At 41.1% G+C, this 52,942-nt stretch carries 40 protein-coding genes and 1 CRISPR repeat array; of the genes, 22 read left to right on the plus strand and 18 right to left on the minus strand.

Features of this window, described 5'->3' with window-relative positions; genetic code table 11:
• Positions 1-242: 242 nt before the first annotated feature.
• The 4 genes from ABF638_RS12510 to ABF638_RS12525 all read left to right on the plus strand — a co-directional run bounded on the left by ABF638_RS12510 (position 243) and on the right by ABF638_RS12525 (position 4,385).
• A complete protein-coding gene (locus ABF638_RS12510; protein WP_435023025.1) occupies positions 243-509 on the plus strand; it encodes a TM2 domain-containing protein in 267 nt (88 codons plus the stop codon).
• Positions 510-557: 48 nt separating this feature from the next.
• Complete coding sequence (locus tag ABF638_RS12515; protein ID WP_435023026.1) at positions 558-797, plus strand: DUF2752 domain-containing protein; 240 nt, start codon at positions 558-560, stop codon at positions 795-797.
• A gap of 391 nt (positions 798-1,188) precedes the next feature.
• Positions 1,189-3,669 (plus strand): heavy metal translocating P-type ATPase, encoded by a 2,481-nt coding sequence (locus tag ABF638_RS12520; protein ID WP_435023027.1) that lies wholly within the window; start codon positions 1,189-1,191, stop codon positions 3,667-3,669.
• 275 nt (positions 3,670-3,944) lie between these two features.
• Complete coding sequence (locus tag ABF638_RS12525) at positions 3,945-4,385, plus strand: FHA domain-containing protein (protein ID WP_435023028.1); 441 nt, start codon at positions 3,945-3,947, stop codon at positions 4,383-4,385.
• Positions 4,386-4,457: 72 nt separating this feature from the next.
• On the opposite strand, the gene ABF638_RS12530 is transcribed toward ABF638_RS12525, so the two are convergent.
• The gene (locus tag ABF638_RS12530; protein ID WP_181928255.1) at positions 4,458-4,805 is read right to left on the minus strand and encodes a hypothetical protein; all 348 of its coding nucleotides are present in this window, start codon (positions 4,803-4,805) and stop codon (positions 4,458-4,460) included.
• 330 nt (positions 4,806-5,135) lie between these two features.
• Here ABF638_RS12530 and thyD point away from each other — a divergent pair, with 330 nt between their 5' ends.
• A complete protein-coding gene (gene thyD, locus ABF638_RS12535; RefSeq protein WP_435023029.1) occupies positions 5,136-6,056 on the plus strand; it encodes a thylakoid membrane protein ThyD in 921 nt (306 codons plus the stop codon).
• A gap of 117 nt (positions 6,057-6,173) precedes the next feature.
• On the opposite strand, the gene ABF638_RS12540 is transcribed toward thyD, so the two are convergent.
• The 3 genes from ABF638_RS12540 to ABF638_RS12550 form a co-directional block, all read right to left on the minus strand.
• Positions 6,174-6,419, minus strand: coding sequence for a hypothetical protein (locus tag ABF638_RS12540; protein ID WP_181928257.1), 246 nt, complete (start codon positions 6,417-6,419; stop codon positions 6,174-6,176).
• Between the two features lie 154 nt (positions 6,420-6,573).
• The gene (locus tag ABF638_RS12545; RefSeq protein WP_435023030.1) at positions 6,574-6,996 is read right to left on the minus strand and encodes a tetratricopeptide repeat protein; all 423 of its coding nucleotides are present in this window, start codon (positions 6,994-6,996) and stop codon (positions 6,574-6,576) included.
• 92 nt (positions 6,997-7,088) lie between these two features.
• Positions 7,089-7,445 (minus strand): iron-sulfur cluster assembly accessory protein, encoded by a 357-nt coding sequence (locus ABF638_RS12550; protein WP_069072802.1) that lies wholly within the window; start codon positions 7,443-7,445, stop codon positions 7,089-7,091.
• A 657-nt stretch (positions 7,446-8,102) separates the two neighbouring features.
• Here ABF638_RS12550 and ABF638_RS12555 point away from each other — a divergent pair.
• The 4 genes from ABF638_RS12555 (at position 8,103) to ABF638_RS12570 (ending at position 14,210) form a co-directional block, all read left to right on the plus strand.
• A complete protein-coding gene (locus tag ABF638_RS12555; protein ID WP_435023031.1) occupies positions 8,103-9,731 on the plus strand; it encodes a DUF6930 domain-containing protein in 1,629 nt (542 codons plus the stop codon).
• Between the two features lie 2,041 nt (positions 9,732-11,772).
• Positions 11,773-11,937, plus strand: coding sequence for a CopG family transcriptional regulator (locus ABF638_RS12560; protein ID WP_181928261.1), 165 nt, complete (start codon positions 11,773-11,775; stop codon positions 11,935-11,937).
• Positions 11,938-12,217: 280 nt separating this feature from the next.
• A complete protein-coding gene (gene zds, locus ABF638_RS12565) occupies positions 12,218-13,657 on the plus strand; it encodes a 9,9'-di-cis-zeta-carotene desaturase (RefSeq protein WP_435023032.1) in 1,440 nt (479 codons plus the stop codon).
• A 109-nt stretch (positions 13,658-13,766) separates the two neighbouring features.
• Entirely contained in the window at positions 13,767-14,210 is a 444-nt protein-coding gene (locus ABF638_RS12570; protein WP_181928263.1) for an SRPBCC family protein, read from the plus strand.
• Positions 14,211-14,358: 148 nt separating this feature from the next.
• Here ABF638_RS12570 and mtnA read toward each other — a convergent pair whose 3' ends face one another.
• Positions 14,359-15,420 (minus strand): S-methyl-5-thioribose-1-phosphate isomerase, encoded by a 1,062-nt coding sequence (gene mtnA, locus ABF638_RS12575; RefSeq protein WP_435023033.1) that lies wholly within the window; start codon positions 15,418-15,420, stop codon positions 14,359-14,361.
• 693 nt (positions 15,421-16,113) lie between these two features.
• Between mtnA and ABF638_RS12580 the strand changes: the two genes are divergently transcribed.
• From ABF638_RS12580 to ABF638_RS12595, 4 genes are all read left to right on the plus strand, one after another.
• A complete protein-coding gene (locus tag ABF638_RS12580) occupies positions 16,114-17,121 on the plus strand; it encodes a DUF2235 domain-containing protein (protein ID WP_435023034.1) in 1,008 nt (335 codons plus the stop codon).
• Between the two features lie 82 nt (positions 17,122-17,203).
• Complete coding sequence (locus ABF638_RS12585) at positions 17,204-18,832, plus strand: peroxidase family protein (protein WP_435023035.1); 1,629 nt, start codon at positions 17,204-17,206, stop codon at positions 18,830-18,832.
• 137 nt (positions 18,833-18,969) lie between these two features.
• Positions 18,970-20,151: a catalase gene (locus ABF638_RS12590; RefSeq protein WP_435023036.1), complete on the plus strand. Its 1,182-nt coding sequence runs from the start codon at positions 18,970-18,972 to the stop codon at positions 20,149-20,151.
• Positions 20,152-20,189: 38 nt separating this feature from the next.
• Entirely contained in the window at positions 20,190-20,513 is a 324-nt protein-coding gene (locus ABF638_RS12595) for a hypothetical protein (protein ID WP_435023037.1), read from the plus strand.
• Between the two features lie 80 nt (positions 20,514-20,593).
• Here the strand turns inward: ABF638_RS12595 and dxs are convergent, their stop codons facing one another.
• The 5 genes from dxs to ABF638_RS12620 all read right to left on the minus strand — a co-directional run bounded on the left by dxs (position 20,594) and on the right by ABF638_RS12620 (position 26,207).
• A complete protein-coding gene (dxs, locus tag ABF638_RS12600) occupies positions 20,594-22,501 on the minus strand; it encodes a 1-deoxy-D-xylulose-5-phosphate synthase (RefSeq protein WP_435023038.1) in 1,908 nt (635 codons plus the stop codon).
• Between the two features lie 697 nt (positions 22,502-23,198).
• Entirely contained in the window at positions 23,199-23,645 is a 447-nt protein-coding gene (locus ABF638_RS12605) for a hypothetical protein (protein ID WP_435023039.1), read from the minus strand.
• A 286-nt stretch (positions 23,646-23,931) separates the two neighbouring features.
• A complete protein-coding gene (locus ABF638_RS12610) occupies positions 23,932-24,894 on the minus strand; it encodes an aldo/keto reductase (protein WP_435023040.1) in 963 nt (320 codons plus the stop codon).
• Between the two features lie 372 nt (positions 24,895-25,266).
• Positions 25,267-25,572 (minus strand): small RNA NsiR4-regulated ssr1528 family protein, encoded by a 306-nt coding sequence (locus tag ABF638_RS12615; RefSeq protein WP_100898458.1) that lies wholly within the window; start codon positions 25,570-25,572, stop codon positions 25,267-25,269.
• A 164-nt stretch (positions 25,573-25,736) separates the two neighbouring features.
• Complete coding sequence (locus tag ABF638_RS12620; protein ID WP_084227405.1) at positions 25,737-26,207, minus strand: DUF4079 domain-containing protein; 471 nt, start codon at positions 26,205-26,207, stop codon at positions 25,737-25,739.
• 298 nt (positions 26,208-26,505) lie between these two features.
• Between ABF638_RS12620 and ABF638_RS12625 the strand changes: the two genes are divergently transcribed.
• The gene (locus ABF638_RS12625; protein ID WP_435023041.1) at positions 26,506-27,789 is read left to right on the plus strand and encodes an ankyrin repeat domain-containing protein; all 1,284 of its coding nucleotides are present in this window, start codon (positions 26,506-26,508) and stop codon (positions 27,787-27,789) included.
• 976 nt (positions 27,790-28,765) lie between these two features.
• Here the strand turns inward: ABF638_RS12625 and ABF638_RS12630 are convergent.
• On the minus strand, positions 28,766-30,520 hold the full coding sequence (locus ABF638_RS12630; protein ID WP_435023042.1) for an asparagine synthetase B family protein: 1,755 nt from the start codon (positions 30,518-30,520) through the stop codon (positions 28,766-28,768).
• Positions 30,521-30,633: 113 nt separating this feature from the next.
• Between ABF638_RS12630 and ABF638_RS12635 the strand changes: the two genes are divergently transcribed.
• On the plus strand, positions 30,634-32,001 hold the full coding sequence (locus ABF638_RS12635; RefSeq protein WP_435023043.1) for an amidase: 1,368 nt from the start codon (positions 30,634-30,636) through the stop codon (positions 31,999-32,001).
• Positions 32,002-32,267: 266 nt separating this feature from the next.
• Here the strand turns inward: ABF638_RS12635 and ABF638_RS12640 are convergent, their stop codons facing one another.
• The 5 genes from ABF638_RS12640 to ABF638_RS12660 all read right to left on the minus strand — a co-directional run bounded on the left by ABF638_RS12640 (position 32,268) and on the right by ABF638_RS12660 (position 40,081).
• Complete coding sequence (locus ABF638_RS12640; RefSeq protein WP_435023044.1) at positions 32,268-33,392, minus strand: LLM class flavin-dependent oxidoreductase; 1,125 nt, start codon at positions 33,390-33,392, stop codon at positions 32,268-32,270.
• 419 nt (positions 33,393-33,811) lie between these two features.
• On the minus strand, positions 33,812-34,156 hold the full coding sequence (locus ABF638_RS12645) for a DUF3011 domain-containing protein (RefSeq protein WP_435023045.1): 345 nt from the start codon (positions 34,154-34,156) through the stop codon (positions 33,812-33,814).
• Between the two features lie 312 nt (positions 34,157-34,468).
• Positions 34,469-36,038: direct repeats of the CRISPR family, unit length 37 nt; unit sequence GTTTCAATCCCTAATAGGGATTTTAAGTAATTGCAAT.
• 356 nt (positions 36,039-36,394) lie between these two features.
• Complete coding sequence (locus ABF638_RS12650; RefSeq protein ID WP_069073361.1) at positions 36,395-36,718, minus strand: hypothetical protein; 324 nt, start codon at positions 36,716-36,718, stop codon at positions 36,395-36,397.
• 300 nt (positions 36,719-37,018) lie between these two features.
• Entirely contained in the window at positions 37,019-37,198 is a 180-nt protein-coding gene (locus ABF638_RS12655; RefSeq protein WP_435023046.1) for a high light inducible protein, read from the minus strand.
• Positions 37,199-37,327: 129 nt separating this feature from the next.
• Positions 37,328-40,081: a CHAT domain-containing protein gene (locus ABF638_RS12660; RefSeq protein WP_435023047.1), complete on the minus strand. Its 2,754-nt coding sequence runs from the start codon at positions 40,079-40,081 to the stop codon at positions 37,328-37,330.
• Between the two features lie 178 nt (positions 40,082-40,259).
• Between ABF638_RS12660 and ABF638_RS12665 the strand changes: the two genes are divergently transcribed.
• From ABF638_RS12665 to ABF638_RS12690, 6 genes are all read left to right on the plus strand, one after another.
• Complete coding sequence (locus ABF638_RS12665; RefSeq protein ID WP_435023048.1) at positions 40,260-41,942, plus strand: DUF262 domain-containing protein; 1,683 nt, start codon at positions 40,260-40,262, stop codon at positions 41,940-41,942.
• Positions 41,943-42,013: 71 nt separating this feature from the next.
• Positions 42,014-42,280 carry a histidine kinase dimerization/phospho-acceptor domain-containing protein gene (locus tag ABF638_RS12670; protein WP_435023049.1) on the plus strand — a complete coding sequence of 89 codons (267 nt, stop codon included), beginning with the start codon at positions 42,014-42,016 and terminating at the stop codon, positions 42,278-42,280.
• 108 nt (positions 42,281-42,388) lie between these two features.
• Complete coding sequence (locus tag ABF638_RS12675) at positions 42,389-43,063, plus strand: response regulator transcription factor (protein WP_069073362.1); 675 nt, start codon at positions 42,389-42,391, stop codon at positions 43,061-43,063.
• Positions 43,064-43,119: 56 nt separating this feature from the next.
• Positions 43,120-43,317, plus strand: a complete 198-nt coding sequence (locus ABF638_RS12680) for a CopG family transcriptional regulator (RefSeq protein WP_181927641.1) — start codon at positions 43,120-43,122, stop codon at positions 43,315-43,317.
• Positions 43,318-44,066: 749 nt separating this feature from the next.
• Entirely contained in the window at positions 44,067-45,434 is a 1,368-nt protein-coding gene (locus ABF638_RS12685) for a hypothetical protein (protein ID WP_435023050.1), read from the plus strand.
• Between the two features lie 169 nt (positions 45,435-45,603).
• Complete coding sequence (locus ABF638_RS12690) at positions 45,604-50,304, plus strand: GAF domain-containing protein (protein WP_435023051.1); 4,701 nt, start codon at positions 45,604-45,606, stop codon at positions 50,302-50,304.
• Between the two features lie 190 nt (positions 50,305-50,494).
• Here the strand turns inward: ABF638_RS12690 and ABF638_RS12695 are convergent, their stop codons facing one another.
• A complete protein-coding gene (locus ABF638_RS12695) occupies positions 50,495-50,911 on the minus strand; it encodes an ATP-binding protein (RefSeq protein WP_435023052.1) in 417 nt (138 codons plus the stop codon).
• Positions 50,912-51,061: 150 nt separating this feature from the next.
• Here ABF638_RS12695 and ABF638_RS12700 point away from each other — a divergent pair, with 150 nt between their 5' ends.
• Positions 51,062-52,252: a SpoIIE family protein phosphatase gene (locus ABF638_RS12700; RefSeq protein WP_435023053.1), complete on the plus strand. Its 1,191-nt coding sequence runs from the start codon at positions 51,062-51,064 to the stop codon at positions 52,250-52,252.
• Positions 52,253-52,294: 42 nt separating this feature from the next.
• Here ABF638_RS12700 and ABF638_RS12705 read toward each other — a convergent pair whose 3' ends face one another.
• The gene (locus tag ABF638_RS12705) at positions 52,295-52,621 is read right to left on the minus strand and encodes an STAS domain-containing protein (protein WP_435023054.1); all 327 of its coding nucleotides are present in this window, start codon (positions 52,619-52,621) and stop codon (positions 52,295-52,297) included.
• Positions 52,622-52,942: the final 321 nt, after the last annotated feature.

The following is a 52,942-nucleotide window of genomic DNA, read 5'->3' on the forward strand; positions in this document are numbered from 1 at the left end:
GAAGTCGGGGATCTGGACATCGCGCATTTTCACAACTCATTTAGGATTGCTATATCCTTTATTTCTTGTTAAGAGTTCCCTGCTCAAGTGAGTAAACTCTCCGAATACAACTAGATTTCCATATATCTTCTAAATTGGGTAAAATTTGACAATTTATTACTGCGAGAGATATGGAGATGCCAAGTAAGAATAATTACATTAAAATTGAGGCTGTCATTTATAGTTGAGGAGTATGACTCATAGTGTCTAATATCAACCCCAGTGATGCTAACAGCAAAAAAGTTGCAGCTGGCATCTGCGCTATCTTGTTAGGAGCTTTAGGTGTTCACAAGTTTATTCTTGGTTACAAGACTGAAGGTCTGATCATGCTGCTTGTTACCCTACTTACATTTGGTTTGGGTGGGGCAATAATGGGGATTATCGGTTTGGTTGAGGGTATCATCTACTTAACCAAGACTGATGAACAATTCCTCAATGCTTACATTGTCGAAAAGAAAGGCTGGTTTTGATTACCTGCCTCTGAAGTTTTGTTTGCCGTTTTAATTTAATGTTCATTGGTGTTTGAATTATCTCTTTATCTTTTTTCATCCCAAGGTAAATTAGTTCGCTGGGGTTTACTAGGATTTTCCTGTACACCCCTACTTGGTACTTATTTTTATCACCAAGGTTATAAAGTAAGATTCTTAGTTTGCCCAATACGGAATTTAACTGGAATTTCATGTCAAACTTGTGGCGTGACTTGCTCTTTTATGGCTATTTCCCAAGAAATTTGGTTCAAGCAGTGGCAGAAAATTTAAAATTTATTGTGTCTTTTGTACAGTATTTCTAAGTATTACTAGAAATTTTTTCTAAAAAATTCTCAATCCTACTTCTATGCCAACTATCAAACGTAAACAGCTAATGTGGATATTCTTCTTGTTGTTGGGCTTGGGCTATTTCAGCGCTATGTCTAATTTGGAAATTCACAATTTTTGGAAAAGCCTAATTGTACTCATGCCAATGCAGGTTGGAGCTATTGTTTATGTAACTTACCTACGATGGAGCCGTCAGTGACCCTCAGCAGAGTAGGATAAATTAAGAAATTTAATAGGGTTGACATACAGTCGTAGTTCCATATTTAGCCTACGCTCAAATTAGAGACGCTTTTAGTCAGGCGTTGAATTTCTGTAGCGAATCTAAACACTTGCCATGCAACTTGTCCCGAAAACTAAGCTAGCCCCAGAACTTGACCCAATCTTAGAGAAAATTATTCTCGATGTTGGGGGTATGAAGTGTGCCGGGTGTGTGAATGCAGTAGAGCGACAGCTAACTCAACATCCAGGAGTCAAGAGTGCTTGTGTGAACCTGGCCACAGAGGTAGCTGTTGTAGAGTCAGAAGTTGGTGCAGTAGATGCAGATGCACTGGCAGAGCGATTAACAGGGGTGGGATTCCCAACTCAACCCCGAAAAGCTAGCGGCACAATCGCAGGCGAAATATCTACCTTACCAGACCCAGCAGAACGACAACGCCGAGAAATGCGATCTTCTTTTAGGCAGTTGGCGATCGCTGCGGTATTGCTAATATTGTCGGGAAGTGGGCATTTTGGTAATCTTGGTAGCTCAGTGCTGCCAGTGCTGAATAACATCTGGTTTCACTGTGGATTGGCGACAGTGGCACTATTAATTCCCGGTCGCCCGATTTTAGTAGATGGTTGGCTGGGCTGGCGGCGAAATGCACCCAACATGAACACCCTGGTGGGATTAGGAACGCTGACAGCCTACATTGCTAGTTTAGTAGCGCTGCTCTTTCCCCAATTGGGTTGGGAGTGCTTCTTTGATGAACCAGTAATGATGCTGGGCTTTATTCTTTTGGGAAGGACATTAGAACAACAAGCTAGAGGTCGTGCCGCTGCGGCATTTAGGAAATTGCTAGCACTCCAACCACAAGTAGCGCGATTGATTGCCAACCCAGAGAAAGGAGGAGTGGGATCTTCTAGTGTGGAAATTCCCGCTGAACAAGTGCGTGTTGGTGAATGGTTACAAGTGCTGCCGGGTGATAAAATCCCCGTTGATGGTGAATTGATGGTTGGTCAAACAACGGTCGATGAATCAATGTTAACTGGGGAAGCCGTACCAGTAATTAAGCAACCAGGAGATACGGTGACAGGGGGCACACTAAACCAGTCAGGAGCGATCGCTATTCAGGCAACCCGTATTGGAAGTGATACAACTCTAGCTCAAATTGTCACCCTAGTAGAAGCCGCCCAAACTCGGAAAGCACCAGTACAAAAATTAGCAGATACGGTAGCTGGTTACTTTACCTACGGTGTACTGACAGCATCTATATTGACATTTGTCTTTTGGTACTTTTTCGGCACTCACATCTGGACTGATATCACCATGTCTGGTGGCATGGAAATGATGAGCCACGCTACACATGAAGCTCACCATTCCCAACTCCCCACTCCCCAATCCCCTTTATTAATTAGTTTAAAACTAGCGATCGCAGTTATGGTAGTCGCCTGTCCCTGTGCTTTGGGACTTGCCACCCCAACAGCCATTCTTGTCGGGACTGCTATGGGCGCAGAACGGGGTTTATTAATTAAAGGTGGCGACGTTTTAGAAAGAGTACACCAGTTAGACACCGTAGTATTTGATAAAACCGGCACTTTGACCACAGGTAATCCCATCGTCACAGATTGTCTGTTAATTGAGGGATTGGGAACTGAAAATTCCCAATCCCTAATCCAACTAGCAGCAGCCGTAGAAAGCGGTACTCACCACCCTCTAGCAAAAGCGATTCAGCAAGAAGCACAGCGGCAACAGTTATCTATTCCAGAGGCTGTGGATTTTCACACGGAAGCAGGATTAGGGGTGTCTGCTGTGGTGGAGGGCAAAGTTGTACTCTTGGGTAACTGGGACTGGTTGAGTTGGCACGGTATTTCAAGTAGTGAAACTGCACAACAGGTAGCACAGGATTTAGCAACAGATGGTAAAACAGTCGTTTGCGTAGCAGTTGGGGGAACTTTAGCCGGATTAATTGCTGTTTCTGATACCCTCAGACCAGATGCCCGTTCTACCGTAGACAAATTACGTCAGATGGGCTTACGGGTAATGTTGCTCAGTGGCGATCGCAAAGAAGCAGCTAGCGCTATAGCCAAACAACTAGGATTAGATAGCGCTGATGTAATAGCAGGTGTCCCCCCAGCCAAAAAAGCGGCGGCAATACAATCTCTCCAGTTAGAAGGGACAAGAGGACAAGGGGGAAAAGGAGACAAGCGGACAAAGAAAACTCCTAACTCCTCACTCAGCACTCAGCACTCAGTAGTCGCAATGGTAGGAGATGGAATCAACGATGCTCCAGCTTTATCCCAAGCAGATGTAGGAATTGCTTTACACTCAGGGACAGATGTGGCGATGGAAACTGCTGAAATTATCCTAATGCGCGATCGCTTAAATGATGTCGTCGAATCTATTCGGCTTAGTCGCGCCACCTTCAACAAAATCCGCCAAAATTTATTCTGGGCTTTTGCATATAATACTGTTGGCATTCCTTTAGCAGCAGGTGTTTTGTTCCCTAGTCTGGGTTTTGTCCTTAACCCATCTGGTGCAGCGGCACTAATGGCTTTTAGCTCTGTTAGCGTCGTCACAAACTCAATATTATTAAGGCGATTAGCTCATCACTCGTAGAATAGTCTTTTACAGGTAAATTTCCAAGCACAAATCTTGGTTATTCCCATATAAAGTTAAACTGAGTCGTATTCAGTTTTTACGCAGCCCAAAAAGCTTCTTAAGACACTTACCAAAGCTATCATAGCTACTGGAGTAGAACGGATATGTTCTACTCTTTCAAGGTATCATGCAATTTTAAAGCTTATTTAGACCGGCACCACAGACTTATGGTGCGCGAAAATGACAGGATACGATACTAAAAAATCTTAAATTACAGTTTCACAAATTTGTCAATGGCAGCAGAAACCAATGAAAACCATCTACTGATTATTGAAGACGATCAAGGTCGCAAAGAATTTTCTCTGGAGCAACCCGTCTACTCTATTGGTAGAGATCGCGAATGTAATATCCGTTTGATGTCGCAGTTTGTCTCCCGACGCCATGCCACATTAGTGAGATTGCCACGAGAGCATAATAGTCATAGCTACTATTACCGGATTGTAGATGGCGATGCTAAAGGTAAGTCTAGTTCTAACGGTTTAATGATTAATGGACGCAAGATACCATCTCACGATCTCAGAAATGAAGACGAGATCGTTTTTGGCCCTCAAGTACGTGCCATTTATTACCTTTTAAGAAACACTCAGCGTTTGGGACAAACGGATTCGAGCGAGTACGATATTACACTAATAAACCCCGGTATGGCCGAGGATTTAGAGGATATAGAAGACTGAATTATAACTACCAATCAAAGTCTGACATTCCCACAGCTTCAAGCTGTGGGAGTGTCAATTCAACCACCAAAGCTATCCTGCAAGACTTTCAATCAAATGCCAATGGCGGCTATTTTCAATAGCCTGCTTGATGAATTCAAACATTTGTCGGCAGTAATTATCTAGTTGGAGTGGTAGTTCTTCATTTTTAAGCACAATACTCATCCGGGTTTCTGCTTCAGTAGATTTTGATTTATCAATCAGTACTTCTACTGTTACCAATTTAGGAAAAGGAACATTGCCAGGAACCTCACGAGCGATAATGTAATCGGCCGTATTGTATTGAATATCCAACTGACAGTCCTGTAGAAGTTCTACAAGTAACGGCAACAGATGGTCACTAGGAACAGAAACAATAAATGAACAGGTATAGCGAGCCATAATAGCCCCACGCCTTGCAACACTCCGTCCATCCTATAATACCGAAGTATCTAAACGGAAAGTCATTATAAAAGCAAAGTTTTTGAGTTTTGAGGTTAGGCATTACCAAGATATACAGTTTACCCAATTTTATAAATAGTCTTAGGCGGCTCATAATCCTGTGACAGAGCGAAAAGTCAGAGCGCTGGTAACCAACGCTCCATTAGCGAAAAGGACAAAATATATTTTCTTCGTCCTGCCTCCTAACTCCTACCTCTTGCCCTCTGCCTTCTTTGGTAAGCTGAAAGTTTGATCAAAAACTTTACAATAAAGGTTTGGCTGAGGTAGAAAATGAAAGTCGCAATTACTGGAGCAACAGGATTTGTTGGTAGCCGTTTGGTACAACGACTCCACGGAAAAGGTCACAAAATAGTAGTATTAACTCGGAACACCACCTTTGCTCAAAAGGTTTTTCCATCTGAGGCTTTCCCCAATCTAGAAATTGTTGCCTATACACCAAATGCATCTGGTTCTTGGCAAAGTGTCATTGCGAGTTGTGATGGCGTAGTTAATTTGGCAGGAGAACCTATTGGTGAAGGACGCTGGACACCAGAACGAAAACAAGAAATCCTCAATAGCCGGAAGTTTGGTACACAAAAAGTAGTTGAAGCAATAGCCAACGCTAACCCCAAACCAACTGTGTTAATTAATGCTTCAGCCATTGGCTACTACGGCACCAGTGAAACGGCAATCTTCGATGAAACAAATCTATCTGGTAACGATTTTCTTGCCCAAGTCTGCCAAGCCTGGGAAGCTGAAGCGAGAAAGGTAACAGATGCTGGTGTCCGGCTGGTAATTCTACGTTTTGGGATTGTTCTGGGCAATGGTGGTGCTTTAGGTAAAATGATTCCGCCTTTCAAACTCTTCGCTGGTGGGCCTATTGGTAGTGGTCGGCAGTGGTTCTCATGGATTCACGTAGACGATTTAGTTAGCCTGATTCTGGAAGCTTTAACTAAACCGGAAATAGAAGGCGTATATAATGCAACCGCCCCTAAACCAGTTCGGATGGCAGATTTAAGCCAAACTTTGGGACAAGTCATGAATCGCCCTTCTTGGTTGCCTGTTCCTGCTTTTGCGATCGAAGCCCTTTTAGGAGACGGGGCTATAGTAGTTTTAGAAGGTCAGCAAGTCATCCCAAAACGCACGTTAGAAACAGGTTTTGAGTACAAATATCCTAATTTGCAATCAGCATTAACACAAATTCTTAATTAAAAGGGAGTGGGGAGTGGGGATTGGGGATTGGGGATTGGGCATTTAAAAACTTTTCCCTGTTCCCTGTTCCCTGTTCCCTATTCCCCAATCCCCAGTCCCTAGTCCCCAGTCTCTTGACTATTGACTAGAGAGAAATTTCCTGGAAACCCAACTGATAATACCGCTGAGAATAGCACCGCCCATGAGGATACCAATTGCTGGGTTAAACACAGGTTGCCACAGTTGATGCCACAAATCCAAACCCAGGTTTATTCCCACAGCATCACCGATCGCAGCGATCGCTAACCAGCCAAAGCCAAACAAAACCAAAAAAACATCTGCGACTAAAACCATGTTTAGCCAATTTAACAATTTATCTTTCATGATTGAATTGGGGAATGGGGAATGGGGAATGGGGAATGGGGAATGGGGATTGGGGATTGGGGATTGGGGATTGGGGAATGGGAAGAGACAACTTAGAGACTTACTTCAATAAATTTCCCCTAATCCCTAGTCCCTAGTCCCCAGTCCCCAATCATCATTCTTCAAACAGCCAATTTTTGACTTTTGTCAAACTCTGCCAATCTGGTTTTCTACTTAAACCGTCTTCAATACTATTTTTTATTTCATCACTCCATTCTTCATTGACAAATATCAACTGCTGTGCTATGTCAATGTGTTCTCGCAAACCTTTTTGACCCGTTTCCAGCATTGCTAAGGCGAGATTGATTCTAGCTTGTGGATCTTGTGGGTTTAACTTGACAGCCTTCTGTGCGGCTTTGTATGCCAAGTTGGGTTTGCTATCGAGTAGATACAACCACGCTAAACAAATCCAAGCAGCACTAGTTTTAGGAGCGCGATCGCATACTTCTTTAAACACAGGGATTAAAGATTCTACTGATTCTCCAGCTTTATAGCGTTCTAAACCTGTATCAAACAGGGATTCAACTGTATTAGTCATTTGTCATTAGTCATTGGTCATTAGTCATTAGTCATTAGTCATTGGTCATTTGTAAAGGACAAAAGACAAAGGACAAATGACAAATGACAATATTACACCCCAAATGACTTACCGCAACCACAAGTTTGGCTGGCATTGGGGTTAGTAAATTGGAAGCCACCGCCAATCATGGCATCGCTATAATCGAGCATTAAACCGTAGAGATATAACAGGCTCTTGCGATCGCTGACAATTTTGAAGCCATCATAGTCAAAAACTTCATCCTGAGGGGTGATCTTGCTAGTGTCTTCAAAGTCCATCATGTAAGACATCCCAGAACAGCCACCCTGACGGACTCCTACCCGTAAGCAGAAGTCTGTGCCTTGCTTGTCCCGGAGGGATTTTACCTGCTTCAATGCGGCTTCGCTCAAGAGAATTCCGCGTTGTTGAGCCTGAATTGCTTGTGTCATCTGCTTTTTCAACTCCTTAATTTAGTTTAAGCTTTACCCTATATCAGCTTGTTAATGCCTGTAGGTTGCCCTTGGTGTTTTTGTATTCATTCTAGCGGCTTAGATGCCGCTAGATGCCAAATTGTAAATACTCCGTTAAAAGCAGCCAAAAATTTTTATTCTAGAATTGAGAGACTCAGTGTGTTTATAGGAGAAGGCAGGAGGCAGAAGGCAGGAGGCAGGAGGAAATAATTATGAATGAAAATTTTAGTTCTCGGTATAAGATTCAGTTTAAAAAGATGAATTGTATTGAGACATATAGCAGGAGATACATTCGTAGCCGATCTGGTCTTCTCCATTGGCGTCTCGCCTTCTTCTACAGGGAAGTAAGCTACGCGCAGTGTCTCCTAGAGAGGGTCTAGGATGCATTCCAAGTGGATTGATTATTTGGCCTCGTCCTCCACAGCCTAAGTCTCACGCTTTTAAATATGGGTTCCTCCTGTCTCCTGCCTCCTGCCTCCTGCCTCCTGCCTCCTGCCTCCTAAAATAGTTGGTATTTTTTAAGTTCAAGCCTTATGGCAACCTGAAAAGCAACCACCTTCAGGTGCAGCCATAAAAATTTAATCTGAGGCTAGCTATCCCCCAAAGTTTACTTCCAAATTGCTTCTTTTGATCTCTATGACAAGTTTTAATCGCTCTACCAGTCGTCGGTTGAAAAAATTAACTCAAATTCCTTCTGTATGGGAGGGCGATCGCCGTCCGTTGTCATCACCAAACCAGTTCTCAGACTCAGAGGCAAAGGGAGAATGCATTCTTTGGGTAGATTACTCCCAAGGTGTTGTTCGAGGAATGGACGTGGTAGCTTCAGATATTGGCCCAGAAGCAATTGTTCGCACCTTAATGCAAGCAATGGAGCATCCTCAGAGTCCGGCAAGACCTGCCAGACCCCAAAGAATTGTAGTCAAAGACCGCGAGATCCAATTTTACCTGCGGGGAGTGCTACAAGATTTAGATATTGCCATTGATTACGCACCAGAACTGCCTTTAATTGACGAACTATTTCGTGGATTTGCCGACATCCTCGATAGTCAAACCCCCGACTTACCCCCACAGTATGCACAAATCTTGCGAGAGAAGGCATTTGCAATTTGGCAAGCCGCACCTTGGGAATTTTTGGAAGAACAGCAAATTTTATCCATTGAGATTAATAAGTGGGATGTTGGCACACTCTACGCCTCAATCATGGGAATGCTGGGAATGGAGTATGGGATTTTGTTTTATCGCTCAGAAGAGTCTTTAAAACAGTTTCGTGCCGCAGTTTTAAGAGATGAAGAATCAACGGAGCATCTAGAAGAAGCGTTCCTTAAGCAAGATTGCCTGTTTCTCACTTTTGAGACTGCTGATGAAGCTGATGAAGATGAGGATGAAGAAGATGATTTGGCCGATCTGCCATTATCAGAAATTGACCCCACCTTCGGTAACATCCACCCCTTAGAAGGACTGCGTTCTGTTTTATATGACGAAGAAGCATTGGTAATATTGGTTGCGATCGAAAGCCTGATCCGCTTTATTCGCGATCACCGTCGCCCGCTTCATGAAGACATCTTCCCTACCCTCAGCCGTCGCTATCGGATTGCTCTGCCACAGTCGGAAGAATCAACTAAATCTGTGCCTGTGACAGTCTCTACCATGCCGCAGTTAGCAGCAGAATTAGAGGAAATGGCAGGTTTTGGTGTCGATGATCAAGAGATTGACAACCCTAATTTCCAATCATTGCAAGATGACTTGATACCAGAAGATTCCTTCCTTAGCTTAGGTGTGGTGTCTTGGGAAATGTTGGAACACCTGCGTAAGGGAGTCAGCTACCATCCGGCTGGTGAAATCAAACACGTGGGTGATGGTTTGCCGGTGATTTTAATTCAAACTTCTCGACCCAAGGCGAAGACTGTAATTGAAAGAATTGAAACAGCAGGTGGATTGAGAGCTATTTGCTTTAATCCAGGTGCCGATCCCTTCGATGGCGATCGCTACGACCTGGGTTTATTACAAACTCAAAATGGCGAATTGTTCCTATTCGGTGAATTTTTAGACGAAGATCCGATTCATGTAGAAGCTCGAAAGAAATGGAATCAACGGTGTAAAAATACTAAGGGCTACTGTGGCTTAATCATTGCCAAAGGATTAACGGGAGCTTCCCGTGGCAATCCTCAGTTACGAGATATGATGGCTTTGTTTGAAGCGCGATCGCTTTCACCAAAAGATTTAGGTATTGGCACTCTCCAACTGATGCCCCAACTTAAACTTTGAATAGTTGCACCAATTCCTGCAATCCTTAATCTCAAATTATGGGTATGAGAGATTAAGTCAATGTGTATTTGATTTACATGTTGAAACTGCACTTGGGAGGGGAAAAGGGAAAGGCTTTACCTTTTAAAATTTACCCCTCTTTTTTTACCTAGTGGTGTTGAGTGAAGTAAAAGTACTCAGGATTATCGCATTTGTAGATACTTTATCTCTTGGAAGTGGTCTTTTAACCAGAGTTATACCAAATTAAAAAATGTTTAGACGAATAACCCCATCCGCACGACGCGCATCCTCCCAAAGTAAGGGTAGGGTTGGGGAAGCGTATTATCTTTGTGTTGCATTCTTTTGTCAAATTGGTATTAGTAGTCCGTCAAAATGAATTTGACGGTTAGAGAGATGCGATAAATCGCCGTCTCTACAGGGAATTTATCCATATACACTTATAGCGGTTCCCACTCAGATGCGGTAAAAATTATATCGCAAGGTGTAGGGGCAACTCATGAATTGCCCCTACGGGTGTACCTCACGTGAACGAGAACCGCTATACCTATCGGAGCCAGATAACGAGGAAGGTGAAGGAGTTAGGTTTTTGATTATTGAAACGGTGTTTTAGGCGACCAATGGTTAGAAGTTAACTTTACCTAAATTTCATGAAGTACCTATATTTTCATCGTTTTCCAGTTATTTTACTGGAATGTTTTCAGTATAAATAACTACGGAGTCCTGAAAAAATATCTGCAAAGTTTGGTTTAATCAAACCTCGCTGACACTCTTAGATATCGGAATCTTTTTTTTTAGAAGTTTTGGAGTTTAGCATCTTGTTATATATCAATATCATTAAGCAAAGGTTCAAATGTATATCTTTTTCTTTGTAATTTTTTTATAAAGGATAAAAATGAGATTATTTAGTCTCTAAATGAAGATTATTTAAAGTGCGTAAATAATGGCTATAATAAACACACCAGCAAAAAAGATTGAAATATACAATTATTTTTATAGGTATACTTACCAAATACAAAATGCTTGTAAATCAATACTTTTTTGCCGATAATTTATCTCTTGGTTTAAATCTAAGAAGAAGGTTTATTGTCCAATTTTTAGCTAGATAATTGGCTAAAAATGATTTTTTTAACCTCTAGATAGATGAATACAAACAATGGAAAAAATCTCTGGGTTGAAGTCAAACTATATCGCTAGAGGGAAGATAAAAAATAGTTAAAATTTCATCGTATCTTTACGGGAAGTTTAGTGTAAAAGCATGAAACAAAACTAAAATATTATTATCGGCAACAGTCAAGTAACATCATATCTATTTACGGGCTAATTCATCTGTGTGAAATTACAGATAATGATGTAAAATTTTACCAATATTCTGGGCTATTGACACCCAGTAAACTGAGTCTTATCCTCTTTTTTCTGGTTACTATATTGGCACGTAAAAGCAATGAGCTTGATCGAGGTAAGCCAAAAATCATAACCGTTCAAATAGCTCTTAACTTATTGGGTGCAGTAATGGGTGCAGATGGGTGTTTGTTATGGAGCGATCGCTCATTTGCCTACTTCATAGGGGATTATTCACGATCTACAAATACCACTCTAACCTGCCTGTAAGGTAGCATTTCAGCATAATAATGATTCTGAAAGCTTTATTTTATGGTGTTGTAGCAGATGTTCTCTCTAAGTGGGTTTGGCGAACTTGCTTAAGAAATAAGGTCAAATGCTTTCAATGGAGAATAACTTTGGAAATCTTAATTGAGTCAACATTAGGTGTCTCAATTCATCTATCAAATTTTATTCTCAGGCTTTACTCATGCTGTTAGTAGGGTTATTATCTTCACAAGCAACAATGTGCTTTTTCTGCTGTCACAATCGTAACCAATAAAGTGTAGTTTTTTGATTTGTTTAGAAAATGATGAATTCTTTGACAAAACGAACATTTTTAATATTAATGATATGACTTGTTTCCTGAGACAAACTCTGATAATCTTATCGGTTCCCTCTTTACTTAGACTCTTTCGACAATCTAAAATATACAGCAGATAGCATGATAATGACAAATAAAAAATGGGCCGTTAAACGTATAACAGTCAATCTGGCAACACAAGAAGCGGAAAAACTGGAAAAATATTGCCAACAAACAGGTAGACCCGCAACCGACGTGATTCGTGAACTGATTAGAAGTTTGCCTGTCTCCGACGACAGCAAATAAGTAAAAAGATGCTTTAACTACTCATCCAGATAACTGCTTTGCCACCAAAAAATAGCTATGATACTTTTTTGAGTCTGCCGCTATGGACTAGAGTTTGTCTAGCTGATGCAGACGCGAGAAAAACGCGTCTGGTCATTTATTCGGGACTAAAAGAAGCAAACAAAAAGGTTTTAGTATCGACATTGCCATCCCTTAATATGCTGGTGAAGTTGATATTAAGTAGCAAATTCCGACACCAACCCAGTTACAATCTGTAAAGAAACTGAAAAGGAACGACGGAATGCGCGTTGCAATCGTAGGTGCGGGACTGGCTGGACTAGCAACCGCAGTAGATCTAGCTGATGCTGGTTGTGAAGTAGAGATTTTTGAGTCTCGTCCGTTTGTGGGTGGTAAAGTTGGCAGTTGGGTTGATGGAGATGGCAACCATCTAGAAATGGGGTTGCATGTATTTTTCGGGTGCTACTACCAACTTTTTGACTTGATGAAAAAAGTGGGGGTGTTAGAAAACTTACGCCTCAAAGAACATACCCACACTTTTATTAATAAAGGGGGGCGCACCGGTGCTTTGGATTTTCGCTTCCTCACAGGTGCGCCTTTCAATGGCTTAAAGGCATTTTTTACAACTTCTCAACTATCGTTGCAGGATAAACTGCAAAATGCGATCGCTTTGGGTACTAGTCCGATAGTTCGCGGATTGGTAGACTTTAATGGGGCGATGAAAACCATCCGCAATTTAGATAAAGTTAGCTTTGCCGACTGGTTCCGCAGTCACGGTGGGAGCAATGGCAGCATTAAGCGTATGTGGAACCCGATTGCCTATGCATTGGGATTTATTGATTGCGAAAATATGTCTGCCCGTTGTATGTTAACCATATTTCAGCTATTTGCAGTTAGAACTGAAGCTTCAGTTTTGCGAATGCTAGAAGGTTCTCCATCTGAATATTTACACAAGCCCATTCTGGAATATCTGGAAGCTAGAGGCACCAAAATTTACACGCGCCGACAAGTTCGGGAAATTCAGTTTACAGAGTCAGACGAACAAACCCGCGTCACTAGTATAGTAGTTGCCCAAGGTGATGCCGTAGAAAATATCACCGCTGATGCTTACGTTTTTGCCTGTGATGTTCCAGGAATTCAACGCATCCTACCCCACGAGTGGCGTAAGTGGTCTGAATTTGACAATATTTACAAACTGGATGCAGTGCCAGTGGCTACAGTGCAGTTACGCTTCGATGGTTGGGTAACAGAACTGAACAATGGAGAGGAACGTAAACAGCTAAATCATGCGGCTGGAATTGATAATTTACTTTACACAGCCGATGCTGACTTTTCTTGTTTTGCCGATTTGGCGTTGACTAGCCCTGCTGATTATTATCGCCCAGGACAGGGGTCTTTGTTACAACTAGTGCTGACACCGGGAGATCCGTTTATTGCACAAAGTAATGAAGCGATCGCACAGCATGTCCTCAAGCAAGTTCATGAACTGTTTCCCTCGTCGCGGGAACTAAATATGACTTGGTACAGCGTGGTAAAACTTGCCCAGTCTCTCTACCGAGAAGCGCCAGGGATGGATGCGTACCGTCCCAACCAAAAAACACCAGTGGATAATTTCTTCCTTGCAGGGAGTTATACTCAGCAAGACTACATCGACAGCATGGAAGGAGCCACTATTTCTGGACGGCGTGCGGCCAAGGTGATTTTGGAGAGTTTGAAGAATTGATATAGACACGGAGTGGCTTGCCACAGGTTACCGCGTTCGCGTTCGCGGCCCGTACTCCTGCAAAAAATCAAGCTACGCAAAGCGTCTCGTACAGAAGGAAAAAGAGATCATGTCAGATTGGTTAGAGCATACTGTGCAGGTAGAAGTAGAAGTTCCTATAGATTTAGTATGGAGCCTCTGGTCTGATTTAGAGCAAATGCCTCGGTGGATGAAATGGATTGATTCGGTGAAAATTCCGCCAGATAATCCAGATATATCTCTTTGGAAATTAAAAACTGGCAGTCTAGAATTTAATTGGCAATCCCGAATTCTTAAAGTTATTCCCAATCAAATTATCCAATGGGAATCGATTGATGGTTTGCCCAATCAAGGAGCAATTCGTTTTTACGATCGCCACAATAGTAGCATTGTTAAAATGACAATTTCCTACGCCATCCCCGGCATTATTGGCAAAATTATGGATAACTTATTTTTGGGACGGATAGTTGAATCGACGATTCAAGCTGATTTGGAAAGGTTTAAAGAATATGCGCTGAATGTTAAAGCTAATTGATACAGGATTGATATTAATACTTGTCGGTTAGGGGGAAAAGGGGAATGGGAAAGGGGAAAGAAAAAACTTTTAACCCAAACCCAGTAACCTTTTCCCCAAACTAAATTCCAGTTTACAATTCAAAATTCCAGCAGTATTGGGATTGATGTTAGGCTACTTGCTGTGGCTGAGATTTCACTAATTCTCCAGGAGAAAATACTCCATTCTCTGTAATGATTGCTGTAATCAACTCAGCCGGAGTGACATCAAAAGCTGGGTTGTAAAAATCTACACCCGCAGGTGTGAGAATGGTATCACCAACTTGATAGATTTCGGTTGGTTCACGTTCTTCAATAGGAATTTTGCTACCATCGGCTAATTCAAAATCAACGGTGGAAAGGGGTGCAGCCACAAAGAAGGGTATATTATGTGCTTTAGCTGCGATCGCTACACTATATGTACCAATTTTATTGGCAGTGTCACCATTAGCGGCAATTCGATCAGCACCCACAACTACAGCATGAATCAAACCTTGTTTCATGCAATGGGCTGCCATATTATCAGTAATTAATGTCACAGGAATACCTTCTTGGACACATTCCCAAGTGGTGAGTTTTGCGCCTTGTAAGCGGGGACGGGTTTCATCGGCAAATAAACGCTCCAAACGTCCTTCCCTCCAAGCAGAACGCACAACACCCAAGGCTGTACCATAACCAGCAGTAGCTAGTGCCCCAGCATTGCAGTGAGTAAGCAGCGTCAGCTTTTCTGGGGTAGTGGGCAAGACTGTCAAACCATTGTCACCAATTGCTTGACAGGTTTGCAAATCTTCAGCGTTAATAGCTTGGGCTGTTTGGAACAGGGTTTGCTTGATGTCTTCTACTGTTTCCAGAGTTTCGTAGGCGGCTTTCATCATCCGGCTAATTGCCCAAAATAAATTTACCGCTGTTGGACGAGTAGAACGCAACAACTGGGCTACTTTATCTAAGTTTTGCAGAAATTCGTGGCGATCGCTTGTTTCAATTTCCCTTGCACCAAGATACATACCATATGCAGCAGCCACACCAATTGCAGGCGCACCCCGTACAATCATCGTTTTAATCGCCCGCGCCATATCTTCACTGCGGTGAATTTCCACAAATGTATATTCGTTGGGTAAGCGAGTTTGGTCAATTAGTGACACTGAGTTGTTGTGCCAAATAACGGGATAAACCTGGTTTGGGGAAGGTGTCATAGAAAAAAATAGTTAGTAGATGGGCATCAAATACTTAACTGGCGCAACAGATTTGCCAGAAGTATCATAGCTTTACTTAAGTATTTAATAAAAAAAATTTGTTATGTATTTTTTTACTCTAATATTGCTCCTAAATGTAGCTTGCTTCTCGTTCGCGTAGCGTATCCGACGCGAAAAGTGTACCCCATTGAATACCTTAACTGGCAGGGAAAATTTTTCACAAAGAGCTAAAACTTGCCTATGCCGTAATTGATGGTGATCAAACCAAAGGAGAAAGAGGAAACTACACGATACAACTTGTTAGATTTAACTCCAGTTGCTCTATTTAAATTTTTGTTACATAATGATAAGCTTTTCTGTTTACTTACTAGTAATGTAGCGATTTATTTCCTAATTATTTTCTGGCGATCGGTATAATTTCTCTTCATTGACGCTGCGATCGCCTTAATAAAATATTCTTATACTGAAAATTTAATCATTTTACTGCTTAACTGTCTTAACTGTCCTTGCATTCTCATTAAGAAAGTGAGAGGATGTCGATGTTAATTTCAAGCAATTTTTTGCTAAAGCATTTATTTATCAAACTAGACATGTATTGATATATGAAATGCCTTTGGTTTGGCTCTATACCAAACCTATATTTTAATAAAAAGTTGATTTAATTCCTCAAAGGAAAGGCTTTGAAATAGAAGTATGAAACGTCTTGTTATTTGCTGTGATGGAACTTGGCAACAGTTAACGAGTCTTTATCCAAGCAATGTAGTTAAGTTAGCTCAATCGGTGAAATCAATCGCTAGTGACGGGGTTGCACAGATCGTATTTTATGACGAAGGCGTTGGAACCGAGGGTCAAAAAGTTTTAGGGGGAGCTACCGGACTAGGAATCGATAGAAATATAGAAGATGGCTACCGATTTCTTAGTCTCAATTATGTTCCTGGTGACGAAATCTATCTGTTCGGCTTCAGTCGCGGTGCTTACACAGTTAGGAGCCTAGCAGGTATGATTTATTGCTCCGGTCTTCTAAACCGCCCCCATATCACCAAAGCACATGATGCTTATGAGCTTTACCGTAAACGAGGTATTAAACCCAAAGATAAGGAAGCTGTGGAATACCGTCAAACTTATGGCGATCGCGTCCCGATCACCTTGCTCGGTTGCTTTGATACCGTTGGCGCCCTTGGTATTCCTGGACTACCCGCCTTTAGCAAATTGAGCGAGCAACTGAATAAGCGGTACAGATTCCATGACACTACTTTAAACAAATGTATTCAGAATGCATTGCACGCGGTGGCGATCGATGAAATCCGCGAAATCTTTGATGTCACCCCCATGAAAAAGCATCCTGAGGCTGAAAACCAGCGAGTAATTCAAAAGTGGTTTCCAGGTGTACATGGTTGCGTTGGCGGTGGAACCGAAGAACACAGTGGATTATCAGATGCTGCCCTACAGTGGATGATTGATTCCATCGGTGTACTAGGATTAGGGCTTGACTTCGATACAAGTGTGATTCCAACAGGCATTAATCCCAATTATGAATGTGACTTTAAGAACAATGTTGGATTCTTTAAGTTGGCAGGAATCAAGTTTCGTGATGTCAGCGATGTTATTGAAGACCTTCATGAAAGTGCGATCTACCGTTTGAAAAGTCGCAAGGACTATCGACCCAAGAATCTACAAAAGATTATTTCCAAACTGAAATAGCCTGGGCAAATTTGGTTAATTGAAGTAGAGAACATTCGGGTGCATTGAATACAAAATTGCCAAAAAGAAGGTAAAAATAATTATGACTGGAAAAAGAGATACATCCAAAGATGGGTTAGGTAACAAACTTCAAACATTAGTTTTAACAAACTTTAAACCGATTTGGAAACTTCTGCAAAGTAACAAATCTATTGCACGGAAAGTTAATAAAACTTTGCTTAATAGTCTCATCTATAAAATTCCGACTCGTCCTAATCCCTACAGTATGATGACTCTAGATGAGCATATTCCTGATACTAAAATTCCTAAGAAAACTGATACTTATACTTCCTGGGAATCACTCAACGATCGCACTTATACAGGACGACATCTACCACCCAATCCTAAGTTAAACGCTCCGGGTAATCTACCCAAAGTTGAAGACCTGGCTATTTTATTTCGTAAAAGAGATGGTAAAACCATTTATTCTGCCAAATCAACCATGCTGTTTCCCTATTGGGTACAGTGGTTTACAGATAGCTTTCTTCGCCTTGATCACTACAATAAACTAAAAAATACTTCCAACCATGAAATTGATTTGTGTAATGTTTATGGTTTAACCAGAAAACAAACACATCTTTTAAGAACCTTTGAAGGAGGTAAATTAAAGACTCAGAAACTCAAACGCCAAGATGGTGTAGAAGAAGAATATCCATTATTTTATTATGCTGATGCAGCACAAGATAAAGTTAAGCCTGAATTTGACGGACTTTATCAACCACTTAATGATGAAAAAAGACAGCCCGTAGATAAAAAACAATATATGTTTGCGATGGGAGTAGAACGAGCCAATGTACAAATTGGCTATGTAATGCTCAATACTCTATGTCTTCGGGAACATAATCGTCTTTGTGATGAATTAGCAAGCAATTATCCCGATTGGGATGATGAACGCCTATTTCAAACATCAAGAAATATTCTCATGGCGATTATTCTAAAAATCATTATGGAGGAGTACATTAACCACATAACTCCTTATCACTTTAAGTTGTTTGCTGATCCTGAAGCTTTTACAAAGGAAAGCTGGCATCGTCCCAATTATATGGCAATTGAGTTTGACTTTGTTTATCGCTGGCATAGTGCGATTCCAGAAACATTTACCTATAACGGTAAACCTACCCATATTGCTACATCTCTTTGGAACAATAAAATGTTTATTGACCAAGGTTTAGGGGCATTGATGGAAGAAACTTGTTCTCAAGCAGGTACAAAAATTGGTTTATTTAACACCCCTGATATATTGGTTGAGTTAACTGAATTACCCTCAATAAAACTGGGACGAAAGCTGCAATTAGCAAGCTACAATGATTATCGGGAAATGTGCGGTTTCCCCAGAGTCACGACCTTTGAACAAGTTACTGGCGATGAATTTGCTCAACAGAAACTCAAAGAATTATATGGTCATGTTGATAATATTGAGTTCTTTGTAGGGCTTTACGCCGAGGATGGGCGAAAAAATTCAACTATCCCTCCACTAGTAGCACGCTTAATTGGGATTGATGCCTTTTCTCAGGCGCTAACTAATCCTTTACTATCACCCAATATCTTCAATAAAGAGACTTTTTCTCCTGTAGGTTGGGAAATTCTTCAAAATACCAACACTGTCTCCGATTTAGTTAATCGCAACGTTCCTTCATCAGATAGAAAGTACAAAGTTAGTTTTGACCTTTAAGAGATTTTAATATCGTATTTTGTAGGGTAAGTTATAGCAAATTTTAACGTACCCTACGAATAGCGATGCCTAGGTTGGGCTGCGCCTACGCAGCTTCAAATAACCTCAATTGATTATTTAGTTCTACCTTTAGAAAAATGAAGCTATTTACCGAATATCCAGAAAAAGACGAAGCCAAATATTGCGCTCTCATGAGTGAGCTAGTCAAAAAGAATATGGAAAATCTTTACGGAGGTAAGAAGAAAAAAACTGCAAAGAGAGATACTCACGCTAAAACCCATGCTGCTGTTCAAGGAACTTTAGAAATCTTTGATTTTGATGAAGCAGCAATTAAGCAGGACTTAAGCAAATGCACCTCATTAACTGAAGCTCAATTTAGAGCTATTTCCCTAAAACAAGGTTTATTTGCCAAACCGAAACAATATCCGGTTTGGCTACGATTTGCAAGTGGTGCGTTTTCAGTAAAGAATGATTATGAAGGAGATACGCGCTCCATGTCCGTAAAAGTGATGGACGTAGAAGGAGAACGACTACCGCAAAGTCACGAGTTAAAAACCCAAGATATTATTGTCCACAATACCGAACTCTTTTTTGTTAGAAACATCAAAGACTTCTACAGCTTTTTTTTAGCGGTTTATCGAGCAGGGCTGTTTCCGCTTTTTAAGCTGTTGGTGCTTTTATGGCTAAAGTTGCATCCCTACGAATCTACTCTTTTACAAACCAGTTTCAAACGGTTTCCCAAGAGTTTGCTCACAGAACGTTATTGGAGTGCTTCAGCGTATTCTTTGGGACTCAAATCTGATTTTGACCCATCCCAACCAGGTCGAATTCCCGTGGAATATCCGGTTGTGATTAAATATGCATTTACTCCAGTTTCCAGTCAACCACCTCATCAACAACTTCTTCTCGAATCTAGACCAGAAAGTGAGCTTCAGCGTGCCAAAGCGTCAGGTTCAGAGGACAACTACTACCGAGAGGATATCATTCAAGCTTTAGCAAAGCCTGATGCTGAATATAGTTGGGACTTTCAAATCCAATTTCAAACTAGCCCAGAAATGTCCATTGATGATAGCACCATTGTTTGGAATGAAGAGGAATCACCCTTCATTACAGTTGGTCGCCTAACAGTTAAGCATCAGAAGGTTAATTCTGCCAAAGAAGATGACTTTGGAGAAAATCTCAGTTTTTCTCCTGGGAATGGTCTAGCAGTCCATCGTCCTGTCGGTGCGATCAATCGGTTACGCAACATTGTTTATCCTATCGTTGCTAATGACCGTCATCAAAAACGAGGAGTCAAATACCAGGAACCAACTGTTTGATTTTTCGCAATAATTATTAACTATAAATAGGTGAAAAAATGACCCAAAAAATCATTTACGGAACAGTTTCTGAAGACGGAACAAAACAAAGTGGACAAGGGTTTGAAGTTCAATCAACGGATACAGGAACTTATATAATTACTTTCCTAGAACCTTTTATTGAACCTCCCAGCATAGTAGCTACTTTGAAGGATTGGGGTGCTGATAATCAAATCATTGTTAAAGATATAACCCCAAGCAAGGCTCAAGTTAATATCTGGGATTTGGGAATTAAGCAACAATCAGGTGCAGGTTCTCCAGAACTGGCAGTTACGAAAGAAAAGTCTGCTTTTAATTTTATTGCGATTGGTGAAGGTAGTTAAGTAAGAAAGTTTTCCTAAATTTGATGCGATCGCCCACACCTGAGTCACAAGTGTGGGCGATTCATTCTACAAAGGATTAACTAAACCACAGCAGATACTTGCTGCTTAAAGAAAGCTTCCAAGACTCTCTCTGCTATTTGATGACTTGTTAGACCTAGTTCTGTTTTAGATTCATTGGGTTCAGCATGATCTACTAACACATCTGGGACACCGAATCGCTTCACAGGAACTAGAATCTCTGCATCCATTAAAGCTTCTGCGATCGCACTACCAAAGCCACCCATCACACAGCCTTCCTCTAAGGTGACAACCCGGCCGATTTTCTTCGCTAAAGGCAAAATCAACTCGGTATCCAGAGGCTTCACAAAACGGGCATTAATTACAGTTGCTTCAATGCCGTGTTCGCTGAGAATTTCAGCAGCTTGCATTCCTGGATACACCATTGTGCCATAAGCAACAATTAACACGTCATCGCCTGTACGCAGGATCTCACCTTTGCCGATTTCCAAAGGTTCCCAACCTTCTTCCATCAACGGGACGCCGTAGCCATTACCACGCGGATAGCGCATGGCGATGGGGCCACTGGTATGATTAACACCAGTTACTACCATGCGTTGCAGTTCTGCTTCGTCTTTGGGTGCCATGATTGCTATGTTGGGAATGCAACGCAGATAGGCAATGTCATACATACCTTGGTGGGTGGGGCCATCAGATCCGACAATTCCTGCCCGATCCAAGCAGAAGAACACTGGCAGGTTTTGGATGCAGACATCATGAATTATCTGGTCGTAAGCACGTTGCAGGAAGGTGGAATAAATAGCCGCAACGGGGCGCATTCCTTCGGTTGCAAGTCCTGCTGCTAGGGTGATTGCATGTTGTTCAGCAATGCCGACATCAACATATTGATTGGGCAATTTTGCCTGAAGTTTATCTAAGCCTGTCCCCGTTGCCATCGCCGCAGTAATGCCGACGATTTTTGGGTTTTGTTCGGCAAGTTTCACCAGAGTGTGAGAAAAAACTTTGGCATAAGCCGGGGGTTTGGGTTTACTGGAAGGAATAGCTTTACCAGTTGCTACGTTGAAGGGGCTTTGGGCGTGGTAGCCAACTTGATCTAGTTCGGCAATTTCATAGCCTTTGCCCTTGATTGTTGCTACATGTACCAAAACTGGGCCTTGTATCTGATGTGCCTGTTGGAAGGTGGCAATCAATTCTTCAAGATTATGACCATCCACTGGCCCAATATAGGTAAAGCCGAGTTCTTCAAAAACTGCACCTACCTTGGGAACAGCCAAGCGTTTCATACTTTCTTTGATGCGTCCGAGTTCAGGAGACAAAGATTCACCCACGAAGGGAATTTGCTTAAATTGTTCCTCAAGATTATCTTTAATAAATTGCACCGGTTGGCTGAGACGCATTTTGTTCAGATAGCGGGGAATTGCGCCAACGTTGCGAGATATAGACATGTCGTTGTCGTTGAGAACAACCAACAAGTTAGTTTTCGGCATGTGTCCAGCATGGTTGATGGCCTCTAAAGCCATACCCCCAGTCAGCGCCCCATCGCCAATAACAGCAACAGCTTTAAATTTTTCGCCTTTCAAGTCTCGCGCCAAAGCCATGCCCAATGCCGCTGAAATACTTGTAGAAGCGTGTCCAGCCCCAAAGTGATCAAACTTGTTCTCACCACGTTTGAGATAACCCGCAACTCCGTCTTTTTGTCTGAGGGTGTGGAAGCTATCGTAACGTCCTGTAAGCAGTTTATGGGGATAAGCCTGGTGTCCTACATCCCAAATCACTTTATCTCGATCTAAGTCCAGTGTCTGGTAAAGTCCTAGTGTTAATTCGACAACACCCAACCCTGGCCCCAAGTGTCCACCATTAACCGCTACTGTTTGGAGATGCTTATCTCGAATCTGACGGGCAATCTGTTGCAGTTGGCGAACAGATAAACCGTGCAACTGATTAGGATGGGTGATTTCGCTCAGATGCATATTATAGGGTTTTCCTCTCTAACTTCTAGTCTCGGTATTTTGATTTTCCCACGGTCGGGTTGTCCACAGAATCAAACTCTTACATTGTTACTAAGTTGTTGTGGAAAGTATAATTTCGTAATTGATAATGGCGAAAAATTTGTTAACCATTAACAATTCGTCAAATGATGTTGCAATCAGTTAAGGTTATAACACGTTTGTCAATAAGTAATGCTACTTAAAAACAGTCTTTAATCCGTATAGAAAAACAAGTTTTTCAGGAGTAATTTGCGGAAATTTCCTAATCATGTTCTTCGATTTTACCTTTTAAGGTTAGTAAAAAAGAAAGTTAAATATTTTATTTCTAACTATATATCTAGCATATTTACTGGTAAATATTTAACAATTGTTTATTCTGCTATTTGGTAACATCAGATAATTTTATCAGCGATCGCTAGTTCATACGGACACAATGAATATGTATGTAAAAATACTCACTTATTTTATCTAACTTCAGTATTTATTTAGTAAATTAATTTTCTTATGTTTCGTTAAGAGTCTCTGACTGAAAATGAGGTTTTAATCACAATCCCCTCTATTGGTGTTATTTACGTAACCTTAGACTTTCCTAAATAACAAAATTTCCGACTTCTTTAAGAAATCGGAAATCTGAGGTTTTCGATTTTCACAAATCCAATAGGATTGCTATATCTATTATCTATTGACCAAAAGCATCCTTGATGCTGTCAACAGTACGTTCAACAACATTCTTGGTGTCGTCTACTGCTTTTTTAGTCCGAGCGGCATCTTCGTCTGCTCTTTTCTGAATTGTAGCCGCATCTTTCTTGGCTTTGCGTTCAGCAAAACTACCATTGTCTGTTGCTTGGTCAACTTTATTGGCGTTGCTCTTAGCAGCTTGCTTAACTTTATCTGCCGTATCTTCGATGAAATTTTTGGTTCGTCCAGCATCTTTACTGGCTTTTTCTTGAGCGCGATCGCCTGCGTCTGACGATGCAATCAAGGTTGCAGCGGGATCAGCCATTGCTGAAGTGTTCGAGAAAAATGCACCTTGCCAAACGAAAGCGATCGCTAACATACAAAACAGTGTTGTGGCCATCCAGCGTTTTACGGTGGAAAGCTGTTTTGCAACATAATTTGATTTCATACAATACAATCTCATGTGATTTAGTATACTATTTTTACTTCATTTAGCTTATTAGCCATATCGATCCCTAGATAGAGGTTCTGGCGTCATTAGTTATTATATGAATTCACTATTTTGATAGATTGAATTTTAAGCTTGGAAGATTTTTGACAAGTATTGGCGGATGGAATTCGCTACTACAAAAGCAAAGTCCACCAGCATGGACTAATGCAAAATCAAGAATTTCAAACCCATGCAGGTGTATTTTGCCTATGTAGCAGCGACTTTTCGGCTGCCTGCTGAAGCATCATGCTGGCATCAATTGCTGGATGCGCTGTGGCTCCTCTCCTAGCCAATCTGGATTTTGGGCAGTGCTGTCGAAAATTGATGAGGTTTTGAAAGGTTCAAACTCGCCACTTAATGCTGCTTCTGCTGTTTTTGCTAAGAGCGATCGCACTTGCTCGTCGTTCATTGGCTGGAACGTCCGCACTGCTGCAAAGGCTTGCTCTAGAATCTCCATACTGTCAATTCCAGTAATCACAACCGATGTGGGCAGATTCAAAGCATAGTGTAAACACTCAATTGGCGTTACAGTGTTTGATTTCAAAAGAATACCGTTTGCCAAGCTTTTCATCCCCAGAACACCAATGTTTTGTTTAACCAGTTCTGGTAGAACTAGTTTTGCAAAGCTCCGGTAGTGAGCATCCATCACATTGAGCGGCATCTGCACTGTATCAAATTTAAAGCCGTAAGTAGCTGCAACTTCCAGTGTATGCAGATGAATATGGGGATCTTTGTGCCCAGTAAAGCCTATATATCGGAGTTTGCCAGCTTCTCGCGCTTCAATTAAAGCAGCATTCGCCCCTTCTTTGTCAAAAATTCGATGGGGATCTTCGTATCGAATGATTTCATGGTGCTGCACCAGATCGATATAATCAACTTGCAGACGTTGAAGTGATTCGTCTAGCTGTCTTGCTGCTTCTTGCTTAGAGCGACCGTCGATTTTTGTCATTAGGAAGGCTTTGTCTCGGTAGCGATCGCGCAGCGCTTTTCCCATGCGAATCTCACTGACTCCACCGTTGTAATCCCAACTGTTATCCATAAAGTTGATGCCACGATCAATGGCTGTTCTAACAATGCGGATAGCCAATTGTTCATCTATGTGCTTCAAGCCGATGTGCCAACCACCCAATCCAATAGCAGAAACTTTTTCTCCCGTATTGCCGAGAACTCGGTATGGCATTTCTGAATTTGGCATACTTCCTGACATGTATTCTCCTTCTCTGTCAGCTATTACTTAAGTACATATAGCTGTGCTAATTGAAACACAAGGAAAAGTTAACAATATCTTGCTGAAGAGACACTTTTCGATCCAATCAGGAAAATACTCAGGAAGCCAAAATACCGATGGCAATTTAGGATTTGTGAGGTAAAGAATTGAGATTATTGTAGAGACGGCGATTCATCGCGTCTCTTGCCTGTGATTCATCGCGTCTCTTGCCTGTGATTCATCGCGTCTCTTGCCTGTGATTCATTGCGTCTCTTGCCTTAACCGAACAGTATTGAGGGCACAGCATTACTGTGCCCATACAACATATTTGGTTCAAATAAATGAAAATTGTTGTAAAACATCAACCAACAATTATTTGCCACTATAGAAAAAGGCAATTTCTTTCTCTTTTAGAGGTGCGAAACCAGCATCTACAAGTAGTTGGTCGAGTTCTGCTTGGGGAATATGTTTTGCGCCAATTCGCACAATGCGCGATCGCATAGTATTAGATACACCACTACGCTGTCTATTGCCTTCTAGCGCCATGACTTTACCATAAAGTTCTAGCTTGGCAGGCGGAATGGGAGAACCATCAAAATCAATTCCCTGTGCGATCGCTTCATCAATAGCATCGGCACCTGTAGTGGTTTGATTCCCTGGGTTAGTTTCGGTAGGCATGGTGATTTTCTTCTCTTCGCTATGGATAAATTTTACCAGCCTTGCTGACACCAAAGCTGTCTACTCCTCTCTGCCTCTCCTGATAAACCGTGGTTCATTACTGTTTTAACGTGGCGATCGCCACTCGCCACGTACTAGGCTTGATATGATTCCGACTTACTGAACTATGCTTTAGTGAGAATTCTTTGGACAATTTGCACTCCAGTCACAGCCTGCCAAGCAAAAAGTCCCAAAAGCGTGAAATTTATTAAAATATGAGTTGCACGCGCCCAATTTGCTCCTTTTTGCATATAAGGAGACAAAGCAGCAGAAAATGCAATTAAACCTGTCATACCTAATCCTGCTAACAGGTGAGGCTGCACAAATAACTTACCGTTATTGATGTAAGTGACAGCCATCCCGCCGATCGCACCTGCCACCATCAAAGCTAGGAGTATAGACCCGATTTGGTAGTGTCTGACGTTATATCTACCTTTAATCAGTTCTTTCTTTTCTTCCCCCTGAGCATTTCTGGTACGCTGTAATTGCAGCCCCAAATAGGCGGCATAAATTGAGAGTACTAATAGCGCCCACATCAGCACCGGATGGAAGAAGTTCAGCCAATATTTTACCGATGCAGAAAGTTCCAGATTCATGGTGTTCTCGCCTAATTATTAAATCTTCATAAAAATTAGCATAACTCTATTTTCTGTGCTTAAAGTTGCACAAATAAAAAGAGACTAAGAGGTGAGGAGAGAAGACAAGAGTGAAGCCTCCCTTAGCCTTAATTTGCATCCAGTCAATAGATAGAATGCTTGCCAGGACTGCATTTCTTAATTTTTAATTTTTAATTTTTAATTTTTAATTGCATAACCCTCTTGCCAAAGTGGATAAACAATCTCAGACTAAATTTTGAGGGTAGACGAACAAAATCCCCTGTATGGGATCTCATCCATGACTGAAAATAACGATACTTTGCTGTTAAAAGCTGCTAAAAGCGGCGATATTAAAGGGTTGCGTGGGCTACTGACTGCTGGTGCAAGGGTTGACGCGTGCGATCGCCAAGGTACGACGGCGTTAATGTTTGCTGCCAATTTAGGCTACACAGAAATTGTGCGATCGCTGCTAGATGCTGGGGCAAATATCGACTTGCCCAGAAAACTCTATGGTTTGACAGCTTTGATGTTGGCGGCTAGTGCTAAACAGCTTGACATTGTGCAGCTTTTACTATCTAGAGGTGCTGATGTCAATGCGACAAATGAAGATGGCAGCACAGCTTTAATGGCAGCAGTCCTCAAAGGTTATCTAGATGTAGTGCGAGTTTTATTGGCTGCTGGTGCAAAGGTAAATATCGCAGATCAAGATAATGATACTGCATTGAAAATCGCCGTTAAGCAGGGAAAAATAGAAGTTTTAGAAGCAATTCTCCAAACTGGTGTTGATGTCAACACCCAAGATGAGGAGGGTGAGACACTCTTAATGCTAGCGGCAGATTTAGGACATCTGGAAATTGTGGAAGCACTGCTAGCAGCGGGGGCTGATGTGAATGTGAAAAATCCTGATGGTGGAAGTGCCCTATCGGCCGCCGCCGCCGCTGGACACAGTGCGATCGCAGCAGCTTTACTGGATCGAGGTGCCGAAATTAATCTCCAAGACCAAGATGGTGAAACTGCCCTACATCTTGCTGTTGTGGAAGGCTACATTGATGTCGTGCAAGTCTTACTTAACAGGAATGCAAATGTCCAAATTAGGAACCACCTGGGTGATACACCACTGCTTGTAGCAGCATTGCAAGGACATAGCCAAATTGTCCAGGCATTGCTGCATTCTGGCGGAGATATTAATGGGAAAAATCTTGGTGAATTACCTTTGACATTGGCTGCATCACAAGGACACACCCAAACAGTGAAAGTGTTACTAGAGTATGGTGCTGATGCCAATACTGTGGGGGACGATGGCAAAACTGCTTTGATCAAGGCAACCGAACGCAAACACACAGAGATTATACATTTGCTGCTGGCAAAGGGAGCAGATGTGAATTTTCAAGACTCAGCGAGAGCAACATCATTAATGTGGGCTGCCTCAGCAGGTTATGGCGAAATTGTGCAGTTATTACTCCAAGCTGGGGCAGATATGAATTTGAAAAACCGGGGTGGTTATACTGCTTTAATGATTGCAGAATTTAATGGTTATAAGAATGTAGTGCGGAGTCTGCAAAAAGCTGGGGCACAAGAATAGCGATCTGAATTCTTCATCTAAAATATTTTCAGAAATATCTTGACAAATCATTAAATGAAGGTTATTTACTTAAATACCAAGGAAGTTTAAAACAACCAAGTCTAGACCTAAGAAACAAAGAAAGCAAAACTCCGTCGTAGCTGTTGTGAACTTGCTACGGCGGAGAAAAGAAAAATTAAAACGCCAAGAGGGAGCAGGCTAAATGCTTGCGTCACAAGGATAGAAAGAAAGCAAAAATGAAGAAGTAAATTTACCTTTTACTTTTTACCCTGTACCTTTTACCTTTTACCTGCTCTCCCCCTTGGCGTTTCCTACTGTGCTAGATGTGCAAAATATATAGTTTTTGCTTGAACAGAAAAGTATTCTAACGATCATTTTTTGTGTATTATCCAAAAGGCTGAATACAAACAATTGCCAAAAAAGGTTGATATGCAACAATTTGGGCAATAGTTACGGAAAATCAAAGAAAAATAAATAAAAAATTTCAGGAGGCAGGAGGATGAAGGCAGGAGGCAGGAGGTAACCCACCCTTACTCATAGTGGGATTGAAGCAAGGACGTTTTATACCTCGCTGCAAGCAGTCTCGGTATAATTATCGCTTTAAACTGGGCTTTAGACCCAGAACTAAAGTTTTAATTGATACTTCTTACCTCCTGCCCTCTGCCTCCTGCCTTCTGCCTTTCTTCGGTAAGGATTCAGGTCTAAGCTAGAGAAATTAAAGATGGTGTCTGCACAGTAGAGTCATCGGTGAGAGATTAGAATGATTGCACATTTGTCAAGAGGGTGCGGAAAAAGGGGATAAACTCAGCTTGGAGACTGCTTTTCGCAGGGCTTTGACAACTCCTAAATCTTGATTCTCTTTTGCAGCAAAGTATTTAATGGGGTCATCGGCATTACCTTTATCGTATAAAATGAACTTCTTGGTTAATAATTTGTTGTAAAAAGTGGAAATGATAAAAACCTCTGTCAAGTAAAATCAGAGCGCTTTTTTATTTACTTGTAACCAAATTTCTAAACTAGCAAGCAACCACAACTTCACACCATAACGACTCCAAGTATCTCCTTGATAGTTTAACCAATTGCGAATTGGTAACTGGTTCAAATAAGGAGTGATAGCTGCATTCCGATTGAGCAATAAATCTCTGGCTTCTTGTTGCCAATATTTCCGAAATCCTAACTGCACTGGCACCATCATTCCACTTTTGGGACGATGAATAATTGTGCCTGGTAAAATATCTATGATCGCTTGTTTTAAAACCGCTTTCTCTTCCACTCCAGAAAGCTTATACTCTGGAGGGATTTCCATGCTTAAGTCTACTACTCGTTGGTCAAACAAGGGAGAACGACCTTGCAAAAGGGCTGCTTGAGTCAAGTTACTTACTTTCGTCAGAATTTGGTCAGCGCCTTTAAATTTGATGTTCATCGCCATCAAACGATTCAGATAGCTAGCTTGGGAATTTAAATCTTTTTCAAAAACCCAAGGTGCGGTTTGCACTGCTTGCCAAACTTCTGGTTTTAAAAGTTGCGGTAAATCAACAGCGCACTTTTGAAAGGAAATTAAATAAGCTTGTAATGCATCCTGATTGGTGACAGAGCCATATAAACTATTAATTAACATTGGCTGATTTTTTGGCCCACCAAAACAGGGGTCGCCACCTTCACCATTTAAAACTACTTCTACGCTTTCTCTCGCCAATCTTCCCAGTAAAAGGTTGGGAACAGTCAGCGGGTCGCCAATGGGGTCATCTAAATAGGCCATTGTTTCCGGTAGACATTCCCACATATCCTTAAAAGTAATTTCCAAAATGTGGTGCTGCGTCTGACAATGGGATGCAACGAGACTGGAAAATTCTAATTCATTGGGACATTCAGAACCAAAATGAATCGAGAAGGTGTGGACTGGTGCTTTGTGGAATTTTGACACTAAAGCAGTAATACCGCTAGAGTCCAAACCACCAGAAAGAAAAACGCCGACGGGTTCATTTGCTGGTGGTAAATATTCTTGAACAACTTGGTTTAGCAATTCTCGCAAGCGATCGCCATGCCATACTAAGGGTTGATCTATTGCTGTAATCTGTTCTTGAAGCTGCCAATAAGCTTGAACTTTGTAGTCGGGAAGTTCTAAAACGGTTCCAGGTCGCAATTCCCGCACCTCTTCCCAAAGGGTTCGTTCTCCTGGAATAAATGCACAACAAAGATAATCTCGTAACGCCACCAAATCTAAATCAGATGAACGATGGGGTGATAAAGTTCTTAGTTGAGGCGCAATCCAACGAACTGAACCAGTGGTAGTGTAATAGAGGGTACGAACACCGATGCGATCGCGAACCAACCTCAAAACCTGTTTTTCTCTATCCCAAATCACTAGGGCAAACATCCCCACAAGTTGCCTAAGACTTTCATTACCCCATCGTTCCCAAAGATTGGCCACCAGTTGCAGAGAACTTCCTTGAAAGCTATCCGGTTCAATTCCCAACTTTTGTAGCAACTGCACTTGGTTAGTTAACCAAACATCACCAACAACAACAAATCTTCCTCCAGAACTGATTGCTAATTTTTCCGTCAGAAATCCAGAAAGCGTGCGTGGTAAAATTACAGAAATTTTGTCATCTCGCCAAGCTATATTTTCATAATTTTCATCAACTGTTCCCCACGCTACGCGCCAGGTTGGGTCAGTCTTGATGAATTCGATTTTAGGAGATTTACGGTGTTTAAACGCATCAAATAGCATGGGAAATTTTCAACGCATAATCAGTAATTTTAAGGTATTGCACAAACCTCTTTCCTGAAAATAGCTGTAATTGCAGTATGAATCACTCTCATACTTTTTCCAACTTTTCCAATATGGAAGCAGATTCTATCCCTAAAACGATCGCACAAGCAAGTCAGCAAATGCAAAGTGGTTCGCTGACTTCCAGGAAGTTAGTCAAACATTATCTCGAAGGTATCCAAAAGTTAAATCCTATACTCAATGCTTTTATTACAGTTATAGAGCAACAAGCTCTAGAAACTGCTACTCAACTAGATTTTGAGCGAAGCAACGGTCAAAAATGCGGTTTACTACACGGAATTCCTGTTGCTATAAAAGACAATATTGATACAGCAGAAGTCAAAACTACAGTTGGCTCACAACTTTTTTGCGAACTGACACGCATACCATTATCTGATAGTGTAATTGTTCAAAAGTTAAAGGCAGCAGGGGCGGTAATTTTAGGTAAGACAAATTTAAGCGAGTTTGCGGCTGACCTTTCTGGAAACAATCTTTTTTATGGAAATACCTGCAACGTCTGGAACCACAAGCATTCATCGGGAGGTTCTTCTAGCGGAAGCGCAGCCGCTATTGCTGCTCATCTTTGTTTAGCTGGGATTGGTACTGATACTGGTGGTTCAATTCGAGTTCCCGCCAGTTTTTCAGGAGTGGTGGGACTACGCCCAACTCAGGGACTACTTAGCAATGAAGGTATTTTTCCCCGTACTCTTAGTTTTGATACAGTTGGGTTTTTGACAAATTGTGTAGAAGATACTGCCATTTTACTTGATGCTGTACTCTTTCCGATATCTACAAATTTAAAACAATTGTACCCTCTACCAACCAATATCAAAGATTTAAAGTTGGGCATAATTAGTAACTATACATTTCGTGGAATTGAAGGAGAAGTTGCCAAGGCAATTTATAACGCCATAGCCATTTTTAAACAACTAGGAGCAGAAATTGTCACTGTAAATTCTCCATTTTTAGTAGAGGAATTTGATGAAGCGATTTACTCCACCATTGCTCTTTATGAATTCCATCAAGTTTTGCAATCAGAATACGCTACAAATCCTAATATATTTGGAGTTAAAGTACAAAGTGACTTATCCAAAGGAGTAAAAATTTCTCGTGACAGTTACAAAAAAGCAAAGGATAAATGGGAAAGATGCTTTCTGCAACGGCAAAAACTGTTTCAGCAAGTGGATATTCTGGTAACACCTACAACACCAATGGTTGCACCTCTCATTGACGCCGATACTAAAATTTATCAATTAAATCGGCGATTTATGTTACCTTTCAGTTTTCTAGGTTTACCTGCAATATCTCTGCCTTGTGGCCGAAATAATCAAGGTTTACCTATAGGATTGCAACTTGTTGGTAATTCCTATACTGAAGCTTTGATTTTGAGAGTTGCCTTTGCCTTCCAGCTTGCTACTACAGGACTAATATTTGATTTCTGAAAAAACTCAGTATAACTAATAGCAATTTAATGTGAAATTGCACATATCTTGATCCCCCTAAATCCCCCTTAAAAAGGGGGACTTTGATAGATGTTTTTCCGGTTCCCCCTTTATTAAGGGGAGCCAGCGCGGTCTTAGGGTCTCCCCAAGTGGAGCGACTGGCGTGGGCTAGGGGGGATCGAATTCTATGCAGCTTCATAAAAAATTGGTATAAGAAGCCTTCTTTCTTGTTGCCTATTGCCTGTCTACGCAAATTAGTTCAGAAATCAAAGCGGATTCCTATAGTTTCTATGAATATAGCCTTCTCTAACTAACGGTAAAACATTTCGCCCCACATTTTCGCACTCTTCTAAATGGGGATACCCAGACAGGATAAAAACTGTAATTCCCAAGTCTATGTATTGTAAAAGACGCTCTGCCACTTGTTGATAACTACCAACAATTGCCATTCCCGCACCACTCCGCACCACAGAAATACCAGCCCAAAGCAGTGGTTCAACATACCAATCTTCATCAGCATTTCCCCGTAATTCCCATTGTCGGCTTTGACCGACACTTTCCCGTTTGGTATTGGGAAATTCGGTGGTTCGGGCTTTAGCTAATACTTTTGGAGAAACTTTTGTTAGCATTTCCTTTGCTGTTTCTCTGGCTTGAATTTCAGTTGGTCGAGCGATAATATTAATCCTCAATCCATAACGCACCTCATTTCTTCGTCCGCAATTAGTGAGTAATTGCTGCATCTGGTTGATTCTATCAGCAAGTTGTTGCTGTGCTTCTCCCCACATCAGATAAACATCTGCAAATTCTGCACCCACTTGTTGAGCCATTTCACTCGCACCACCGAAATAAAATAGCGGCCCAGATGTTTGCAAAGGTAAAGTTTCTAACCGAGTTTGATGGAGTTGATAAAATTCTCCCTCATAGTTAAAGGGATTAGTGGTTGACCATAATTGCCGACAAATTTGCATAAATTCACGGGTGCGACGATAGCGGCTATCATGATCTAAATAATCACCATACATCGCCTGTTCGGTTGGTCGTCCACCTGTGACAATGTTAAGCGAAAGGCGACCTTTACTGATGTGATCTAAGGTAACAGCCATCTTTGCCAAGATTGGGGCCGAATAGAAACCTGGACGCACAGCTACCATCGCCCCAGCACTAATGGTAAGCGCTAAAACTGCTGTTGCTAAAGTCCAAGCTTCCATTATGTGGTGGTTGAAGCCCATACCAATTAGAATCTGCTGGAACCCAAATCGTTCTGCTGTTTTAAAAATCTCAACAGTATACTCAAGACTGGGAGGACGTTCCCAAACAGGCAAACCCAAATAGAATCCATCACCAGATACCGGGGCACACCAGTTAAATTCCAGTCTTTGTTTTGCAAACATTGATGCAAGTTTTAGATTGCGATTCAATTATGAAGCATATTGTCATCAAACATAATATTGATACAGCAGAAGCAAAAATTAGGGTGCTTCACTCTATTACTTGCCTCTACGACTAGAAGTCGCGGCTACACATACAAAACCCGCCTATGCGGGTTATAAAACTTGATTTTCTGCTAGTCCACGCAGGTGGACTTAGCCTGTGTAAAAGCTGCGATCGCAGATTTCTTTTGCCGCATCCAGAAATCGCAAGATTGACAAGCATCGTATATAGAAGCGTGGTCAAAAAATGCAAAAGCAATTGGAGTTGATGAAACCTTTGTCCTCAAAGATGCTAAGGAGGGTTTAAAACAAAGGCGATCGCAAGTGCTGTCGATTTCCCAACAAGCGATCGCTTCCCAGCAAGATGTAGCTCCAATTTCTTATCTGTCGTTTCTGTTATATCTGTCGTTTCTGTTATATCTGTCGTTTCTGTTATATCTGTCGTTTCTGCGATCGCCAACTGAGAACTCAGCTCGGCAACCATTTTTCACCCAAATACGATTTCTCCTATAGCCCCAATTTCCTCTACAACTGGTGTTAGACAATTGCCTAACCAGTCTTACTCTGCCCCTAGTAGGTATTGAACAAGTATTTCTCTTATTATTCTGGCTTGAACAAGTGATTATCTCCTGAGCGGAAGCGGGAGCGACAACGCCCAAAAGTGTACCGATACTAACGGTGGCAGCCATGAAGGCGGCAGCAATTATCGGAAGACGCATAACCATGTTAGACCTCTTCAAAAATTAAAAAATAAAAACTACAATAATTGTAGCAAACTGTATTAAGAGACAATTTTAAATCAGATTAAATGTAAAGAATATTTGCATTCTTAACAGCATTATATACACAGGTTTTTATGAAATGGATAGCCAGTATTGGAGTTTTAATTTAGAACTTTAAAATATTTAATCTGGCCGCTGCCAGATTTTCAAAGTTTTATTTAAAGTGTAAAAATGGCATTGATTTGAGAGGTTATCTGAAAAGTATTTTGCTTTGAATTTAGACACTTTTAGATCCCCCTAAATCACCTCTATGACGTTTCAATCCCTAATAGGGATTTTAAGTAATTGCAATCAGTAAGCTTTTCATCTATAGAGCGTTTATCGTCTGTTTCAATCCCTAATAGGGATTTTAAGTAATTGCAATTTGCATTTCGGAAGATGGTTGCTGCTGCTATTTGGGCGGTTTCAATCCCTAATAGGGATTTTAAGTAATTGCAATTGCTTTGGCTCAGGCTGCTAGTGGGGATAAACTAGGGTTTCAATCCCTAATAGGGATTTTAAGTAATTGCAATTCTAGCTTTAATTTGGTTATCTATCTCTTTATCTGTTTCAATCCCTAATAGGGATTTTAAGTAATTGCAATCAAAAACTTCTAGCGAACAATTGAACAAATATTCGTTTCAATCCCTAATAGGGATTTTAAGTAATTGCAATCCTACCGAAGAACTGGTAAATTCCCCCAATTCAAGGTTTCAATCCCTAATAGGGATTTTAAGTAATTGCAATTTTGACCTTGGCTCAAGAAGGTATCAGGCATACCTTTCTGGTTTCAATCCCTAATAGGGATTTTAAGTAATTGCAATCCTTCAATCAATTCTTCAAAGGTTTCTTCTAATAGTTTCAATCCCTAATAGGGATTTTAAGTAATTGCAATATCAATTATCGTTAACAGCAACGAAGCACGCAGGGGTTTCAATCCCTAATAGGGATTTTAAGTAATTGCAATGGAAGTATACTTACTTCATAAGCAACCAATATTCATCAGTTTCAATCCCTAATAGGGATTTTAAGTAATTGCAATAAGTGTTGGAGAATGCCTACGGTTGGATGAACCCTCGTTTCAATCCCTAATAGGGATTTTAAGTAATTGCAATCTTTGGCGAAGGGATTGGCTAAATTGGAATTTGTTGTTGTTTCAATCCCTAATAGGGATTTTAAGTAATTGCAATCAGAAGAACGCATAGTGCTAGGTGGTAGTGACCAACTGTTAAGTTTCAATCCCTAATAGGGATTTTAAGTAATTGCAATACTGGAATGCATACTGTGAAGAAGTAAGGCAAGTTGTTTCAATCCCTAATAGGGATTTTAAGTAATTGCAATTATACTTGAGTTAATCTTGAAAGCACACACTTAAAGTTTCAATCCCTAATAGGGATTTTAAGTAATTGCAATTCTTCAACCTCACAACTTTTATCAATCATCAACCTGTTTCAATCCCTAATAGGGATTTTAAGTAATTGCAATCATTGTACCCCAGGTTTTAATCTGGGGTATTTTTTTTGTTTCAATCCCTAATAGGGATTTTAAGTAATTGCAATTTTCCCTTGGAACTCTGACGACGGGGAGGATCTGGTTTCAATCCCTAATAGGGATTTTAAGTAATTGCAATTTGGGGAAGTGGTCAGGGAAATCTTCGTAATCGCTGTTTCAATCCCTAATAGGGATTTTAAGTAATTGCAATCCGCTGCCTGGGTCTACTTCCAAAATTCCCGTCCTGTTTCAATCCCTAATAGGGATTTTAAGTAATTGCAATGAAAGTGCTGATTCGTTAGTAAATGTTGAATCTAGGTTTCAATCCCTAATAGGGATTTTAAGTAATTGCAATAGCTGGCGTCTGAAAGCCTTGTCTTATTTGGTTTTCAAGGTTCGGTTGCGCGGATGCGAAAATCATAACACGAAGAATTGTGTTTTGGCTAGAGGCAAATGGCTGAAAACTAGTCCCCATAAGGTGCGCGGATAGTTTAGAAATGCGATCGCTCTCAAGTTCTTGCAGATAAGCCAATTCAGCCATTTTTGTAGTTACCTCTTCCCCAACACCTACCCATCCGCGCATTTGACGAAAAAAACTAATCCGATTGGAAAGCTACTTACTAGATATCCTACTCGATTAGGTTAGCTGAGTTCAGGGCTATAACTGATTTGGGCTACGCCTACGCAATACCAGCACCCCCATAACCAACTTTATTTGGCAACGTCTTCAAAGTCTGTTATCGCACAAGCAAATTCTCTAAAGGCTGTTTTAATCAGAACCTCTTTCGTTCCCCTTTCCAGCGAAGAATTGCGTATGAGGTCTGTTAATTCTATGAACAGTAGAGAAAACATAAAACGATCTTGGCGGTCAACTTGTTTCAAGCAAGACGATATAAACTGATAAAGCTCTGTTTTTCGAGGTTTGGTTTGTTCTTCCCATATTTGTAACCCAAGCCGAAAAGTTCTCAAACGGATTTCATTCGTGTTGAAGGACGCGTCTTTGTAGCGGACTGATACGCGTTGGGGTATTTCCATGAGTTTTAGCTATACATATTCAATGTAAAGTAATTATTCACTTATATTTTGGCTCAACCGGAAAAATCTGATATTTTGCACTAATCCCAACAACCGCCATAGGTTAGAAACGAGTTACTTGGTGGACTGACAGGGAGGCACACAATACTTTTCGGGGAAAGGGGAAAGGGTAAAGGGAAAGGGTTTGAATTTACCTTTACCCACAAGCCCATTAACTTTCCCCCAGACCAAAAGAAAGATTGTTGGGTTTATCCGAAAAGTATTGGGTAGGCACAGATGTCCGCCCCTACCATCATCAATTTAGAGGATGCCCCAGAAATGGAGTAAACCTTTACCAGAAAAAGCTTCAATCAAAATCGCAGATAGAAAACCAATCATTGCAAGACGACCGTTCCAATTTTCACTCTGAGGGGTGAAACCAAAACGCACAGCATTAGGATCTTCTGAAACAATAGGCGCAGGATTCTTAAAACCTGTCATCAGTAAAACTCCAAAATTCAAGTGTTGTAGCAGTTGTAACTGTCTGTAAAGTAATGTAACAGATAGTTAATAAAATGCAACATTGAGTGAATAAAGAAAATCTGAAGAAAAATCTGCTCCCTTGCCTCTTTATTTCCATTCACCTTGTAGAGTGAAAGCTGCCCAATAATAAGGTGCGGTATATTTTTGAGTCTGCCATATTTCTATTTGAGCTGTCCGCAATGCTGCTGCTGGCTTTAATCCTTCTTGCAGCATCTTTTTGTAAAATACCTTCATGAGTTCGGATGTTGCCTGGTCATCCACACTCCACAGACTCACCACGACTCGCGGACTGCCTGCATACATAAACCCTCTGGTTAACCCTACTAATCCTTCTCCCTTAACTTCTTCTCCCAATCCGGTTTTACAGGCGCTAAGTACCACCAGTTCTGCTTGCAGATTGAGGTTAAAAATATCGTGCAAGCGCAAAAAGCCATTTTGTGGCATTCCCTTCTCGTCAAATAGCGATAACACCACTCCTGATAATTCTGGATGCTTACTGTTGAGAATGCCATGAGTAGCAAAATGGATAATCTGATATTGATTTAAGTTTTCGCTGCTAGCAGTGGTACGACTAGCGGTAAAATCAAAGGCTTGCTTGCGATCGCTAACAGGTACAAGAGAAAGAATTTGCTCGGCTTCTTGGCGTGTAAAACGCAGACGCTCAAAGTTAATATCTGAGTCTTTAGCGGATCTTGTTAAAGCTAGGTTGTCTAAATTGTTTTCTGCTACAGGTGGGCGAGACAGTTGTACTTTACCTTGGAGACGCTCATCATCACTATTAAAAATCGGATCTGCTAACACAACTAACTTCTTAGGAGCAGATTTGCGTTCTTTGTGTTCGCTTCTGAGGATAGCTAATGTAGAGGCTGAGGGTAGAGTGATGATTTCGTGATTGAGCAGTAATGGTTCATAGCTGCTACTTCGTGGTGTCGCTAGAGCCGCAAATGGGACATACTGCAAAGCGCCATCGCTGACAACCACTAAACGTTTCTTTTGCAGTTGCTGAGTCACTGGTGCAAGTATTTGTTGAGATAAAACATCTATAGATGGGCTATTTCTCAGATACGGGGTAGTAATTTCTTGACGGAATTTTTGGACAGTAGCTTCAATGTCTGCACGCTTGGGAAGTTCGTAACTGGTAATACTCTTATTCGTAACGGCCCAAACATAACTACGCTTTTCCCCCAGAGAATATTCTAAAAGTAGGGTGTTGTCATCAAGTACTTGCTGCTGAATTTGCACCAGTGAGAGAGGCTGGGGTTGAGTTAGTGCCGCATAACGCGGACTGGTAGCACGGATTTGTGCCTGGACTTGCTTATACTGTTCTAAAAGTGTCTCATTTTCTTTTTCTAAAGCTTGTGCCTGCGCTTCGGTGTGGTTACCACCTAATAGTTGTATCCGGCGTTTTTCTAAAGTATCAAGTTGTTGCTGCAAGTCGCGTTCTTGAGAGAGTAACTTGGGTTCCACACCTTGGCGAATATTGGCATTAGCTTCTGTCAGCAGTTCCAAAAGGCTGCGGGCGCGGGCGCGTTCGCTGGTTTGCAGTGCCAGAGCATCATATCCTTGTGATGGTTGTTGTTTGTGTAACTGCATCAGCAAATCGATGTATAACTCATAATAATTCTGCACTGTGGCAAAATACGAAGTGCGGAGTTCCTGAGAGCTAATTTTGGTGCGGAGGTCTTCAACAATTTTGATGACTCCCTCTATCTGAGTCAGGGCAGCTTGAAAATTGCCTCCATCGTGTTGAACAGAAGCGATATTATAGAGTGTACGAGCTTCCCTTGCTTTGTTCCCCGTCTGTTGATACAGAGGCAGAGATTGGTTGTAATAATCTAGCGCCTTTTGGTATTCTCCTAAATTTGAGTAAGCTTTGCCAATATTGTTTAGAGCAGTTGCTATCCCTCCTTTGTCTCCCGCCTGTCGGTATAAAACCAGGGCTTGGTTGAAGTATGAGAGAGCTTTTTGCTGTTCTGCTAACTCTAAATAAACTGTGCCAATATTGCTCAAAGCAGTTGGTATCCCTTCTTTCTCTGCGTTTTTAGTCTGTTGGTATAACGACAGAGATTGACTAAAGTATGAGAGTGCCTTTTCGTTTTCTCCTAAGTCTAAGTAGACTTTGCCAATGTTATTCAGGGTAGTTGCTATCCCTGCGTTGTTTCCTTCCTGTCGCTTGATTAACAAAGATTGGTTGTAGTAATCGAGCGCTTTTTGCTTTTCTCCTAAGAAATGGTAGACGGAGCCTATATTATTGAGGCTTATAGCTTCACCATTTTTGTCTCCCACTTGTCGCCTTAAGGATAGGGATTGGTTGTAGTAATCCAGCGCCTTTTGCTTTTCTGCTAACTCTGAGTAGATTTTGCCAATGTTATTCAGGGTAGTACCTTGGGCTTGCTTGTCCCCAGCTTGTTGAGATAGAGGTAGGGATTGCTTGTAATGATCTAGTGCCTGGTGCTTTTGTCCTAAATTTGAGTAGATTTTGCCAATATAAACAAGGGTAGCAGCTTCTAAGGAGCGTAGGTTTGGTGCAGCGGAGCGATCGCTCACTTGACGATATAGTGAAAGTGATTCCTCAAATTTTGCGATCGCTTGTAGCAAAGATTCTGCTGTTCCTTGCTCATATAGTTGCTTTCCCTCTTTATATGCAAGTTCAGCAGCCACAAGAGTTCCATCACTTGTCTGCTTGATCTGTGCAATGTTTACCGGATACTGCCTAGCAGTTGCCGCATTTGATTCTGAAAATAACAAAATGTTGGTAAAAAGAATAATACTGTGACCTGTTACAAAGGGCAGAAGTTGCCATTGTCTTGAGTCACATATCTGAAATTTAGTCATAGACATCTACGGTTTCTATAGCTTATTAGATTTAGAATTCCCAAAAGTAAGTAAAAAACCGTAGGTTCGCTCATTGTATATAACTTGAGTTAATTAAGTCTGGCGATCGCAATAATTAGTGAGTTAAACTGCGTCTGATTAGGGAATGTAGCATCACATTATACTCAGGTAGTACTTGAAATTTATGTCAGTATCTATTCACGCCACAGAAAAAGCACTATTCAAGGTTTTTAGTAACGACTTTGCCTTTTCCATACCGGCTTATCAGCGTCCTTATGCGTGGACGAAAGACCAAGCAAGTGAGTTGCTAAATGATCTGTTGTCTTTTTTAGGGGATGGTTCAGAAGCTGTAGCTGATGCCAACCCTTATTTTTTAGGAAGTATAGTTTTAATTAAAAGTGAAGATGCTTCTAAAGCAGATGTAGTAGATGGCCAGCAACGTCTGACGACTATTACAATTCTTTTATCTGTTTTACGAAATTTATTCAGTCAAAAGAACGTATCAAAACTTACAAAATATATTTATCAAGAAGGCGATGAGTTTGAGGGAACATCTGATTGTTATCGCCTCAAATTAAGAGAAAGAGATGAAGATTTCTTTCGTGATTATGTACAATGCGAAGAGGGGTTAGATAAACTTCTGAAACTTGATAATTTCCAGTTAAGCGATAGTCAGAAAAATATTAAAGCTAATGCAAGTTATTTCCTTGACCAATTAGGTAAACTTTCTGAGCAACAGCGAAGTCGTTTTAGTCACTATTTAATGACGTGTTGTTTCTTAGTAGTTGTTTCCACACCTGATCTGGATTCAGCTTATCGCATATTTTCTATTCTAAATGCGCGTGGTTTAGACTTAACACTTAGTGATTTCCTTAAATCAGAGGTTATTGGAAAAATTGATCAATTTCAACAGGATAAATACACAAGAATTTGGGAAACTGAAGAAGAAGATTTAGGTCGAGAGAAATTTCAAGAGTTATTCGCCCATATCCGCATGATTGCTCGTAAAGCTAAACCGCGTAAGACTGCTCTCAAGGAATTTAGTGAAGACATATTGCCTAAGATAGAGCCACATAAATTTATTGATGAAATATTAAAGCCTTATTCTGATGCTTTAGAAATTATCAATACGGCCAATTACCAAAGTGATAAAGATGCAGAAAAAATTAATTCTTTGTTTAAGTGGCTAAATCAAATAGACAACTTTGATTGGGTTCCACCAGCAATTCTATATTTTTCCAAAAATAGACAGACTCCTAGCAAATTAAAACAGTTTTTTACCGATCTTGAGCGATTAGCAGCAGGCTTATTGATTTTACGGGCAGACATTAACGACCGCATCGGACGGTATGCAAAAGTTATTGCCGCTATTGAAGAAAATGTCGATCTATATGCACTTGAGTCACCCTTACAGCTAACTCCTCAAGAAATCAATCGAATCGTTAAAACTCTTGATGGAGATTTATATCTTATCAAGCGAATTAGGCAATATGTTCTTTTGCGCCTTGACTCTACACTTTCCCAAGGGGAAGCAAGTTACGACTATTCAGTTATTACAGTTGAACACGTACTTCCTCAGAATCCAAGCCAAGACAGTAAGTGGCTTCAGTGGTTTCCGAATGAAGAAGAACGCATCCAGTATGTGCATCGCATAGGTAATTTGGCATTACTGTCTCGAAACAAGAATGCCGAGGCACAAAATTATGATTTTGACAAAAAGAAAGAGAAGTATTTTGTTGGCAAAAAAGGGATCTGTGCTTTTGTTCTGACAACCCAAGTTTTACAGCACTCTGAATGGACTCCAGAAGTTATCAAGCAGCGACAAGAAGATTCTTTGCAAAGCCTTAGAAAAATATGGCGGCTGTAAGAGGATGTTTTAAAAGTCTTCTGTCCAGTATAAAAACGTTTTAGATCCCCCTAAATCCACGCCACTTACTCATGGGGAGACTCGCCAAGTGGAGCGACTGGTGTGGGTTAGGAAGGATCAATAAGTGCCTACAATCCACAACTAACTACTTTTCAAACAATCTCTTAGATTCGCTCACAGATAGCCAACAAGAAGCTTTAGAGATGGCTGTCTCGGAAGCAGATCACATGACTCAGATTTTGCAAAACTTATTGGATCTAGCACGAGCAAGTCACAGTATGATGCCCTTACAACCTGAATTATTGCTACTCAATTATTTGGTTGCAGACATAGTATAGATGACAGAGAAATTTGAGCATCAGGTATGGAAGGCAAAGTTGCCGTACTTTCAAAGCCAGGTTATGGTAGCACTTTTATCTCACATTACCTGCTTTAGGAGCAAAAATATGACAGCACATATCCTTTTGGTGGAAGATGAAGTTAAACTGGCGCGATTTGTTGAATTAGAGCTTAGTAGCGAAGGATACAAAGTAAGTGTAGCCCATGATGGCATTGCTGGTCTAACCTTGGCGCGAGACTCATCACCAGATTTAGCGATTCTGGATTGGATGCTACCAGGTTTGACGGGTTTGGAAATTTGTCGGCGTTTGCGAGCAACAGGCAGTACAGTACCAGTAATCTTGCTGACAGCAAAAGATGAAGTGAGCGATCGCGTGGCAGGATTAGATGCAGGAGCCGATGATTATGTAGTTAAGCCCTTCAGCATTGAGGAACTACTAGCTAGAATTCGCGCTCATCTCCGCCGCACGCAAGAAACAGACGAAGATGTGCTGCAATTTGAAGACTTAAGCTTAAATCGCCGCACCCGTGAAGTTTTTCGGACAAAACGAAGCATTGAGTTAACAGCAAAAGAGTTTGACTTATTAGAATATCTCCTTTCACATCCTCGTCAAGTGTTTACTAGAGACCAAATTTTAGAGAAAGTTTGGGGTTACGACTTTATGGGCGATTCTAATATTATTGAAGTCTATATTCGTTATTTGCGACTCAAGTTAGAAGAAAATAATGAAAAGCGTTTGATTCATACAGTCCGTGGTGTAGGCTATGCACTACGGGAGTAATCATAATGACTTGGTGATTTCAATAAAAAGCAACATATTCAAGACAAAAGAGGATCATGAATAAAAAATGGGCTGTTAAACGACTAACAGTAAATCTCACAATCGAGGAAATGAAGAAACTTGAATGCTACTGTGCTTTGACAGGAAGACCAGCAACAGATGTAATTCGAGAATTGCTCCGAACTCTTGAGGTTGACAATGCTGAAAACTCTGAGATGAAAGCAGCAGATTTAACTAGAACTGTTGGTAGTTGATCAAAATCACATTCAGGAGGCAGGAGGTCGAAGGCAGGAGGCAGGAGGAACCCATGTTTAAAAACGAGGGATTGAAGTAAGGACGCTTTATACCGCACTTCGTGCCGCTACGCTAACGCGCTGCGCGTCTCGGTATAATTCTTTTTATTAACTGGGCAATAACCCAGAACTAAAGTTTCAATTGATACTCATAACCTCCTGCCTCCTGCCTTTTTTGTAACTATCCACTCAAATATCCCGCCAAATCTCAGAAATCCGCTACTGTGATTTGCCACAAGTTCGATTTTCCATTGTTCTCTCATTCCCATGCTCTGCATGGGAATGGCTGATTAGCTTACTTTGTGATTTATTTAGAAGATAATTTGTTTTCTGGCAGTACCTCAATACAGTTCAGATAAGACCAAAACACTTGTAGAGACGGCGATTTATCGCGTCTCGAAAACCCACAATTTTGTACAATTAGCCCTTAACCCAAGCGTATTGGGCAGTACCTTTCGTCTCTCGGTAAAGTTATTCTAAGTCCGAAGTAATACTGAGAGCCATAAATTATTCTGCTACTTGCTTACTTAAAGCATCAATCAATACTTGTGTTTAGCTAATCATTCCTCCGTTTAGTAACGGCTTTTTTCCTTTGCCATGTCTTAACAAGCAAATGTTTTGGGCATCATAATCCCAAACCGAATACATCAGCTAGCAGCCAGAAAGCTTTTTGGCAGCAAGTTTTTTATTTACAAATATAGTATCGACCGATGGCAAATAGTTTTAGATGTTATCTCTTTGTTTCTCCATATAGTTTGTACACTGAGTTTATTTTGGGATGCCTACAGGTTCAATTGGGAGTAATCTGTAGCATAGGTATTTGGACATTATCAGAAGCTAAGTTACAAGCTGCTCAAGCACATCAGACCTGGAAATCACCTTCAGAATTGACCGAGCAAGTCACCAAAGTAAATCCTGAGTCTGGAACTTACAGAGAAGTCAAAACGACGGATTGGGCTGATAAGGTTGCGCCAATGAGTCTGCAAGCTAGCAAAAGCGATCGCACCAGAGCATCTGGCTTTGCTAAAAATGAACCTAATTTCGGTGACTTAAAGTTTTCAATACCCTTTTTGATGGCAGCACCCGAAAACTTCAATCCCGATCTGCGATTACCGCCAGTGTTACCCAAACCACCGCAGAATTCCAGCCCACCAACAACTTCCACTGAACCAGAAATGCCGGATGCCGTTTTGGAAAGCATTGATACGAATTATCGCTATGACACAGACAACTTTGGCCAAACCAATTTTTTCCTCGAACCAACAATTAAATTTCGATTGAATAATGGCAACAAAATATTTTTCAAGACAGGTTTTAATTTCTTTGAGCAACGCGGTGTTGAATCAGTAACCAATTTTCCCTTGCAAATTGGATGGCAAGGAAAAATAGGGCAAGTGACTCTACAAACAGCAGGCGGAGTCGATGTCTTCAATCGTTTACCCACAGCTATTAATCTCAATGCTAAGGTGGAGGCTCCCATTTCGCCGCCGCAAGTTTCGTCATCAGGTCAATTACTATCGGCAGTAATACTATCAGGTAATTTAGAACAAGGGCCTTATAAATCCAATGCCCGAACTTTAGAGAATCAAATTACTGCTTGGCGATTTGGGCCTGATTTATACTGGCAGATTGACCGTGACACCAGCTTGTTTTCATCATTGCGTTTGGGTAGTTACAACGATGGTAATTCTGAGGTGCAGTCTTTTAGTAGGTTAGAGCGTAAGTTCGGGCAATTTTCTCTGGCAGCTAACTTATTTACTTGGAGTTACGATCGCGATTTAGAACGCACAAGTGGCTATTTTTCTCCACCAGATTTCCTAGTTTATAACGGTGAGGTGGCTTGGGAGGGAGATATTGCTAATTTCTTACGCTGTCGTCTCGCAGCCAACTTAGGACGGCAGCGACTTAAAGGAGAATTTGACAACGCTAATACCTATCAAACGCGCTGTACGGTAAAACTGTCGCCCAATATAGAAGCAGACTTGGGCTATAGCTTTAGTAATGTCCGCAATCAAGAAACTGGGGGAAGTGCCTACGGTGGTAATTCCTTGACAGGACAGTTGCGGGTCAAATTTTAGGAGGCAGGGGGCAGGAGGCAGGAGGCAGGAGGCAGGGGGCAGGGGCAGGAGGCAGGGGGCAGGAGGCAGGAGGCAGGAGGCAGGGGGCAGGGGGCAGGGGGCAGGAGGTAAAACCTATAAATAATCTAAAATCTAAAATCTAAAATCCAAAATGGTATAAGGCTAAAGAATGAAATCACCATTACCTGATAACGAAACACAGCGAATCGAATCTCTTTTGCAGTATAAAATCCTTGATACTCGTTCGGAAGCTGCCTTTGACGACCTTACCCGTTTAGCCTCATATATTTGTGGAACTCCTATTGCCTTAATCAGTTTAATTGATAGCGATCGCCAGTGGTTCAAGTCAAAAGTTGGTTTGGATGCCCCAGAAACACCCCGAAATGTGGCATTCTGCGCCCATGCAATTATGCAACTTGAAGTTTTTGTTGTGCCTGATGCCACACAAGACGAAAGGTTTGCAACAAACCCGCTAGTCACCTCTGACCCGAATGTTCGGTTTTATGCTGGTGTACCACTGACAAACTCTGAAGGATATGCACTAGGAACACTTTGTGTAATTGACCATATACCAAGAAACCTCTCTCCAGAACAACTGGAAGCATTACGAATTCTCGGTCGCCAGGTAATCAAGCAACTAGAAATGCGGCGCACTTTAGCAAGTTTGGTATTGGCAAGTAATACACGCAAACAGGCACAGAAGGGAAGCAAACAATTTTTTAAAAGAGTAGCCGGAGGGTTTGGGTTAGCATCGGCAATTTTAGTTTTGATTGGGGTGATTTCTTATCAAAACACACGTATATTGATTGATACTAAAAATCAGGTACAAAAAACTCAAGAGAAAATCAATAAACTGGAAGAATTACTGTCCGAGATGAAGGATGCTGAGACTGGACAACGTGGTTATATCCTGACTGGACAAGAAAGTTATCTAGAACCTTATCAAGTAGTAATTGGAAACATCGATCAAAAAATTGTCGAACTGAGGGATTTAATCACAGATCAACCTAATCAACAAAAGCAGTTTACAACCCTTGAATCTCTAATAGCTGCAAAACTTGCCATACTCAAGCAGACTATATACCTGCGTCAAAATCAGGGATTCGAGGCGGCGTTGCAGGTAATCCAGACAAATCAGGGAAAATATCTCATGGATGATATCCGCAAGCTCATATATGAGATCGAGCATGAGGATAGAAGGTTGCTTCAACAGCAGTCACAAGCTGCAAAAGCCAGTGCTAACAATACGGTTTTGACACTAGCGATCGCTATTTGTCTAAGTTTTATAATTCTGGCTATAGTTTACTACTTCATTTATCGCGAGGTTAGAGAGCGTAAATTCACAGAGGAAACACTAAACACAGAACGCAACTTTATTTCAGCAGTCCTTGACACAGCTAGCGCTTTGGTCATAGTTATTGACACACAAGGGCAAATTCTTCGCTTTAATCAAGCTTGTGAACAAACAACTGGTTACTCATTTGATGAGGTGAGAGGCAGGCATTTCTGGAATCTGTTTCTACTCCCGGAACAGGTAGAGCAAGTTAAAGCAGTTTTTGAGCAGTTGCGATCTGGTGAAGCGCCTAAAGAGTACGAAAGTTATTGGGTAACTAAAGATGGCAGTCGGCGGCTGATTGCCTGGACTAACACTACCTTGCAAGATTATGAGGGTAACGTTGAATACATTGTTGCCACAGGTATTGACATCAGCGATGTCTATGAGGAACTGCGCTTACGCAAACGAACTGAACAGCATTTGAAAGCACAGTATGCTACAACCCGCGTCTTAGCAGAGTCTACTACAATCAACGAAGCCATGCCGCAAATTATGCAAGGAATTTGCGAAAGTTTGGGATGGGAGCTAAGTGAATTTTGGATAGTAGATCAGCAAGCAAATCTACTGACCTGGGTAAATACATGGTATAAACTATCCTACAAAATCCAAGAATTTGACATCCTCAGTCGGCAGACTACGTTTGCACCAGGAATTGGGCTACCTGGTCGTGTCTGGGCTACTGCTGAACCTGTTTGGATTGCTGATGTCGTCAAAGATCAGAGTTTCATCCGCTCTCAAATCGCTGCCGAAGCAGAACTGCACGGAGCTTTCGGTTTTCCGATCCGTAGTGGTAAAAAAATCCTCGGTGTCATTACCTGCTTTAGCCACGAGATCCAGCAAGCTGATCCAGATTTGGCAATAGTGATGAATTCTGTTGGTGAGCAAGTAGGGCAATTTATTGAGCGCAAACAGGCAGAAGAAGAACTCCAACGGCAAAACTTGCGATCGCAACTATTTACTGAAATCACCCTCAAGATTCGTCAATCTTTGCAAATCAAAGAAATTCTCCAAATCACTGTTACCGAGGTACAAAAAATCCTCCATAGCGATCGAGTTTTGATTTATCAACCTTTGGCTGATGGATCTGGAGCCACCATTGTTGAGGCAGTAGTTTCTGGCTGGCTGGCAATTAAAGAGAAAAAGCTCACCGATGCTTACTTTCAAGCAGAATATATACAGCAGTACTATCTACAGCAGTACCGTCAAACAAGGAAACTGGGGCTTGCTGAAGAATTAGATTTAGATATAGTTGCAGCCCAAAAAAGCCATATTGAATTACTGCAACAATTTGGAGTCAAATCCAATTTGGTCATACCGATTCTTGTCAAAGAAGAACTCTGCGGTTTGCTGATTGTCCATCAGTGCGGCAGTTCCCGCCAATGGTCTAGTTTTGAAACTCATCTTTTACGGCAAATAGCTGATCAAGTAGGTATTGCTTTAGCCCAAGCCCAAATGTTAAACGCAGAAACTCAACAGCGACGAGAACTTGAAATTGCCCGTCACCAAGCTGAATTAGCTTCTCAAACTAAAAGTGCCTTTTTGGCGAACATGAGCCATGAAATTCGGACTCCGATGAATGCTGTGTTGGGGATGACAGGCTTAATGTTAGAAACTCCTCTAAATTCGGAGCAACGGGATTTTATCGAAACAATTCGCATTAGTGGCGATGCTCTCTTAAGTCTGATTAACGAAATTTTGGATCTGTCCAAACTAGAGGCTGGGGAAATGGCACTAGAAACTCTAGATTTTGACTTATCTACCTGTGTAGAAGAGGTGTTGGAATTATTGGCTCCCCCAGCCCATAATAAGGGATTAGAAATTGCCGCGTTAATTTATCCCAACGTCCCCACCCATCTGCAAGGCGATGCTGGCCGCCTACGGCAAATTCTGATGAACCTGATCAGCAATGCGATCAAGTTCACCAGCAATGGAGAGGTAGTATTAAGAGCAGAATTGCGATCGCTTTCGCTCACTACAGCCACCGTCTATTTTGCGATCACAGATACCGGTCTTGGCATTACCCCTGAAGATCAATCCAAACTCTTTAAGCCATTTACCCAAGTGGATGCTTCCACCACCCGTAAATATGGCGGTACAGGCTTGGGATTAGCCATCTGCAAGCAACTGGTGACTTTGATGGGAGGAGAAATGGGTGTAGAAAGTCGCTTGGGGAAAGGATCTAAGTTTTGGTTTGAAGTAACCCTCGCCAAGCAACTTCACCCTATTTCCTCAGAAGGCGAACGCGAACTTTTGCTCAATCGGCGCTTGTTAGTAGTGGATGATAATGCTACTAATCGCAAAATCATCCACCATCAAGCTACCCGTTGGGGGATGCTGGTAGATCAGGCTGCTTCGGCGACTATTGCCCTCAAAGCTATTCAGGAAGCCATCAAGCAAAAAAATCTCTATGACATAGTTGTGATTGATATGCAAATGCCAGAGATAGATGGCATGACTTTAGGAGAGCAAATTAAGACAAATTTAGCGATCGCTAGTCTACCTTTGATTATGCTTACCTCTACTAATCAACGCGATGAAATCCAACGGGCGCTAAAAATAGGATTTGCGGCTTATTTAGTCAAACCTGTTAAGCCGTCCCGACTCTTCGATACCATCATGACTATCTTAGGAACGCAGCTAGAAGAGGAGACAGAAGTCAGAAGTCAGGATTTAAAACTGAAAATTTATGAAAACAACACTAAGGATCATTCTCCTGGCTCCCAGATTCCCTCTCCTAACTCCCATAAAGTAAGAATTCTCTTAGCTGAAGATAATCTGGTGAATCAAAAAGTGGCCTTGAAACAACTCCAAAGCCTGGGCTACAGTGCTGATGTCGCTGGTAATGGGAAAGAAGTTTTGCTGCTATTAGAAAAAATTCCCTACGATTTAATTCTGATGGATTGCCAAATGCCAGTTCTCGACGGTTTAGAAACCACAAAAGAAATGCATCGTTGGCAAGAAAGCAGGTTTGCCAGTGGTTGTCGTCCTGTGGTAATTGCCATGACAGCTAATGCTATGAAAGAAGACCAGAAAATGTGTCTAGATGCCGGAATGGATGACTATTTGAGCAAGCCAGTAATCAAAGAAAAATTGGCGATGGCGCTAGAGCGTTGGGGAAATGTGATATTCAAGGCAAAAGAAACAGTTGTCACAGAGACAGTTTCTACAACAGATGTAGATTCAGTTGACCTCCCAATTGATTGGGAACGCTTGCACCAACTCTCAGAAAACAACCCAGAATTTGAATTGGAACTGCTGCAAATATTTGTTGAAGATATGCAACCTCGTCTAGAGGTAATTAAAATAGCGATCGCATCTCATGATTTTGGGCAACTAGCACACGAAGTCCATCAAATTAAAGGTGCTAGTGCCAATATGGGAGTTACAACCATGCATCTGGTAGCAGAAAAATTAGAACAACTAGCTTACCAACAAGAACGTCGAGGTACAACTAACTTAATTGTAGAGTTGGAAGAGTTTGTTAAACGCATCCAAGAGTTTTTAACAAAAAACAATTCAGAAGTCATGGGCTAAACGCCCCGCTACCATTAACAGAATAGAAATATAGGACTCATATTTGATTTCTGAAAAAACTCAGTACAACTAAGAAGCCTTCTTTCCTGTTGCCTATTGCCTATTCCCTATTGCCTGCCTATGCAAATTAGTTCAGAAATCAAAGCGGATTCCTATATTGACTACTGAATTCTGACTCCTGAATTCTTATTCAATAATATTTACTAATAAATAAACAGTAACGATTATCTACCGCTCGCTCATAACTTAACTTGTCGGCAATGGCAGACATGATTTTTAAACCACGCCCGCGCTCTTGATCATTATCTTCAAATTCAGATGTTTGCTGTAATTGCTGCTCTAAGTCAAAGGGTTCACCTTGAGACCAGATGCGAATTTCTATCTGTTCATCTAAACGCACAGCTTCCATCTCAATAGGAGTTTCAATAGATAAATTTTTGTGGGCATGTTCAACAATATTAGTAAAGCCTTCTATCATCAGTGTTTGACATTGCCACCAAATTTGTTTATCAGGAATAGGTGGTTGATTCAGATTCTCGAACCAAGACAAAACTTGAGGTGAAGCTGTCAGGTCTGTGTTGACTTTGAGATAAATTTTATTATTCACTTCTTAACTAAGAAAATATTTTAAAATCATCATATTCGTTAATTAGTTTATTTAATTTGAGTATTTTTACTATACATTAAAAGTTAAATTGCATATAACTTAAATTAAAGCAACTATTTACTGATTATTTTACCTAATAAACTGTAATTTATGTTTAAAATTCTGGTTATTGATGATGACCCTACAGTACGAGCAGTACTGAAAAATACACTCCAAAGGCAAGGTTATGAGACTACTGTAGCCAGCAATGGCGAAGAAGGAATTATCCAAGCACAACTGCTACATCCTGCTCTGATTATCTGTGACTGGATGATGTCCCAAGTAGATGGGCTAGAAGTGTGTCGGCGAATTAGAACAGATCCAGAGTTGGCAACTACTTTTTTTATTCTATTGACGGCTAGGGGAGCAGCTAGAGGAGAAGAGGAAGATAGGGTTAAAGGACTTGACGCTGGAGCAGATGAGTTTATCTCTAAACCAATAGAGATGAATGAATTGAAAGCACGGGTAAGAGCAGGACTAAGATTACACCAGCTAAATCAGGATTTACAAAGTCAAAAGCAAGCTTTGGAGACATTAAATCAGGATTTGCAAACTCAAAAGCAAATTTTGGAAGCAGAATTATCTGAGGCTGCTGCTTATGTGCGATCGCTTTTACCCTCACCGCTTGTAGGAGCAGTAACTACAGAAAATCTGTTTATTCCCTCAGCACAGCTAGGAGGGGATTGCTTTGACCATCATTGGATTGACGAGGATAATTTGGCAATTTATTTGTTGGATGTATCAGGTCATGGGGTGGGTTCAGCCCTCCTATCTGTATCGGTGCTGAATGTTTTGCGATCGCAATCTCTACCGAACACTAACTTTTGTCAACCAAGTGAAGTCCTCAAAGCCCTAAATCATGCCTTCCAAATGAGAAAGCACGGTGATAAATACTTCACCATTTGGTATGGAGTTTATCACCGCCCTAAACGTCAACTCATTTATGCTAACGCCGGACATCCACCAGCTTTACTATTAGCTAATACTTCTATAAACAGCATCGAAGTTAAACAGCTAAGTTCTTTAGATTTACCAGTTGGCTTTTTACCTGAAGTCCAATTCGAGGATGCTATTTTTGATGTCGAACAAAACAGCACTTTATACATCTTTAGTGATGGTGCTTATGAAATTAATCAGTCAGATGGTGAAATTTGGGGTATCGATGCTTTCATTGACTTACTAATCAAATACAGCCAGAAAGATACCTGTAATCTAAATCAACTATTAGCGAAGATTCTCACCTTAAATGCTCAAGATAACCTTGATGATGACTTATCTGTAGTAAAAGTTAACTTTGGTTAAGATAGCCAAATGTGCATATTTAATTTTGGATTATCTAACAGCTTATTGTGTTGCCAATACTTGGCGATTAAATTCATCTTGGTCAGCAAATGTTTGAAAAATTCTATCCATCTTAGTCAATTCAAACAACATCCTGACTTGATCGCTTACAGAACAGACAAATAGTTTAGCATTAGCAGCTCGTACCATTTGCATTGCTGATACTAAAGCACCTAAACCAGAGCTATCAATAAACTTGACTTCTTTTAGATCAAGCAACAAAATATCGGCTCCATTGTCCACAATATTGCTAACTTCACGACGTAGCTCATTACCTCTAATCCCATCTAAAATTCCAGACAATTCTAGTACTTTCACACTCACACTCATAGTTTTATTTCCCGATTATTTTGGTTGAAAATTATATATGTATATTTTGGCATTGACCCAATACAAACCGCAATAGATTCATCAATACTCTTGTGTTGCCTATGCAATTAGCTTTGTTTTATTACTTGGTTATTCTGATTATTTAGGATTGCAGTAAAGAAGCTTGCATCAACCCATTGCAGAAAAATTTCCAAAGCTTCAAAATAACCATCTTTTTAACCTAATGATCGTGATGGAAATGCGGCGATAAACATTAGAGTGGAAGGTATAGCAATCCTAAATGAGTTGTGAAAATGCGCGATGTCCAGATCCCCGACTTCT

Source organism: Nostoc sp. CALU 1950 (assembly GCF_051172895.1).
Classification (GTDB): domain Bacteria; phylum Cyanobacteriota; class Cyanobacteriia; order Cyanobacteriales; family Nostocaceae; genus Nostoc; species Nostoc edaphicum_A.

Coding starts and splice junctions, on each gene's coding strand:
- ABF638_RS12595 (WP_435023037.1), top strand. CDS start 20,190: ATGACCCAAAAAATCATTTACGGAACAGTTTCTGAAGACGGAACAAAA.
- ABF638_RS12670 (WP_435023049.1), top strand. CDS start 42,014: ATGGGGAGACTCGCCAAGTGGAGCGACTGGTGTGGGTTAGGAAGGATC.
- ABF638_RS12700 (WP_435023053.1), top strand. CDS start 51,062: ATGTTTAAAATTCTGGTTATTGATGATGACCCTACAGTACGAGCAGTA.
- ABF638_RS12590 (WP_435023036.1), top strand. CDS start 18,970: ATGAAGCTATTTACCGAATATCCAGAAAAAGACGAAGCCAAATATTGC.
- ABF638_RS12525 (WP_435023028.1), top strand. CDS start 3,945: ATGGCAGCAGAAACCAATGAAAACCATCTACTGATTATTGAAGACGAT.
- ABF638_RS12635 (WP_435023043.1), top strand. CDS start 30,634: ATGGAAGCAGATTCTATCCCTAAAACGATCGCACAAGCAAGTCAGCAA.
- ABF638_RS12560 (WP_181928261.1), top strand. CDS start 11,773: ATGATAATGACAAATAAAAAATGGGCCGTTAAACGTATAACAGTCAAT.
- ABF638_RS12555 (WP_435023031.1), top strand. CDS start 8,103: ATGACAAGTTTTAATCGCTCTACCAGTCGTCGGTTGAAAAAATTAACT.
- ABF638_RS12580 (WP_435023034.1), top strand. CDS start 16,114: ATGAAACGTCTTGTTATTTGCTGTGATGGAACTTGGCAACAGTTAACG.
- ABF638_RS12690 (WP_435023051.1), top strand. CDS start 45,604: ATGAAATCACCATTACCTGATAACGAAACACAGCGAATCGAATCTCTT.
- thyD (WP_435023029.1), top strand. CDS start 5,136: ATGAAAGTCGCAATTACTGGAGCAACAGGATTTGTTGGTAGCCGTTTG.
- ABF638_RS12705 (WP_435023054.1), bottom strand. CDS start 52,621: ATGAGTGTGAGTGTGAAAGTACTAGAATTGTCTGGAATTTTAGATGGG.
- ABF638_RS12650 (WP_069073361.1), bottom strand. CDS start 36,718: ATGGAAATACCCCAACGCGTATCAGTCCGCTACAAAGACGCGTCCTTC.
- ABF638_RS12585 (WP_435023035.1), top strand. CDS start 17,204: ATGACTGGAAAAAGAGATACATCCAAAGATGGGTTAGGTAACAAACTT.
- ABF638_RS12570 (WP_181928263.1), top strand. CDS start 13,767: ATGTCAGATTGGTTAGAGCATACTGTGCAGGTAGAAGTAGAAGTTCCT.
- ABF638_RS12630 (WP_435023042.1), bottom strand. CDS start 30,520: ATGCTATTTGATGCGTTTAAACACCGTAAATCTCCTAAAATCGAATTC.
- ABF638_RS12545 (WP_435023030.1), bottom strand. CDS start 6,996: ATGACTAATACAGTTGAATCCCTGTTTGATACAGGTTTAGAACGCTAT.
- ABF638_RS12540 (WP_181928257.1), bottom strand. CDS start 6,419: ATGAAAGATAAATTGTTAAATTGGCTAAACATGGTTTTAGTCGCAGAT.
- ABF638_RS12655 (WP_435023046.1), bottom strand. CDS start 37,198: ATGACAGGTTTTAAGAATCCTGCGCCTATTGTTTCAGAAGATCCTAAT.
- ABF638_RS12620 (WP_084227405.1), bottom strand. CDS start 26,207: ATGAATCTGGAACTTTCTGCATCGGTAAAATATTGGCTGAACTTCTTC.
- ABF638_RS12610 (WP_435023040.1), bottom strand. CDS start 24,894: ATGTCAGGAAGTATGCCAAATTCAGAAATGCCATACCGAGTTCTCGGC.
- ABF638_RS12605 (WP_435023039.1), bottom strand. CDS start 23,645: ATGAAATCAAATTATGTTGCAAAACAGCTTTCCACCGTAAAACGCTGG.
- ABF638_RS12530 (WP_181928255.1), bottom strand. CDS start 4,805: ATGGCTCGCTATACCTGTTCATTTATTGTTTCTGTTCCTAGTGACCAT.
- dxs (WP_435023038.1), bottom strand. CDS start 22,501: ATGCATCTGAGCGAAATCACCCATCCTAATCAGTTGCACGGTTTATCT.
- ABF638_RS12665 (WP_435023048.1), top strand. CDS start 40,260: ATGTCAGTATCTATTCACGCCACAGAAAAAGCACTATTCAAGGTTTTT.
- zds (WP_435023032.1), top strand. CDS start 12,218: ATGCGCGTTGCAATCGTAGGTGCGGGACTGGCTGGACTAGCAACCGCA.
- ABF638_RS12625 (WP_435023041.1), top strand. CDS start 26,506: ATGACTGAAAATAACGATACTTTGCTGTTAAAAGCTGCTAAAAGCGGC.
- ABF638_RS12660 (WP_435023047.1), bottom strand. CDS start 40,081: ATGTCTATGACTAAATTTCAGATATGTGACTCAAGACAATGGCAACTT.
- ABF638_RS12645 (WP_435023045.1), bottom strand. CDS start 34,156: ATGGTTATGCGTCTTCCGATAATTGCTGCCGCCTTCATGGCTGCCACC.
- mtnA (WP_435023033.1), bottom strand. CDS start 15,420: ATGACACCTTCCCCAAACCAGGTTTATCCCGTTATTTGGCACAACAAC.
- ABF638_RS12685 (WP_435023050.1), top strand. CDS start 44,067: ATGGCAAATAGTTTTAGATGTTATCTCTTTGTTTCTCCATATAGTTTG.
- ABF638_RS12640 (WP_435023044.1), bottom strand. CDS start 33,392: ATGTTTGCAAAACAAAGACTGGAATTTAACTGGTGTGCCCCGGTATCT.
- ABF638_RS12680 (WP_181927641.1), top strand. CDS start 43,120: ATGAATAAAAAATGGGCTGTTAAACGACTAACAGTAAATCTCACAATC.
- ABF638_RS12520 (WP_435023027.1), top strand. CDS start 1,189: ATGCAACTTGTCCCGAAAACTAAGCTAGCCCCAGAACTTGACCCAATC.
- ABF638_RS12550 (WP_069072802.1), bottom strand. CDS start 7,445: ATGACACAAGCAATTCAGGCTCAACAACGCGGAATTCTCTTGAGCGAA.
- ABF638_RS12675 (WP_069073362.1), top strand. CDS start 42,389: ATGACAGCACATATCCTTTTGGTGGAAGATGAAGTTAAACTGGCGCGA.
- ABF638_RS12615 (WP_100898458.1), bottom strand. CDS start 25,572: ATGCCTACCGAAACTAACCCAGGGAATCAAACCACTACAGGTGCCGAT.